54 protein-coding genes (2 of these 54 cut by a window edge) are annotated in these 57,671 nt (G+C 64.9%); 19 read left to right on the top strand and 35 right to left on the bottom strand.

Annotation, left to right across the window (positions count from 1 at the left end; genetic code table 11):
• On the top strand, positions 1-623 hold the 3' portion of the coding sequence (locus JOE66_RS03550; RefSeq protein WP_205106824.1) for a GAF and ANTAR domain-containing protein. It extends 88 nt beyond the left edge of the window; only the last 623 of its 711 coding nucleotides appear in the window; the start codon falls outside the window, past its left edge; its stop codon occupies positions 621-623.
• A 42-nt stretch (positions 624-665) separates the two neighbouring features.
• Here JOE66_RS03550 and JOE66_RS03545 read toward each other — a convergent pair whose 3' ends face one another.
• Positions 666-971, bottom strand: coding sequence for a DUF7882 family protein (locus JOE66_RS03545; protein WP_205106822.1), 306 nt, complete (start codon positions 969-971; stop codon positions 666-668).
• 164 nt (positions 972-1,135) lie between these two features.
• Between JOE66_RS03545 and JOE66_RS03540 the strand changes: the two genes are divergently transcribed.
• The gene (locus tag JOE66_RS03540) at positions 1,136-1,747 is read left to right on the top strand and encodes a histidine phosphatase family protein (RefSeq protein WP_205106820.1); all 612 of its coding nucleotides are present in this window, start codon (positions 1,136-1,138) and stop codon (positions 1,745-1,747) included.
• Positions 1,748-1,760: 13 nt separating this feature from the next.
• Here JOE66_RS03540 and JOE66_RS03535 read toward each other — a convergent pair whose 3' ends face one another.
• Positions 1,761-2,678: an anti-sigma factor family protein gene (locus JOE66_RS03535; protein ID WP_205106818.1), complete on the bottom strand. Its 918-nt coding sequence runs from the start codon at positions 2,676-2,678 to the stop codon at positions 1,761-1,763.
• Entirely contained in the window at positions 2,675-3,196 is a 522-nt protein-coding gene (locus JOE66_RS03530) for a sigma-70 family RNA polymerase sigma factor (protein ID WP_205106816.1), read from the bottom strand. Before JOE66_RS03530 ends, JOE66_RS03535 begins: the two co-directional genes overlap by 4 nt.
• Positions 3,197-3,309: 113 nt before the next feature.
• Here JOE66_RS03530 and JOE66_RS03525 point away from each other — a divergent pair, with 113 nt between their 5' ends.
• Both JOE66_RS03525 and JOE66_RS03520 read left to right on the top strand, forming a co-directional pair.
• Positions 3,310-3,774 carry a Rieske (2Fe-2S) protein gene (locus JOE66_RS03525; protein WP_205106814.1) on the top strand — a complete coding sequence of 155 codons (465 nt, stop codon included), beginning with the start codon at positions 3,310-3,312 and terminating at the stop codon, positions 3,772-3,774.
• 9 nt (positions 3,775-3,783) lie between these two features.
• Positions 3,784-4,401, top strand: coding sequence for a hypothetical protein (locus tag JOE66_RS03520; protein ID WP_205106812.1), 618 nt, complete (start codon positions 3,784-3,786; stop codon positions 4,399-4,401).
• 33 nt (positions 4,402-4,434) lie between these two features.
• Here the strand turns inward: JOE66_RS03520 and galE are convergent, their stop codons facing one another.
• The 3 genes from galE to galT are packed head-to-tail and all read right to left on the bottom strand — an operon-like array spanning position 4,435 to position 7,770.
• Entirely contained in the window at positions 4,435-5,397 is a 963-nt protein-coding gene (gene galE / locus JOE66_RS03515; RefSeq protein WP_205106810.1) for a UDP-glucose 4-epimerase GalE, read from the bottom strand.
• Complete coding sequence (gene galK / locus JOE66_RS03510; RefSeq protein WP_205106808.1) at positions 5,394-6,665, bottom strand: galactokinase; 1,272 nt, start codon at positions 6,663-6,665, stop codon at positions 5,394-5,396. The genes galE and galK overlap by 4 nt, the downstream gene beginning before the upstream one ends.
• Positions 6,658-7,770: a galactose-1-phosphate uridylyltransferase gene (gene galT / locus JOE66_RS03505; protein WP_205111572.1), complete on the bottom strand. Its 1,113-nt coding sequence runs from the start codon at positions 7,768-7,770 to the stop codon at positions 6,658-6,660. Before galT ends, galK begins: the two co-directional genes overlap by 8 nt.
• Positions 7,771-7,880: 110 nt before the next feature.
• Here galT and JOE66_RS03500 point away from each other — a divergent pair, with 110 nt between their 5' ends.
• Positions 7,881-8,738, top strand: a complete 858-nt coding sequence (locus JOE66_RS03500; protein ID WP_205106806.1) for a DeoR/GlpR family DNA-binding transcription regulator — start codon at positions 7,881-7,883, stop codon at positions 8,736-8,738.
• Positions 8,739-8,816: 78 nt separating this feature from the next.
• The gene (locus JOE66_RS03495; protein ID WP_205106804.1) at positions 8,817-10,049 is read left to right on the top strand and encodes an LCP family protein; all 1,233 of its coding nucleotides are present in this window, start codon (positions 8,817-8,819) and stop codon (positions 10,047-10,049) included.
• Between the two features lie 45 nt (positions 10,050-10,094).
• Here JOE66_RS03495 and JOE66_RS03490 read toward each other — a convergent pair whose 3' ends face one another.
• From JOE66_RS03490 to JOE66_RS03470, 5 genes are read right to left on the bottom strand one after another with little or no spacing between them, the layout of a single operon-like run.
• Positions 10,095-12,308, bottom strand: coding sequence for a putative bifunctional diguanylate cyclase/phosphodiesterase (locus tag JOE66_RS03490; protein ID WP_205106802.1), 2,214 nt, complete (start codon positions 12,306-12,308; stop codon positions 10,095-10,097).
• Positions 12,309-12,318: 10 nt separating this feature from the next.
• Positions 12,319-13,665: an aminotransferase class III-fold pyridoxal phosphate-dependent enzyme gene (locus JOE66_RS03485; protein ID WP_205106800.1), complete on the bottom strand. Its 1,347-nt coding sequence runs from the start codon at positions 13,663-13,665 to the stop codon at positions 12,319-12,321.
• A gap of 21 nt (positions 13,666-13,686) precedes the next feature.
• The gene (locus tag JOE66_RS03480) at positions 13,687-14,370 is read right to left on the bottom strand and encodes a DedA family protein (protein ID WP_307827034.1); all 684 of its coding nucleotides are present in this window, start codon (positions 14,368-14,370) and stop codon (positions 13,687-13,689) included.
• Between the two features lie 11 nt (positions 14,371-14,381).
• The gene (locus tag JOE66_RS17085) at positions 14,382-15,857 is read right to left on the bottom strand and encodes a sensor histidine kinase (protein ID WP_205106796.1); all 1,476 of its coding nucleotides are present in this window, start codon (positions 15,855-15,857) and stop codon (positions 14,382-14,384) included.
• Positions 15,854-16,543: a response regulator transcription factor gene (locus JOE66_RS03470; protein WP_205106794.1), complete on the bottom strand. Its 690-nt coding sequence runs from the start codon at positions 16,541-16,543 to the stop codon at positions 15,854-15,856. Before JOE66_RS03470 ends, JOE66_RS17085 begins: the two co-directional genes overlap by 4 nt.
• Positions 16,544-16,707: 164 nt before the next feature.
• On the opposite strand from JOE66_RS03470, the gene JOE66_RS03465 reads away from it, so the two are divergent.
• The 3 genes from JOE66_RS03465 (at position 16,708) to JOE66_RS03455 (ending at position 19,925) form a co-directional block, all read left to right on the top strand.
• Entirely contained in the window at positions 16,708-17,139 is a 432-nt protein-coding gene (locus JOE66_RS03465; protein ID WP_205106792.1) for a hypothetical protein, read from the top strand.
• Positions 17,140-17,228: 89 nt separating this feature from the next.
• Positions 17,229-18,878 (top strand): MFS transporter, encoded by a 1,650-nt coding sequence (locus JOE66_RS03460; protein ID WP_205111570.1) that lies wholly within the window; start codon positions 17,229-17,231, stop codon positions 18,876-18,878.
• A 48-nt stretch (positions 18,879-18,926) separates the two neighbouring features.
• Complete coding sequence (locus JOE66_RS03455) at positions 18,927-19,925, top strand: EamA family transporter (protein WP_205106790.1); 999 nt, start codon at positions 18,927-18,929, stop codon at positions 19,923-19,925.
• On the opposite strand, the gene pip is transcribed toward JOE66_RS03455, so the two are convergent.
• From pip to JOE66_RS03425, 6 genes are all read right to left on the bottom strand, one after another.
• On the bottom strand, positions 19,917-20,879 hold the full coding sequence (pip, locus tag JOE66_RS03450; protein WP_205106788.1) for a prolyl aminopeptidase: 963 nt from the start codon (positions 20,877-20,879) through the stop codon (positions 19,917-19,919). The two genes, JOE66_RS03455 and pip, sit on opposite strands and share 9 nt — an antisense overlap.
• Positions 20,880-20,934: 55 nt before the next feature.
• On the bottom strand, positions 20,935-21,273 hold the full coding sequence (locus tag JOE66_RS03445; RefSeq protein WP_205106786.1) for a hypothetical protein: 339 nt from the start codon (positions 21,271-21,273) through the stop codon (positions 20,935-20,937).
• 55 nt (positions 21,274-21,328) lie between these two features.
• Positions 21,329-22,144 carry a response regulator gene (locus tag JOE66_RS03440; RefSeq protein WP_372435475.1) on the bottom strand — a complete coding sequence of 272 codons (816 nt, stop codon included), beginning with the start codon at positions 22,142-22,144 and terminating at the stop codon, positions 21,329-21,331.
• A gap of 76 nt (positions 22,145-22,220) precedes the next feature.
• Positions 22,221-23,537, bottom strand: coding sequence for a sensor histidine kinase (locus JOE66_RS03435; RefSeq protein ID WP_307827033.1), 1,317 nt, complete (start codon positions 23,535-23,537; stop codon positions 22,221-22,223).
• Positions 23,538-23,563: 26 nt separating this feature from the next.
• On the bottom strand, positions 23,564-24,397 hold the full coding sequence (locus JOE66_RS03430) for an ABC transporter permease (RefSeq protein WP_205106784.1): 834 nt from the start codon (positions 24,395-24,397) through the stop codon (positions 23,564-23,566).
• Entirely contained in the window at positions 24,394-25,344 is a 951-nt protein-coding gene (locus tag JOE66_RS03425) for an ABC transporter ATP-binding protein (RefSeq protein WP_205111564.1), read from the bottom strand. The genes JOE66_RS03430 and JOE66_RS03425 overlap by 4 nt, the downstream gene beginning before the upstream one ends.
• A gap of 247 nt (positions 25,345-25,591) precedes the next feature.
• Here JOE66_RS03425 and aqpZ point away from each other — a divergent pair, with 247 nt between their 5' ends.
• Complete coding sequence (gene aqpZ / locus JOE66_RS03420; RefSeq protein WP_307827032.1) at positions 25,592-26,380, top strand: aquaporin Z; 789 nt, start codon at positions 25,592-25,594, stop codon at positions 26,378-26,380.
• Between the two features lie 66 nt (positions 26,381-26,446).
• Here the strand turns inward: aqpZ and JOE66_RS03415 are convergent, their stop codons facing one another.
• Complete coding sequence (locus JOE66_RS03415; protein WP_205106779.1) at positions 26,447-28,600, bottom strand: acyl-CoA dehydrogenase family protein; 2,154 nt, start codon at positions 28,598-28,600, stop codon at positions 26,447-26,449.
• Positions 28,601-28,925: 325 nt separating this feature from the next.
• Positions 28,926-30,779, bottom strand: coding sequence for a DNA helicase RecQ (gene recQ / locus JOE66_RS03410; RefSeq protein ID WP_239518445.1), 1,854 nt, complete (start codon positions 30,777-30,779; stop codon positions 28,926-28,928).
• Between the two features lie 278 nt (positions 30,780-31,057).
• On the opposite strand from recQ, the gene JOE66_RS03405 reads away from it, so the two are divergent.
• Positions 31,058-31,936 carry a DMT family transporter gene (locus tag JOE66_RS03405; RefSeq protein WP_205106776.1) on the top strand — a complete coding sequence of 293 codons (879 nt, stop codon included), beginning with the start codon at positions 31,058-31,060 and terminating at the stop codon, positions 31,934-31,936.
• A gap of 117 nt (positions 31,937-32,053) precedes the next feature.
• Complete coding sequence (locus tag JOE66_RS03400; protein ID WP_205106774.1) at positions 32,054-32,446, top strand: SHOCT domain-containing protein; 393 nt, start codon at positions 32,054-32,056, stop codon at positions 32,444-32,446.
• Positions 32,447-32,580: 134 nt separating this feature from the next.
• Here JOE66_RS03400 and JOE66_RS03395 read toward each other — a convergent pair whose 3' ends face one another.
• From JOE66_RS03395 to JOE66_RS03345, 11 genes are all read right to left on the bottom strand, one after another.
• A complete protein-coding gene (locus JOE66_RS03395) occupies positions 32,581-33,735 on the bottom strand; it encodes a cystathionine gamma-synthase (RefSeq protein WP_205106772.1) in 1,155 nt (384 codons plus the stop codon).
• Positions 33,736-33,785: 50 nt separating this feature from the next.
• Entirely contained in the window at positions 33,786-35,150 is a 1,365-nt protein-coding gene (locus JOE66_RS03390) for a cystathionine beta-synthase (RefSeq protein WP_205106770.1), read from the bottom strand.
• A gap of 78 nt (positions 35,151-35,228) precedes the next feature.
• The gene (locus tag JOE66_RS03385) at positions 35,229-37,136 is read right to left on the bottom strand and encodes an ABC transporter ATP-binding protein (protein ID WP_205106767.1); all 1,908 of its coding nucleotides are present in this window, start codon (positions 37,134-37,136) and stop codon (positions 35,229-35,231) included.
• Positions 37,137-37,166: 30 nt separating this feature from the next.
• A complete protein-coding gene (locus JOE66_RS03380; protein ID WP_205106765.1) occupies positions 37,167-38,144 on the bottom strand; it encodes a carbohydrate ABC transporter permease in 978 nt (325 codons plus the stop codon).
• The gene (locus JOE66_RS03375; protein WP_205106763.1) at positions 38,141-39,112 is read right to left on the bottom strand and encodes a carbohydrate ABC transporter permease; all 972 of its coding nucleotides are present in this window, start codon (positions 39,110-39,112) and stop codon (positions 38,141-38,143) included. The genes JOE66_RS03380 and JOE66_RS03375 overlap by 4 nt, the downstream gene beginning before the upstream one ends.
• A gap of 101 nt (positions 39,113-39,213) precedes the next feature.
• Positions 39,214-40,569, bottom strand: a complete 1,356-nt coding sequence (locus JOE66_RS03370; protein WP_205106761.1) for an ABC transporter substrate-binding protein — start codon at positions 40,567-40,569, stop codon at positions 39,214-39,216.
• A 253-nt stretch (positions 40,570-40,822) separates the two neighbouring features.
• Positions 40,823-41,206, bottom strand: coding sequence for a 50S ribosomal protein L7/L12 (rplL, locus tag JOE66_RS03365; RefSeq protein ID WP_205106759.1), 384 nt, complete (start codon positions 41,204-41,206; stop codon positions 40,823-40,825).
• A 79-nt stretch (positions 41,207-41,285) separates the two neighbouring features.
• Positions 41,286-41,801 carry a 50S ribosomal protein L10 gene (rplJ, locus tag JOE66_RS03360; RefSeq protein ID WP_205106757.1) on the bottom strand — a complete coding sequence of 172 codons (516 nt, stop codon included), beginning with the start codon at positions 41,799-41,801 and terminating at the stop codon, positions 41,286-41,288.
• A 257-nt stretch (positions 41,802-42,058) separates the two neighbouring features.
• Complete coding sequence (locus tag JOE66_RS03355) at positions 42,059-42,811, bottom strand: YqjF family protein (protein WP_307827031.1); 753 nt, start codon at positions 42,809-42,811, stop codon at positions 42,059-42,061.
• Between the two features lie 96 nt (positions 42,812-42,907).
• Positions 42,908-44,401: a sensor histidine kinase gene (locus tag JOE66_RS03350; protein ID WP_205106753.1), complete on the bottom strand. Its 1,494-nt coding sequence runs from the start codon at positions 44,399-44,401 to the stop codon at positions 42,908-42,910.
• Positions 44,398-45,159: a response regulator transcription factor gene (locus JOE66_RS03345; RefSeq protein ID WP_305803668.1), complete on the bottom strand. Its 762-nt coding sequence runs from the start codon at positions 45,157-45,159 to the stop codon at positions 44,398-44,400. The genes JOE66_RS03350 and JOE66_RS03345 overlap by 4 nt, the downstream gene beginning before the upstream one ends.
• Before the next feature lie 218 nt (positions 45,160-45,377).
• Here JOE66_RS03345 and JOE66_RS03340 point away from each other — a divergent pair, with 218 nt between their 5' ends.
• Positions 45,378-46,931, top strand: coding sequence for an ABC transporter permease (locus tag JOE66_RS03340; RefSeq protein WP_205106751.1), 1,554 nt, complete (start codon positions 45,378-45,380; stop codon positions 46,929-46,931).
• Between the two features lie 66 nt (positions 46,932-46,997).
• Complete coding sequence (locus JOE66_RS03335; protein ID WP_205111560.1) at positions 46,998-47,666, top strand: ABC transporter ATP-binding protein; 669 nt, start codon at positions 46,998-47,000, stop codon at positions 47,664-47,666.
• A 120-nt stretch (positions 47,667-47,786) separates the two neighbouring features.
• Here JOE66_RS03335 and JOE66_RS03330 read toward each other — a convergent pair whose 3' ends face one another.
• Positions 47,787-48,632, bottom strand: a complete 846-nt coding sequence (locus JOE66_RS03330; protein WP_205106749.1) for an NAD-dependent epimerase/dehydratase family protein — start codon at positions 48,630-48,632, stop codon at positions 47,787-47,789.
• 184 nt (positions 48,633-48,816) lie between these two features.
• On the opposite strand from JOE66_RS03330, the gene JOE66_RS03325 reads away from it, so the two are divergent.
• The 5 genes from JOE66_RS03325 (at position 48,817) to JOE66_RS03305 (ending at position 54,905) form a co-directional block, all read left to right on the top strand.
• A complete protein-coding gene (locus JOE66_RS03325; RefSeq protein WP_372435474.1) occupies positions 48,817-49,455 on the top strand; it encodes a YqaJ viral recombinase family protein in 639 nt (212 codons plus the stop codon).
• A 183-nt stretch (positions 49,456-49,638) separates the two neighbouring features.
• Positions 49,639-51,093, top strand: a complete 1,455-nt coding sequence (locus JOE66_RS03320) for a helix-turn-helix transcriptional regulator (protein WP_205106747.1) — start codon at positions 49,639-49,641, stop codon at positions 51,091-51,093.
• Complete coding sequence (locus JOE66_RS03315; protein ID WP_205106745.1) at positions 51,090-52,052, top strand: acyl-CoA thioesterase; 963 nt, start codon at positions 51,090-51,092, stop codon at positions 52,050-52,052. Before JOE66_RS03320 ends, JOE66_RS03315 begins: the two co-directional genes overlap by 4 nt.
• Before the next feature lie 99 nt (positions 52,053-52,151).
• Positions 52,152-53,684, top strand: a complete 1,533-nt coding sequence (locus tag JOE66_RS03310) for a putative Ig domain-containing protein (protein WP_205106743.1) — start codon at positions 52,152-52,154, stop codon at positions 53,682-53,684.
• 180 nt (positions 53,685-53,864) lie between these two features.
• The gene (locus JOE66_RS03305) at positions 53,865-54,905 is read left to right on the top strand and encodes an NADP-dependent oxidoreductase (protein WP_307827030.1); all 1,041 of its coding nucleotides are present in this window, start codon (positions 53,865-53,867) and stop codon (positions 54,903-54,905) included.
• Between the two features lie 6 nt (positions 54,906-54,911).
• Here the strand turns inward: JOE66_RS03305 and JOE66_RS03300 are convergent, their stop codons facing one another.
• The 4 genes from JOE66_RS03300 to JOE66_RS03285 all read right to left on the bottom strand — a co-directional run.
• The gene (locus JOE66_RS03300) at positions 54,912-55,442 is read right to left on the bottom strand and encodes a GNAT family N-acetyltransferase (protein WP_205106741.1); all 531 of its coding nucleotides are present in this window, start codon (positions 55,440-55,442) and stop codon (positions 54,912-54,914) included.
• Positions 55,443-55,503: 61 nt separating this feature from the next.
• Positions 55,504-56,196: a 50S ribosomal protein L1 gene (rplA, locus tag JOE66_RS03295; RefSeq protein ID WP_205106739.1), complete on the bottom strand. Its 693-nt coding sequence runs from the start codon at positions 56,194-56,196 to the stop codon at positions 55,504-55,506.
• A 9-nt stretch (positions 56,197-56,205) separates the two neighbouring features.
• On the bottom strand, positions 56,206-56,637 hold the full coding sequence (gene rplK / locus JOE66_RS03290; protein WP_104245271.1) for a 50S ribosomal protein L11: 432 nt from the start codon (positions 56,635-56,637) through the stop codon (positions 56,206-56,208).
• Positions 56,638-56,831: 194 nt separating this feature from the next.
• Positions 56,832-57,671, bottom strand: the final stretch of a protein-coding gene (locus JOE66_RS03285; RefSeq protein WP_205106737.1) for a type I restriction endonuclease subunit R. 2,250 nt of this gene lie beyond the right edge of the window; the window shows 840 of its 3,090 coding nt (coding positions 2,251-3,090); its start codon lies off the right edge, out of view; its stop codon occupies positions 56,832-56,834.

The raw sequence follows: 57,671 nt of genomic DNA, 5'->3' as shown, positions 1-57,671 counted from the left end.
TGCAGACGCTGGTCGACACCTGCGCAACCGTGCTCGACGCTGCCGCAGTCGGCCTGCTGCTGGCCGACGAGAACGGCGTTCTCGAAGTCATGGCCTCGACCAGCGAGCGAAGCCGACTGCTCGAGATCCTCCAGCTCCGGGCCGGACTCGGACCCTGCGTCGAGTGCTACCTCACCGGCACGGTCGTCGCGATTCCCGACATCCGCGAGATCCGGCCGGACTGGTTCGCCTTTCGCGACGGCGCCCTCGACCTCGGCTTTCTCTCGGTACACGCCGTACCGCTCCGCCTGCGTGGTTTCACGATGGGCGCACTGAACCTCTTCAGCGACTCCACCGGCGAACTCAACGAGACCGACGCCGCCGCAGCGCAAGCGCTCGCAGACATGGCTACAATCGGCATCGTGCACGAGCGCGCGCTCCGGCAGAGCGAAGATACGCGCGAGCAGCTCCAGCGGGCCCTCGACAGCAGGGTTGTCATCGAGCAGGCCAAAGGCGTGGTCTCACACATCAAGCACGTCGAGATGAACGAAGCGTTCTCGATGATCAGGAGCTATGCCCGCAATGCCAGGAAACCGCTCAGCGAGGTCGCTGCCGAGATCGTCAACCGCACGCTGACCCTGTGACCCGGCAGCAGTGCTGACGACCGGAGACCTGCGGAACGCAGGCTAGGAGTCGGTGGGCTCCGGAATGTAGTGCAGGCCAGCACCACTGTTGGCCGAATCGGCGAGCACCTGGATCCAGGCCCGGTTCACCACCGGAACCTTGCTGCCGAAATACTTGAAGTACAGGGGAATGGATGGGTCGAGCCATAGGCTGCTGCGACCAGAACCCATTTCGGCGTCATCCTTCCACGAGAAGAAGAAGCTCTCGCGGCGTCTGAGCTTGTTGCCGACGACGATCTGCAGGTGAGCCAGGGCCCGGTCATCGAAGACGACCTCGATTCCGGAACTGCCATAGATCAGTTTGCCCACAAGTCCAACGCCTCCATTTGTTGCTCAAAGGGCGACTCCCCGCGTAGCTACAGACAGACACTATTCAAACAGAACACGGAACGTTTCATCTGGGCAGGGGCTTGACCGGTGCGAGATGCTGCGCTAGCGGGCCCAAATCACGAACAAAGTGCGAGAATTGGGGAGTGACACCGCAGACCACCCTCGCCCTTGTTCGGCACGGCGAAACGGCCTGGAACGCCCAGAAGCGCATCCAGGGCCGATCCGACATTCCGCTGAACGCCACCGGCCGCGAACAGGTGCGGGCCACGGCTCGCGCGATGCAGGTCGACGAATGGGACTTCATCGTCTGCTCACCGCTGTCCCGCGCACGGGAGAGCGCAGAGATCCTCGGCACTGAACTCGGCATCAACGTCGTCGCCGAGGTCCCCGCTCTGGTCGAACGCGACTACGGGCCCGCCGAGGGCCTTCAAGACTCCGAGGAGCTCAATGCTCTCCGTATTCCTGGTGGGTTCACCGGGGCAGAGACCGAACTCGAGGTCGCCCGGCGATCGACCAGCGCCCTGACCGACATCGTCACCACGCACCACGGCAAGAGAATCATCGTCGTGGCTCACGGCACGCTCATCCGTATCGCCATGACCGCTCTCACCGGGGCGCAGGTCACCATGATCTCGAACGCAGCCCACAGCGTACTGCTGCACACGGCCCGCGAAGACGGCCCCCACGAGTGGCACGCGACGATCGTGAACGGCGAGCACTACCGCCACTCGGCCCAGATCTCGCCCGCACGCTGACGGGGCCCGAGCGCTACAGCTGCGAGCCGAGCAGGACCTGGCCCGTGTCTGACGCGACGATGGTGACCGAAGCGATGTCGGCCAGCTGGATGCTCGTGGTGGCCGTCGGCGTGACCTCCGTGCCGGGCCCCGCCGACCAGGTCGCGACCTGCGTGCGGGTGCCGTCGACTGCCGTGACGACCATCGCGTAGCCGCGCGAGTACGCGCCCACCTGTGGCTGACCCGGATTCTGCCCCGAACTCACTTCCGGCGTGGGTGAGGCGAGGCTGCCGACCGCCTGGCCGGCTTGGTCATCGTACGTGCAGGTCCAGTCGATGCGGGTGCCCCATGGCAGCGGGGTGAACGAGGCCTCCGCGCTGAGCGGGCTCGGCTGAACGGAGACCAGCAGCACGTGCTCCACGGTGAGCGGTACTGGCTCCGCTGTTCCGCTCGCCGGTGTAGGCAGCGACGCACCAGGCGGCGTCGTGCCCTGCGGCGACACCGCGGGCGAAATGACCACCACCAGCGTCACGATGACTGCCGCGGCAACGGCGAGCCCAGCCGCAGCGCCGATGCGCAGGCGAGCCAGGCTCCGCCGCCGACGCGCACGCCCCAGGAGCTGTGGCAGCACATCGACGGTTTCACCCGTGGCCGCTTCGACCTCGACTGCCGCATCACCGACCGCTGCACCCTCGCTGCGAGCGTCGCCGCGCAGCTCGCCAGCAAGCACATCTTCAGCCGAAACCGTGGCCAGCAGCCCAGGAAGGCCGACGAGCTCGCCGACGCGCTCCCGGCAGGCCGGGCATCCGATCAGATGCCTCTCGAACCGCAGGCGCTCACTCGGCGACAGTGCTCCGAGAACATAGGCTGCATCACTGTCGGCGTAGGGGTCTTCGCCGAACTCGTTCACGTCGAGGCCTTCACGACTCCCGCCACCACCGGGTTCTGTCATCGTGTCACCCCCCGCTCCTGCAGCGCGAGCTTCACCGCACGCAGGCCGTAGTGCAGGCGTGACTTGACGGTACCCTCCGGGATGCCGAGCAGAGCGCTCAACTCGGCGATCGACTTCTGGCCGTAGTACGCCTGCACCAGCACCTCGCGATGCTCCGCCGTGAGGTCGGTCAGGGCGTCGGCCACCAGCCACGCCTGCAGCAGTTCGTCGGTGCGATCGGCACTCGCCCGCTCGGGCAGAACGTCAGTACCGATCTCGTTTCGCGAGCGGGCGCTGCGGAATTCGTCGATGACGAGGTTGCGCGCTACCGTGAACAGCCACGCCTGAACGCCCGTTCCGGTGTTCTGGATGATCGCAGGGCTGCGCCACGCACGAAACAGCGTCTCCTGCACCACGTCTTCTGCCCACGCCCTGTCGCCGGTCAGTCGAACGACGAAACGGTAGAGCGCTGGGGCATGCTGGTCGTGGAGTGTTCGCAACAACTCAGCCTGATCATCCACGACTCTCCACACCTCCATCAGTACATACGAGATGCCCACCGAGAAAGTTCACCCGGCGGTGAACCGAATGACCCAGCGTTTCGTAGGTACGAGTAGCAGTGTGACAATTCCGCAGCCGAAGAAGGAGACTCATGTCTGAAAACACCCCCGTCACCCGCCGAGTGGTTCTCACAGCGGGGAGCGTCGGCGTGCTCGGCGCGAGCGCGCTCGCCCTTTCGGCCTGCGCCCCCACCACGTCGACGGGAGCCGCCGGTGGTACAGCTTCGACCCCGGCAGCGTCGGCAGGTTCGGCCGGTTCGGGAAGCACCGGTGAGATCGCCAAGCTCGCCGACGTGCCGGTCGGCCAGGCGAAGAGTGTCTCCTTCGGCGGGCAGGACATCCTGGTGGCCCAGCCCACTGCCGGTACGGTCGTCGCCTTCAGTTCGGTCTGCCCGCACCAGGGTTGCGCCGTCGCTTTCGCGTCGAAGGAATTCGCGTGCCCCTGCCACGGCTCGACCTTCGATCTCGCTACGGGCGATGTCACGCACGGCCCCGCACAGAAGGGGCTCAGCGTCGTTTCGGTGAAGGTCGCCGGCGACGCCATCGTCGCCGGTTAGAGTACGTTCATGCTGCCCTACGAGATCAACGGTCTCCCCCTCCACATCCTGCTCGTGCACGTGGTGGTCATCGTGGTGCCCCTCGGCGCCATCATGACCTTCCTCGGGGCAGTGTGGCCGGCCTTCCGGCGCAAGCTGACCTTCATCACCCCGCTGGTGACCTTCGTCGGGCTCGCCAGCGTGCCGCTTGCCACCAACGCCGGGGAATGGCTGCTCGCCCGGGTCAACCCCACGCCGCTCATCACCGCGCATGCCGCCATCGGCGACACCCTCGTACCCTGGGCGTTCGGTCAGTTCGTTCTGGCGACCGCGATCTGGGTCTGGTACCGCTCGTTCGCCGCACCGTACCGCCAGCCGGAGCCCCCGACACGCAACCTCGGCACACCCGACGAGCGCGATCCGTTCGTGGTCGCCGAGGCGACTCCTGCCGATGCTTCACCCCGCGGAGCGCGGCCCGCAGGCCGATTCGCCGGCCGTGTGAGCCGCCGGGCATCCCTGGTGGTCTCGGTGGTGTTCATGGTGCTGGCACTGGCTCTCGGCACAGCGACCACGATCAGGGTTGTGCAGATCGGCGAGTCGGGCGCAGCGGCGATCTGGACGGGCTCGTTCAGCGACACCCCCAAGTAGAGGTCGCGCGCCGAGAAATGGCGCGGCGAGAGGTCACGCCGAGTGGGTCGCGGCCTCCCAGCCGGAGGAGATCATGTCCCGGAGGGTGTGGCGGGGCGCCCAGTCAACGTCGCGCGATGCAAGCTCACCCGAGGCGACAATGCGTGCCGGGTCACCTGGGCGGGCGGGCATGACCTCGGGGGTGAAGGCGATGCCTGTCACTGAAGCCATCTCGGTCATGATCTCGCGAACAGAGCTGCCTGACCCGCTGCCGAGGTTGTAGGCGCGTTCGAGGGGCGCACCGGCATCGAGCTTGCGTGCCGCGGCGACATGCGCGGCCGCGACATCGGCGACATGCACGTAGTCGCGCACACAGGTGCCGTCCGGCGTGGGGTACATGTCGCCGAAGATCTTCGGAGTCGCGCCGGCAAGCAGGGCGCGAAAGACCAGCGGGAACAGGTTGTGCGGGCTGGTGTCGCTCACGGTCGGCGTTGCCGAACCGACGACGTTGAAGTACCGCAGGCTGGTGTGCCGGAGGCCGGTCGCCCTGGCCTGGTCGGCGATCATCCACTCGCCGATGAGCTTCGTCTCGCCATACGGCGATTCGGGGTTCGTGGCGGTCTCCTCGGTGACGAAGGCGACCGGGGTGTTGCCGTACACGGCGGCACTCGAGGAGAACACGATCGATTCGACACCGTTGGCCGCCATCGCCTCGAGCAGGTTGACTGTGGCTGTGACGTTCTGCGTGTAGGTGTGCAGCGGGCGCGTCACCGAGACACCGGCGTACTTGAAACCGGCCAGGTGAACGACGCCGCTCACCTGGTGCCGGGCGAAGACCTGGTCGACGATGGCTCCATCGACGAGCGAACCCTGCTCGAGCACGGCGCCCTCTGGCACGAATTCCGCGCGACCGCTCGAGAGGTCATCGATGACGACGACGTCGATTCCGTTCTCGAGGAATGCCCGAGCGACGTGCGAGCCGATGTATCCGGCCCCTCCGGTGACGATCCAGGTCATTCGGATGCTCCCTCTCCAGGTGACGCGTGGGCCCCGGTCATGGTCGCACCCTCAGAGGGCTGCACGATGAACAGGTCGGGCCGGGCGAACCCCTCTGCCCGGAATGCTTTGAGAATATCGGCTTCGAGCGATTCACGGAGCGCACGGGGAATGAGAGCGAGCGCTGATCCGCCGAAACCGCCGCCGGTCATCCGTGCACCGATCGCCCCAGAGCGCTGCGAGACCTCCACAGCCAGGTTGAGCTCGGCGACCGAGATCTCGAAGTCGTCGCGCATCGAGACGTGTGACGCGTCCAGAAGCGCCCCGATTGCCTGCGGGCCCTCTGTGCGCAGCAGTCTCGCCGTCTCCTGCACCCGTTCGTTCTCGGTGACGATGTGCCGGGCGCGCCTAAAGGTCACTTCGTCGAGTGCTTCGCGCATACGCGGCAGATCGGCCGGGGTCAGCTCCCTGAGCGAGTACACACCCATCGTTGCCGCCGCGAGCTCGCAGGATGCCCGGCGATCCGCATAGCCGCCGGTAGCGTGATCGTGGCTGACCTTGGTATCGATCACGAGGATCTCGAAGTCGTTCGCCGCGAGCCCGAGGGGAATCGTGGCGGTCTGCATGCTGCGGCAGTCGAGGAAGACCGCCGCGTCGGCGTGACCGAGCATCGAGGCGGACTGGTCCATGATGCCGGTCGGGGCGCCGACGGCCTGGTTCTCGGCGATCTGCCCGATGCGGGCGAGCCTGGCCGGCGCCTCACCCAATTGCCAGAACTCATTGAGGGCGACCGCTGTGGCGCATTCGATCGCAGCAGACGACGAGAGGCCTGCGCCGATCGGCACCTCGGAGTGGATGTGCAGCGAAAAGCCCGGCAGCGCGTCGGGAGTGCGGGGATTCTCGCCCTCGGCGGCCGCCGCGAGCAGTGCCCAGGCCACGCCCAGTGGGTACGCCGACCACCCGGCGAGCACCTCGGGTGAGAGTTCGGTGAGTGCACACTCCACGATGTCGTCAGAGAACGTGGACGACACGCGTGCCAGCCCGTCAGACCGGGCGGCAAGAGCCACATACGCTCGTCGGTCGATGGCGAATGGCAGCACGAAACCCTCGTTGTAGTCGGTGTGCTCGCCGATCAGGTTGACTCGGCCCGGTGCCGACCAGACACCGCCGGCCGGCCGGCCGTGCCGGAGCTCGAACTCGGCCGTCAGCGCAGCGGTGGTCTGGGCGATGACGGCCTGGGCGGTGAGTGTCTCTGGAGCGTCGTGCTGCGGGTCTCTGCGGTCACTCATGGGCGGCAAAACTCTCTCGAAGATTGTGGGCGGTGACCTCGGGGCGCACATCACCGATGAATGCTCCCATGGCCGATTCGGAGCCGGCCAGGAACTTGAGGCGGTCGGCGGCCCGGCGCGGCGAGGTGATCTGCAGCATGAGGCGAATGTCGTCGCGGTGCGAACTCACCGGGGCCTGGTGCCAGCCCGCGATGTAGGGCGTCGGCGTGTCGTAGAGGCCGTCGAAGGCCCGCAGAACGCGGGGGTAGAGCACAGCGAGCTCATCACGTTCGGCCGGAGTGGTCGACGCAAGGTCGGGAACCTGGCGGTGCGGCAGAATGTGCACCTCGATCGGCCAGCGTGCGGCGAAGGGAACGAAGGCGCTCCAGTGCTCGCCCTGCACGATCATCCGGTCGCCCGCCTGCTCGCTCGCCAGAATGTCGGCGAAGAGCGTCGGGCCGTAGTCGTCGATCGAGGCGATGAGCCTCTGGGTGCGAGGCGAGACGAAAGGGTACGAGTAGATCTGGCCGTGCGGGTGGTGCAGGGTCACACCGACCTGCTCGCCCCGGTTCTCGAACGGGAAGACCTGCTCGATGCCCGGCATGGCCTGCAGCACGGCGGTACGGTCGGCCCAGGCCTCGATTACGGTTCGGGCGCGCGAGGTCGGCAACGACCCGAACGAACCCTCACGCTCGGGGCTGAAGCACACGACCTCGCAGCGGCCGATGGATGCCCGGCTCTTGCCGAGCCCGATCGAGTGGTCGTCGCGCACGGGCGCTTCGCCCGCGCCGAGAAGCTCCGGCCCGAACGACGGCGAGCGGTTCTCGAACACCGCGACGTCGTACAGGCTCGGCACCTCGGAGGGGTTGTCGGGGGCTTGGGGAGCGAGCGGGTCGAGGTTCGCCGGCGGCAGGAAGACGCGGTTGTTGCGGGCGGCGGCGATGGAGATCCACTCCCCCGTCAGCGCGTCCTGGCGCATCTCGGCAACGGGCGGGCGCGGGTCGAGGAGACGCTCGTCGGCGGCGCGCTCGGGCGGGAGGAGCGTGTCGGCGTCGTCGTAATAGATCAGCTCGCGGCCGTCAGCGAGCGAATACGGGCGTTTGACGATGGGCGAACCATCGACCATCGAGAGTGTTTCGACCTCCCCCGCAGGAGTGCCGGGGGTAGTGCTGGCGAGATTCTCGTCTGAGCCGCGCAAATGAGCCACACTTTCGTTTTCCCAAATACAATTGCAGAATGCTTTCGAAATCTAAAGTACAGCATTCCGCCGTGATCCGTCGAGAACAGATGCTCGCAGTGATCGACGAGCGCGGATTCGCCCGGGTGGGCGAACTCAGCGACACCTTCGGGGTGTCTGACGTGACGATTCGAACCGACCTCGATGCACTCGACGCGCAGCAGGCAATTCGCCGGGTACACGGCGGCGCGGTCATCCGGCAGCGCCAACTCGCGCAGGAGCCGAGCTTCGAGCAGGCCATCGAAGATGCCGCTGCCGAGAAGAAGCTCATCGGCGAGCTCGCGGCCAGTCTGGTGCGCACGGGCCAGAGCATTCTGCTCGACGTGGGCTCGACGGCCCTGGCGGTGGCCCATGCCCTCGTGGCGCGAACAGACCTCAGCGACGTGGTGATCATCACTAATGGGCTCAGCATCGCGCTCGCGCTGGAGCCGGCCATCCCGCGCTTCACAGTCATCGTCACCGGTGGCACGCTGCGGCCCCTGCAGCACTCGCTGGTCGAGCCTCTCGTCTCGCCGGTTCTGAGCGGACTGCACGTCGACCTCGCCTTAATCGGGTGCAACGGCGTCGATGCCGAGCAGGGTGTGACCAACGTGAACCTGCCGGAGGCCCAGGTCAAACGCCGCATGCTCGAATCGGCCAGCCGGGCCGTCATCGTCGCAGACGCGAGCAAACTCGGGCAGGTGCACCTGGGGACGATCGGCGACATCGCCGAGTTCGACGCGCTCATCACGGGCACAGCGCCCCCGGCTGTCGACGGTGACACCACGTCGAGCAGCGATGTGGATGATCGGCTCGCCAGTCTCGGCGCCGCGGGCCTCCTTCTCATCACCGATGCGGAGAGCGCTGCCCGGTTCTGACGGGCTAATCTCATCCGGCTGCTTCACAACAGGCCCTTCACACCGGGCGGCCAGAAGCCCTGCAGGTATGATGCTCCAATGGTTCCACCGATCAAGCACGCAGAGCGGGGCCGTCTTGGCGCCGCGAGCACGCTCGTCAAATTTCTGGCGATAGCGATCGCGGTTGTTCTCGTCAGTGGCGCCTCAGTGGCTGCAATCGCAGTGACCAGCATTGCCACGCAGGTCTCGGCGAACTCCATCGACATCGGGGGTAGCTCAGGCGCACCAGCCGAAGCGCACGTCGGCGCCTTTGTCGGCGGTTTCAACGTGCTGATCGTCGGTACAGACAACGATGCCAGCCAAGGCAACGCCTTCGGCGAGCGCGACGCCACCCTCAACGACGTGAACATTCTGCTGCACGTGTCTGCCGACCAGAAGAGCGGGGTCGTGGTCAGCTTTCCGCGGGACCTGATCGTCGATCATCCGGCCTGCACAGACCCCAGTACCGGTACAGCGTATGACGCCACCTACAACGAAGCGCTGAACACGGGGTATGAGCGCGGCGGACTGGCCTGCATCAAGACGACGATCGAGAACCTCACTGGCTTAGCCATCCCCTATGCGGGGCTCATCTCGTTCAACGGCGTGATCGAGATGACGAATGCCGTCGGCGGGGTGCCGGTGTGCCTGGCCGAACCCATCAAAGACACCGACTCTGGCCTCGACCTGCCTGCCGGAACGAGCACCATCTCTGGCGGAACCGCCCTCGCGTTCCTGCGAACCCGGCACGGCGTCGGCGACGGCAGCGACCTGGCCCGCATCTCCTCGCAGCAGCAGTACCTGTCGTCGCTCGTGCGAACTCTGAAGAGCGCGAACACCCTGACCGACGTGACCAAGCTCTACGGGCTGGCGCAGGCCGCTGCCCAGAACATCAAACTCTCGACCACTCTGGCAAGCCTCGACTCGATGGTGTCGCTGGCGCTGGCATTGAAAGACGTCGACCTCGCCAAACTCGTGTTCGTGCAGTACCCCGGCACGACCGGCGACGCCGACTACCCCGGCAAGGTCGTACCCACGATCGATGTCGCCGATGAACTGTTCGCGAAGATCAAGGCCGATGAGCCATTCACCCTGAACGCCGACTCGACAGGACCCGGCTCTTCTGTGGTGTCCACGCCGACCCCCGGCGCGACAGACACGCCGGCACCCACCTCGACAGACACACCAGCAGCCTCAGGTGCGCCCACCCCGACGCCCACGAGTAACGTCATCGACGGGGTCACGGGCCAGACGGCTGCCGAACAGACCTGCGCGAGCGCCTTCGGCAACTGAACGCGCCGCACGATCGCGGCAGGCACGCGCGACTGGCGCATGGCCCTAGACGGCGACGTCCAGTTGGGGGAAGTAGTGTTCGAGCGGCGCAGGGCGGCCGATGTAGAACCCCTGGGCCCCGTCGACTCCGAGTGACTCGAGCAGCGTCAGCGAGTTCGCGTCTTCGACGAATTCGGCGATGGTGACCATGCCCAGGCCCTTGCCGATCGACACCAGCGAGGACATGACGAGCAGGTCGAGGGGGTCTCGCTCGCTGCCGGAGACGAACTCGCCATCGAGCTTCACGATTCCGAACGGCAGGTGCTTCAGGTAGTAGAACGAGCCGTACCCGACACCGAAGTCATCAAGGGCGAACACGCAGCCGAGCGCCGTCAGAGTGCGCATGAAGGCCTGGGCGCTGTCGATGTTGCTCACCGCAGCCGTCTCGGTGAGTTCGAGCACGAGTCCAGAGGCATCGACACCAGATTCGAGGAGGCGGGTAGCGATGAAGTCTGCGAAGTCGAGATCGCCCACCGATCGCCCTGACAGGTTGACGTGCACGGTGATCGTCGGGTCGATCTGCTGCAGCCTGCCGAGGCAGGTGATCGCGTGGGTGACGACCCATTCGTCGAGCATCACGGCGAGGCCCGACTGCTCGGCGACCGAGATGAACTGCGCAGGGGAGATCAGGCTCCCGTCGTCGTCGATCATGCGCACGAGCAGTTCGAGCGCGGTGATCTTGTTGGAGGTGAGGTCGAGAATGGGTTGGCCATGCAGCACCAACTGGTCGTTCTCGATCGCGGCCAGGATCTTCGCTGTCCAGTTGATCTGGTTCGACGCGCGCGCCGCGAGCACCTCCGACGGTTCGAGAAAGCTGTAGCCGTTGCGCCCGTGCTGCTTGGCATGGAACATGGCCAGGTCTGCGTCTGAGAGAAGATCGGCGGCGGTCGTCCCGTGGCTGAACACCGACACGGCGCCGATGCTCGCCGTGACACGGCGTTCGAGTCCGACGGCTTCGAACTGCTCGAGCCCGCGAAAGCCGTCGCGCACCTGGGCGACAAGGGAGTTGACCGCTGCCTCCGCCTGTGCGCGGTCGCCTTCGGTGAGCAGCACGGCGAACTCGTCAGCACCGAGGCGGGCGACAGCATCCGTCGATCGCACCCAGCGCGAGATCATGCCGGCGAGTGCCACGATGAAGTCGTCACCAGCACGGTGGCCCAGTTGCTCGTTGATGTCGCGAAAATTGTCGACATCGACGACCAGGACGGCGCCACAGTCTTCGCCGTCGCGGCACGAGGCCAGGTGTTCGTCGAGACGGCGCTCGAATGCCGTCCGGTTCATGAGGCCGGTGAGGGTGTCGTGAGACGCGATGTAGGCCATGTGCTCGTGGTATCGGTGCTGCTCGGTCGTATCGTAGGCGTTGATGAGCACCGAGGTCGCCTCGCCCGCGCCGTCACGAAGCACGACCGCGCTGACGACAGCACGACGGGTCTCGTCCATGACAGTGGGCCCCGGCAGTTCGATGTCGTCGGTGCGGAGTCCCGAAGGCGAGAGAATCAGCTGCTCAACCCAACCTGAACCGGGGGAATTCGCTCCCTCAACCGGAGGCAACGGCAGCAGGTGAACCGCAGACGTATCCATGAGCGACTCCGCATCGGTGTCGAACAGCGCGCAGAACGCGTCGTTCACCAGCGAGATCCGGCCCTGAGGGTCTGCCAGTGCGATTCCGGTCGGCGAAGCCAGCACCAGTTGCTCGAACTGCTGGGTGACCAGCCTCAGCGCCATCTCGCGGCCGCGGATCTCGGTGAGATCCCTGGCCACGACGAGGGCCTCCGGATGCTCGCCACGCGTGTACGGGGCCGCGATGACCTCGTTCTCGCGGTGCGTCACGGTCGAACTGACGCGCACAACGGTGCGGTTGCCGGCAAGGGCGGCCCGGTAGGCCCGCTCAAGAATCACGATATTCTCGGGGCTCGACACCTCGAAGAGTGTTTTCCCTTCCCAGTCGAGTACGCCCTGGCCCCGCCTGCCGGCTCCCGTGGCGACTCGGTACCTCAGGTCTTCGTCGACGATGAAGAGAATCGTGTCGGGAAGCTGGTCGAGAAGCACGCTGAGGCGAAGTTCGCTCTCGTCTGCCGGAACGGCGACGACTGACGGTTCGTTCTGCCCGGCCACTGCAGACGACGAATCAGCATCGATGCCGTCCCTCCAGTCGCGAACGGCGACGCGGAGGGCCGCAAGAAGCGACCCCCGGCCCCGTCGTCGTTCCGCGCCCCGCATGGGGGGCGACTCAGGCGTTCTCGAGGAGGGTGAGGGCTTCTTCGATCACTGTGGCTGCATCGTCGATGAGCGCTTCGCTGATCACGACGCTCGGCAGGAACCGCAGAACGCTGTCCCAGCTGCCTGCGTCGAGAACGATGACACCGTTCGTCGTTGCGTGCTTGATGACCGCCGTGAGCGCCGCGGGATTGGGCTTTCGCGTGCCGGGGAGAACCAGTTCGACACCGATCATCGCGCCCTTGCCGCGCACCTCGCCGACCACGCTGAAGCGTTCTGGCCAATCGCCGATCCGCGCGAAGAAGGCACGCTCCACGCGTTGGGCCTCTGCAATCAGGCCATCGGATTCGATCACGTCGAACACAGCGAGGGCCGCGGCCGTCGACACGGGGTTGCCGCCGAAGGTGCCACCGATGCCACCGGGCTGCACAGCATCCATGATCTCTGCTCGACCCGTCACCGCCGCTAGCGGGAAACCGCCGGCGATGCCCTTGGCACTCGTGATCAGGTCGGGCACCACGCCGCTGTGCTCGATGGCATACCAGGCACCCGTTCTGGCGATACCGGCCTGGATCTCGTCGGAGACGAAGACGATGCCGTTCTCTGTGCAGAACGCGCTCATCGTCTCGAAGAAACCGGGGGCGGGAATGACGATGCCGCCGTCGCCCTGGATCGGTTCGACGAAGAACGCGGCGAGCTCGGTCGCCCCGATGTGGGTGTTGATGTAGTCGATGGTGCGCTCGGCCGCTTCGACACCGGTCATGCCCTCGGGGTCACGGAAGGGATAGCTCGTCGGCACGCTGTAGATCTCACCGGGGAACGGGCCCATGCCCGCGCGCTCGGGCCAGGGGCGGTAGGTCATCGCCATTGTCAGGTTCGTACGACCGTGAAAAGCGTGATCGAGGGTCGCGATGGCACGCCTGCCGGTGAACTTGCGCGCGATCTTGACGGCGTTCTCGACCGCTTCTGCGCCGGAGTTCACGAGGATCGACCGCTTTTCGAAGTCACCGGGGGTGATCTCGGCGAGCTTCTCTGCGACCCGCAGGTAGTTCTCATACGGCGTCACGGTGAACAGTGTGTGTGTGAGCTTGGTGGCCTGGGCAGCCGCAGCAGCCGCAATGGCCGGATGCGCGTGCCCGATGGTCGTCACGCCGATCCCGCAGCCCAGGTCGATGATCTGGTTGCCATCGACGTCGACCAGGATCGCGCCCGAACCGTGGTCCATGTAGATGTCGACGAGGGTGCCCGCACCGCGCGACACCGTCTTCAGTCGACGCGCGTGCAGTTCTTTCGATTTCGGGCCGGGCAGCTCAGTGACGAGCTTGCGCTCCTGGGAGACGGTGAAGGGAGAAGAAACCATACCCCGAGCTTATGCGCTCGATCAGGATTCTCCCTGCTTGCCCTGCTTGCGCCGTGACCGCAGCACCTGCACCAGCACAGTGCCGAGCGAGATCACGACGATTCCGATGATGACCACGTCGATGTACTGCGTCACCACGTCGGCCACCCCCGGAATGTGGCCCAGGAAGTAGCCGAGCAGAATGACGATGAAGGCCCAGGCAACGGCGCCGATCGCGTTGTAGCCGAGAAACCGCAGGTAGTGCATCTTGCCCACACCAGCCGCAACGGGCGCGAAGGTGCGCACCACGGCGACGAACCGCGCGAGAATCACGGCGGTTCCGCCGTACTTGTCGAAGAACTGCTGGGTTCTGGCCACATTCTTCGTGCTGAAGAGCCCGCTGTCTTTTCGCTCGAAGATTCGAGGGCCCGTTCGATAGCCGATGAAGTACCCCAGCTGGTCCCCCAGTATGGCCGACAGCGAGACGGCCAGCAGCACAAGCCACAGCGGCGCAGAGATCACGCCGGTGTAGGTCAGCAGTCCGGTGAAGAACAGCAGGGTGTCGCCGGGCAGTACGAAGCCGATCAGAAGTCCCGTCTCCGCGAACACAATGGCGCAGACGACCACGAGGGCCCAGGGGCCCGCACCCGAGATGATCGACTCCGGGTTGATCGGGTTGATAGCGGCCAGTACGGCCGCTCCGCTTGCAGCCACTTCAGAAAACACAGCACTCATCCTCACGACGTCTCTTCTGTAACGGGCAGGTCCACCACCACGCTGAGCCCCCGCGGCCGTCGGTTGGTTATGCTAACAGTCCCTCCTGCAGACGACACCAGCGCAGCCACGATCGACAGGCCGAGACCGGCACCGGATGATCGCCCACGGGCAGCGCGTGAGGTATCTTCCCGAGCGAACCGATCGAGCGCCAGGGGCACGAACTCCGACGCCATCCCGGGCCCGTCGTCGCGCACTTCGAGCCTCAGTCTCGCCGCAGTCGGAAGAGTCAACAGCACCTCGACCGACCGTTCCGACGACTGTTCTGCGCCAGGACACGTCAACGCTGCAACGGCATTGCTCACCAGGTTGTCGATGACCCGGCCGAAATTGTGCGGTGACAGCCCGACCCGGCCCATCGTGCCCACGATGTTCCCGGCCGTCGAGGAGGTCACGGCGACTCCAGAATCGCCAGAGAGCAGCGAGGCTCGCGCGACTGCCTCGACGATCTCGTCGGCCATCTCGGTGACCGGCGTCGAATCCTGCTGCTGCGCGGCTTCGATGTGCGTCAGTTCGAGAAGACCCGCGGCGAGCTGCGAGAGGCGTTTGACGGTGAGCTCGGCGGATTCGATCTCGCTGAGCAGGGCATCCGGGTCTCCTGCACTGAGGTGGGCGAGCTCGAGCTGGGCCTGGAGGATCGCTAGCGGTGTGCGGAGTTCATGGCTTGCGTCAGAGACCAACTGTTTTTCACGGTCGGCCGATGCCCGCAGCTGTTCGATCAGTGCGTTGAGGGTGGTCGCCAGTTCGGAGAGCTCATCGTGTGCGGGCCCGACGGGCAGCAGCTCAGGCTTGTGGGGGCCGGAGCCGACCGGTGCCAGGCGATCGGCAGCTCTCAGCTGCTCTGCGGTTCGCCGCATTGCAGAGACCGGCCGAAGTGCTGCCGAGGCCAGCACCCATGATCCGAGGCCGAACAGCAGCGTGAGCACGACGAGGCCGATTGTGAGGGCACGGGTGAGTGAATCGAGAGAGAGCCGGGACGCGCCCTCGTTGCGGGCGGCGACAACCTGCCACTGGCCGTCGGGTGCGCTCACCGTGTGTGCGAGCACGAGATAGTCAGCGGCCGTGGTGTGCACGTTCTGCGGTGCCGTTCCCGCCGCAGCCAGTGAACTGAGCATCGGCTCGAGCTCAGCGGGGAACGTCGACAGGCGCACGGTACCTGCCGGGTCGATCACGGCGACCAACTGGCCCTGGCCGGGGCGGTCGAGATCGGCGTCTTTGCCATCGACGATCTGCTCCTCGAAGAGCGACGAGTCGTTCTGCAGGAGCAGGATCGACGAGTTGGTGAGTGTCGCTTCGACCTGCTGGTGAACCGCGAAGGCAGTTCCGGCGAAGAACACCCCGGCGATGATCAGCGCGCCAGCCGTGAGCCTGGCGCGAATCGAGAGCCGACGAAGAAGCCGGGGGCCCTTCCGCATCACGGGGCCAGCGGCCTCTGTCACACGCTTCCTGCCAGGTCGTCGATGTCGAGCCCGTAGCCGATTCCCCGGCGCGTGATGATCGAGATACCTGAACCCAGCGGGTCGATCTTGCGTCGCAGGTAGCTCACGTACTGGTCGACGACGTTGGCATCGATGTTCTCGCTCTTGCCCCAGACCTCGGTGAGAATCTCCGAGCGGGTGAGCACCTCACCCTGTCGCTGGGCCAGCACCCTCAGCAGCTCGAACTCCTTCGGGCTGAGGGCGAGGCTCGTGCCGGCGATCACCGCACGGCGTGTCTGGTTGTCGATGACGAGTTGCCCCACCCTGACCGAGAGCTTCGGCGTTGCCGTTTCACGCCTCACGAGCGCACGGATGCGGGCCGTCAGTTCTGCAAAGGCAAACGGCTTCGTGAGGTAGTCGTCAGCACCGGCGTCGAGGCCTCGTACGCGGTCGTCCACAGCATCCCGGGCCGTAAGAAGCAGAATCGGCAGGGTACTCGCCTGCGAGCGCAGATGCCGGCAGAACTCGAAGCCCGACATTCCCGGCAGCATGACGTCGACGAGTGCGGCGACGTATGACACCGACCCCGCCTTGATCAGAGCATCCACCCCGTTGTCGGTGACGTCGACAGCGTAGCCCTCCGCTTCGAGCCCCCGGGCAATCAGACGGCCCATCTCTTCTTCGTCTTCGACAACCAGCAGTCGCACGCGATGCTCCCTTCCTTGAGCATCATGCTCGCACGCCCGCACATTCGCTTCCCGAGCGTCTTCCGAAAGTGTGCGGATTCTCAGACTGACCTGAAACCGTTCGCCACCGATCGATCTACTGGCCGGCCTCCCCCGTGCAGAGCACAGCCGGTTACGGTTGAATCATGAGTTCATCCACACGACAAGACACCGTGCGCCAGAGTGTCGTCGTCTTCAGCGCAGTCGTCGCGGTCGTCGGTGCCTTCGTGGGCTCGGGGGCGGCAGGGGGAACCCCCATCGCTGAAGCCGCTGGTGGAGCACTCGGTGCCGACTCCACGCTCGTTGCTCCCGCCGGAGGGGGGCTGCCTGCCGAGGTATGGGGCGTGGCCGTCGTCGTCGTTGCCGGACTGGTCGGCGTGCTGCTGGCTGTCTATGGCCGGGGGAGGCTCGCCCCGATGTTCTCGCTCTCGTGGGGTATCGCCTGGGTCGCGGTGTCCCGACTCACCGGAACGCTTCCCTCCACGCCGGTCGCGACCACGGCCATCGCCGTGGCTGCAGTGGTCATCATCGCGACCGTCGTGGCACGACTGCGATCGGGAGAATTGCCTCGTCGCTGACACCTCGCGTCGACAATCTGATGCGCACAGAATCGCTCATTCGCTTGGCGATTTATCTAGGTAAGTGAAATACTAGGCGTGTGAATAACATTGCCCAAAGCGCTCGCGCCCGCTGGGCCGGGCTGGTCTTCATCAGCATCGGCGTCTCGCTCATCATCGTCGACTCGACCATCGTCAACGTGGCGATCCCCTCGATCATCACGGACCTCGGCATCACCTCCACGCAGGTGCAGTGGGTGCAGGAGTCGTACACCCTCGTCTTTGCAGCTCTGCTGCTGGTCTTCGGCACGCTCGCAGACCGGTACGGTCGCCGACGCCTGCTGATTCTCGGCGTGGCCATCTTCGCCATCGCCTCGATCTTCGCTGCAGCGGCGCAGACGGGTGAGCTCCTCATCGCAGCGCGAGTCGTCCAGGGCGTCGGTGGCGCCATGGTGCTGCCCACCACGCTCTCCCTCATCAACGCCAACTTCCGGGGCAAGGAGCGCGCTCTCGGCTTCGCTATCTGGGGTTCGACGATCGGCGGGATGACCGCGGTCGGCCCACTGCTCGGCGGCTGGCTCACCACGTACTTCTCGTGGCGCTGGGCCTTCGGAATCAACATTCCCCTCGGCATCGTCGTCATCGTCGGGGTGCTCGTCTTCGTGCGCGAATCGCGTGATGAGGGGTCGACCAGGCGCGTCGATGTCTTCGGCGCCGTGCTGTCTGTCGTCGCGAGCGCAACGCTGGTGTTCGGCCTGATCGAAGGCCGCACCTACGGCTGGTGGCTCACCAACCACGCGCCCGTGATCGGCGACTACACCTGGCCATACGCGTTGTCGCCGATCCCGATCGCCTTCGCGATCTCCGTCGTCTCGGGCGTGTTGTTCGTGGTCTGGGGCCGTCGCCGGCAGCGTGCCGGCAAGAGCACCATGCTCGCCTTCGACCTGTTCGCGATCCCGTCCTTCCGCAACGGCAACATCGCAGCGATGATCGTCTCACTCGGCGAATTCGGAATCATTCTGTCTCTGCCCCTCTGGCTGCAGAACGTGCTGGGGTACGACGCGCTCCAGACAGGGTTCATCATTCTGGCGCTGGCCATCGGCTCGTTCGTCGCCAGTGGGTTCGCCGGCGCGTTCGGCAACAAGGTCTCTCCCGTCACGATCGTGCGGATCGGTCTCGTCGCAGAGATCATCGGTGTCGCGAGCATCGGCTTCGTCATCTCCTCCACAACTCCCTGGGGCCTGCTGGTGCCCTTCCTCTTCGTCTACGGGTTCGGCGTCGGGCTCGCCACCGCCCAGCTCACCGGCGTCGTGCTCCGCGATGTTCCCATCGAACAGAGCGGGCAGGGCTCCGGCACCCAGTCGACCGCACGCCAGATCGGCTCTGCCCTCGGTATCGCCATTCTCGGCACCGTGCTCTTCACGGCGACGGGTGCCGCACTCGACTCCCAACTGGGCGACCAGGGGGTGCCGGAGGCAGAGCGGACCGCGCTCGTGGCGAGCGTGGTCGACAGCGCCGGCTCGTCGATCAGTGCGCTTGCCGCGGCACCAGAGACCGCGGCAGCGGCAGATGCCGCCAAAGTGGCGTTCAGCGACGGCACCAAGTACGCCGCGTTCACCGCAGCGGGATTCCTGGCCATCGGCTTTCTCGCGACACTGTCGCTGGGCGGCACCCCCCGAACCTCGCCGAAGCGTACCGAAGAGTCAGTCGGGAACGACGATTCCGAGCCCAGCGAAGAGGAGCCCCGCCACGCCCTCTGAGCACCGTCAGGAATCGGGCCTGCCAGACGACCTGTGTCAGAATCTGGTGTGACGTCACCAGGGGGCAGAGGCCGGGCATCCGCCATTCTGATCATCGGTGCGGCCGTCTGCTTCGGAACAACCGGCACGGCGCAGGCTCTCGGGGCTCCGGCAGCCAGCGCCGTCTCGCTCGGGGCAGCCCGCATCGTCTTCGGCGGGGCCCTGCTCGCCCTGTTCGCCCTGTTCGCCGCGCGTTCAGGCGCTCGCTCCCATCCAGGCTCCACCGCCCAGCGGCAGGCTCGCACCAGCCTTCTCGCGCGCCTGCATGCCGTTCGCCCGGTCGAATGGATGCTCGTGGCCATCGGTGCCATCGGCGTCGCCGTCTACCAGCCCACCTTCTTCACCGGCACGAGCCAGAACGGCGTCGCGGTGGGCACCCTGGTCGCCCTCGGCTCGGCACCCGTCATCACGGGCCTGCTCGAATGGCTGGTGCGCCGTCGCGCACCCGGGGTGCGATGGGCCGTGGCGACGGCCATCGCGGCGCTGGGCGTCGCCACTCTCTCCGGGGCCCTCTCCCTGCTCTTCGGATCGGGCACCACGACCCCCAGCACCATCACCGCACTCGGCATTCTCGCCTCGCTCGGCGCAGGTGCCTCCTATGCGCTGTACGCCCTGAGCAGCAAAGCCCTGCTCGACCGCGGCTGGACCCCGTCGGCGACGATGGGTGCGACCTTCGGAGCTGCCGCAGTCATCATGACGCCCGTGCTGCTCGGTTCGGATCTCGCCTGGCTGGCGACGTCGAGCGGCGGCCTGACCGCTCTCTGGCTGGCCGTGGTGACGACCGCACTCGCCTACACCCTCTTCGCCAGGGGCCTCCGGGGCATACCCGCCTCCCAGGCGTCGACCCTCACCCTCGTCGAACCCCTCACAGCCACCCTGCTCGGGCTCGTCGTGCTGCACGAGCAGTTCACCACGTCGATCGCGGCCGGCCTCGTTCTTCTCGCCGCTGGCCTCGCCGTACTCGCACTGTCGCCCCAGCCGAAACTCAGGGCCGGTCAGTCACTGTAGATCGGCGAAGCGATCCGTGGCCTCGATCAGCGCGTCGAGAATGCCCGGCTCGTCGAAGGCGTGTCCCGCGTCGGGCACCATGGTGAACGACGCCTCCGGCCAGGCTTCGTGCAGGTCCCAGGCCGTCACGGCGGGGGTACAGAGGTCGTACCTGCCCTGCACGATCGCTCCTGGAATGTGCCGGAGAACCCCGGCGTTCGCGATGAGCTGGCCTTCGTCGAGCCACCCCTCGTTGACGAAGTAGTGGTTCTCGATGCGGGCGAAGGCCAGGGCGTATGCGGGTTCCGCGAAGCGGCGAATGAGCTCCTCGCGCGGCAACAGGGTGATGGTCGAGGCCTCCCAGGTCGACCACGCGACCGCAGCAGGGCCATGGATGCCCGGGTCGGGGTCTGCCAGAAGCTCGTGATAGGCGCGAATGAGATGGTGGCGCTCGGCGTGGGCAACGGGCTCGAGGAACTTCTGCCAGAGGTCGGGAACAATCATCCGTGCCCCGCCTTCGTAGAACCAGTCGAGCTCGGATTTGCGCAGGGTGAAGATGCCGCGCAGCACGAGCTCGCTCACGCGTTCGGGGTGGGTCTCGGCGTAGGCCAGGGCGAGGGTGCTCCCCCACGAGCCGCCGAAGACCTGCCACTTCTCGATGCCGAGGTGCGTGCGGAGTCTCTCGATGTCGCTGACGAGGTGCCAGGTGGTGTTGGCCGCGAGATGGGCAGACGATTCGCTGGCGTGCGGCAGGCTCAGGCCGCAGCCGCGCTGGTCGAAGAGAACGATGCGGTAGCGTTCGGGGTCGAACAGGCGCCGGTGTGCGGGGCTGGTGCCCCCACCCGGCCCGCCGTGCAGGAAGACCACGGGTTTGCCCGCCGGGTTGCCCGACGTCTCCCAGTAGAGCTCCTGGCCGTCACCGACTGGCAGGAAGCCGATCTCGTCTGGTTCGATTTCCGGATACATCTGGCGCATGGTTCGAGCCTAGGCGGTGTCTCCCGCCAAGCCCAGCAGTCGCCCAGCCATGCGGTCAGACCTCGTCGTAGTCGAACCCGGTCGCTGTCGCCTCGGACTGGGATTCGGCGATCGGCCTGGGCCGACCGAGGGCAATCGTCTTCTGCACCATGTTCTGCACGGCTGCGGCCGACTCCGGTTCGGCGAACGCCGAATCGACGGTCGTGCTCACCAGCTCACTCGCCGGCCCGATCACCATCTGGACAACGTCTGATTCACCGTTGTCCTTGATCACCGGCACCTCCAGTGCCTCAGCGCGATGACTCGAACCGAGCGCGGCAACGAAGTGCGCGAGCGCGTCGGCCACAGCGTCTGAAGTGAGAAATGATCCGCCGCTGTATGAAATCCGTTTCATTCCTACAGCCTCGTCTCCCGCGCCCCTCAATTCAAGGGCATTGCGCCGACCACCATCACGGGTTATGACCTGCAGCTGGATCGTTGGCCAAGCCGAATTCGTAGGCGAGAATCACGGCCTGAACGCGGTCCCGGGCCTCGAGCTTGGCCAGTACCCGACCGACGTGCGACTTCACGGTCGATTCGGAGACCGTCAGCCGTTCCGCGATCTCCATATTCGTGAGACCAGCGGCGATCGCCACCAGCACTTCCCGCTCCCTGTCGGTCAGTGTGCGCAGACGCAGCTCATCGGCATCTGCGCTCCGGCGCTCGTCGCCGGCCCCCGCATTCACACCGGTGCCCGCGGTGGAGGCCCGGACCTCCGGGGATGAGTCCCGACCCGCGCGCAGTTCGGCCGGCGAGCCAGCGTCACTGTCTGCGACAGGCAGCTTCGAGCCGAACAGGTCGAGCAGCTGCTTCGTGACTCGCAGCGACACGACGGCATCGCCCGCGGCGACCGCCCGAATCGCGGCCACAAGCTCGGCCGGGCGCGCATCCTTCACCAGGAACCCGCTGGCGCCGGCGCGCAGTGCAGAGAACGCGTATTCATCGAGATCGAACGTCGTCAGAATGAGAATCTTGCTAGACGGGACATCACGCACGAGAACCTTCGTTGCCTCGATGCCGTTCATTCCGGGCATCCGCACATCCATCAAGATGACGTCTGGCAGCAGCTCAGTGGCAACAGCGATGCCCGAAGTGCCGTCTTCGGCCTCACCCACCACCTCGAAACCCGGTTCGGCGTCGAGCACGAGGCGAAACCCGAGGCGAAGCAGTGGCTGGTCATCGACCAGGACGATCCGGATGACCGGCCGTGCATCGTTCGCCATCATGCCGCCCCTCATTCGTTCTGCACCGCACTCTCGTACTGACGACCGCAGCACGCCTGCGTTCTCTGGCACCTGCGCCTCACACTACGGCGTGTTCCCGGGCCGGTGCGCCTGATGGCCGCACAGGAACAGTTGCCCGCACTCGCCAGCCCCCTGCCGTCGTCGGGCCGGCCTCGAGGGACCCGCCGTACGCGGCGACCCTCTCACGCATGCCGACGAGTCCCTGGCCGGCTCCGATCACCGTGGTGACGCCAGGGAATCCGGTTTTCACTTCGGTGGTGGCTGCAGAGCCTTGACCCTCGTCCAAGACGGAGACCACGAGCTCGGCCGGGCCGTACGCCAGCTCAACGAGTACGTGTTTCGGATCAGGGGCATATCGCAGGCAGTTCGTCAGCGCCTCCTGAACGATGCGGAACACGGTGAGCTGCAACCCCGGATCTCGCGGGGGCGCTCCTGACACGGTGAAGTGAACCACCATTCCCGCGCCGCGATAGGACTGCACGAGGGCTTCGAGATCATCATGACGCGGCTGGGGCGCGAGGGTCGCGTCTCCGGTGGAGAGGCGTGGATCGGCGAGTACTCCGAGAACGACGCGCATGTCGGCGAGCGCCTGGCGGCCCGTCTCTGCGACCTGCTGCATGACCTCCTGGGCGCGGCCGGGGTCATCCTTCACGGTGAGACCGGCGCCGTCGGCGAGTGCCACCATCACGGTCAGGCTGTGTGCGACGATGTCGTGCATCTCCCTGGCGATCCTGGCCCGTTCCGTCACCGCAGACAGGAGTGCCTGTTGGTCACGCTCGCGGGCGAGCTGTGCCGCTCGGTCGAGCAGCGCCTCCACATACCGTTTGCGATTGCCCACATTGATGCCGACAAGAACCGCCACGAGCATCAGGAAGCCGAAGACCAGCGAGACGGCGATCGCCTCCCCGAGATCACCGTTGTGGGCGACCATGCTGACGGCAGCCAGACAGAGGATGAGAACACCGAACGACACCCAGGCCGCGCGCACCGAGGCGTAGAGCGCGGCCGCATAGAGGGCGAAGAGTGGCGCCGACTGGCCGAGGCCGGGGAAGGAGGGCAGCACCAAAAAGAAGGAGACGGCGACAACGGCGACAAGCACCAGAGGGTGAGTGCGACGGAACAGCAGAGCGACGGCGACGGTCGCCGTGCCGGCGATGGCGAGAATCCCGACGACCAGGCTTGGCGTCTCGCCGGTTGCACCCGACAGTCTGATCGGCAGATAGATCACCGCGGGCAAGGCGAAGACGACGACGACTGCCCAGTCCACGATCCACATGTGCCTGCCGAAGAAGAGCCGGAACACCCCAGGGGGCCCGGGCAGCTTCAGATCCGGTTCCGGCGCCACCGACGCCGAAGAGCGCCCGGCGGGATTCACCAGAGCGCTCTTCTGCGGGTCGTGGGTCAGGCGTCTCTCCGCTTCATCAGCACGGCCGCCGCGGCGCCGACCGCCACGATCCAGCCCAGAAGGATCAGCAGGCCCTGCCACCACTCGAACACCCCGCCCGACCCGAAGAGGCTGCCGCCGGCACTGCCGGGCATCCAGTCTGAGAGGGACTTGGCCCAGTCGGCGGGGATCAGGCCGAAGATGACCGGCACGACCAGCAGCAGGCCGAGCGAAGCGGCAATGGCGCCGGCCGTGGTGCGCAGAACCGCTCCGATCGTGAGGGCGAACAGCCCGATCAAGGCGAGATAGAGCGCCGCGCCGAGAAGGTTCAGGTAGACGTCTGCGTCGAAGAGATTCGAGGTGACTCCGGCCCCCGAGAGGATGGGCCAGGTGACGAAGTACGTGAGCACGATCGCCACCAGAGACACCAGGAACGTCACGACGGTGAAGACGGCCGCCTTCGCCCAGAGCACGGGCAGCCGCTTCGGCACCGCGGCAAAACTCGACTTGATCTGGCCCGTCGAATACTCACCGCTGATGATCAGGACGCCGAGCACAGAAACCACGAGTTGCCCGAAGTTGACCCCGGCGGTCGCGACGAGTGCGGCGGCGCCCGGGGATTCGAGCAGACCCGCACCCTGGCCGCGAGGCCCCGTCTGGCCGCTAGCCGCAACCGACGCAATGAGCAGCCCGATGGCGACCTGGATGACCAGCAGAACGGCATACGACCACATCGTCGACCGGAGCGACGTCAGTTTGATCCATTCCGACTTCAGAATACCGCCGGCCGTCAGATGGACCGTCGCGAGTTTCTGCGAGGAGCGGGGTGCAGCAGGAGCGGTGGCAGTCATCGTGAGACCTCCGAGTCGGTGAGGGCGGCAGCGGCAAGCGCCGACGGGTGGGTGCGGTATTCGACGGAATCGACGGTGAGGTTCACATAGGCGTCTTCGAGTGAGCCCTTCAACGGCGTGAGTTCGTGCAGGACGATGCCTGCCGCAGCGGCGGCTTCACCGACGGCAGCGGCCGTCAGCCCGACGATCTGCAGCGTCTGGCCATCGACACTGGTGATGGTCACGTCGTTCGAGGTGAGCAACCTGGCGATCTCTCCGGCCTGGGGGCTGACAGCCCGCACTGAGGAGACGGTCGACGAGCTGATCATCTCCGCAACCGGCGCATCGGCGAGCACTCGCCCCTTGCCCAGCACGATGATGTGGTCAGCCGTCAGTGCCATCTCGCTCATGAGGTGCGACGAGAGCAGCACAGTCCTGCCCTCCGAGGCGAGGAACCGCACCAGCTCCCGCACCCACATCACGCCTTCGGGGTCGAGACCGTTCACCGGCTCGTCGAGAATGAGCGTCGACGGGTCGCCGAGCATCGCAGCCGCGATTCCGAGGCGCTGCCCCATGCCCAGCGAGAATCCTCCCACCCGCTTCTTCGCCACGGTGTCGAGGCCGGTCATCTCGATCACCTCGCGAACACGCGTCGCACCGATTCCGTGGGTGGCTCCCAGCGCGAGGAGGTGGTTGTAGGCCGAGCGGCCCTGGTGCACGGCCTTGGCGTCAAGGAGTACGCCCACCTCGTGCAGCGGGGCGTGATGGTCTTTGTACGCCTTGCCGTTGACGGTGACGCTACCGCCCGTCGGGCGATCGAGGCCGACGATCATGCGCATCGTCGTCGACTTGCCGGCACCGTTCGGACCGAGGAAGCCGGTCACGAGTCCCGGGCGGACGACAAAACTGACCGAATCGACGGCGGTCTTCGACCCATACCTTTTTGTGAGTGAGTGAGCTTCGATCACGGGCTGATCTCCGAACTTCTGCGTGGATGCTCCGGGCGATGGCCCGTAGTACTTGAAGAGTACGAGACACGACGCACCCCGGGCATCCGACCACGGGTGGATCTTTGTGTCGATGATTCGAACATCGATCGTCATACCGCGGTACGAGCTGTGAACTTCCAGTATGTTTTCTTCAGCACATACGTGCACACACGATTGCGCAATCTGCGCATATTCTCACAAAACCACACCGATTGAGGGGACCCCTGTGTCATTTCCAGAAGCACCAGAACCAGCTGAGCCGTCGACTCTCGCTCGCCTGCTCGCCGAAACCTTCGGCACCTTCCTGCTCGTCTTCGGGCTCGTCGGCACAGCGACCTTTTCGGCCGCTTTTCCGTCGAGCGACACATCCAACCCTCTGGGCGTCGGGTTTCTCGGCGTCGCTGTCGCTCTCGGACTCACCGTGATGATCGGCGCCTATGCCTTCGGGCCGATCTCTGGCGGTCACTTCAACCCCGCGGTGACCCTCGGTCTGGCGTCCGCGGGTCGCTTCGCCTGGAGCGACGTCATCATGTACATCGTCGCCCAGCTGGTCGGTGCGATTCTCGGGGCGACCGCCATCTTCGCCCTCGCCTCAGCGGGGCCTGCCGGCTTCCTCGATTCGGCGGTCAAAGGAGGCTTCGTCTCGAACGGGTACGGCGAGCACTCTCCCGGCGGGTTCGGGATCGGTGCTGCAATCGCCATCGAGATCATCATCACAGCACTGTTTCTCTTCGTGATCCTCGGTGTCACGAACGCCAAGCACGCGGTGGCCGGATTCGCCCCCATCGCCATCGGGTTCACCCTCACGCTGCTGCTGCTCATCTCGATTCCCATCGACAACGCGTCGATCAACCCGGCCCGGTCGATTGCGACGGCGATCTTCGGTGGCGGCGACTGGCTGGCACAGCTCTGGGTATTCATCGTCTTCCCCATCGTGGGCGCGCTCATTGCCGGCCTCAGTTACCGCCTGCTCTTCGACGGGGTCAAGTACACGAAGACGTCCGCGGCGAAATAGTCGCATAGCGGAGACGAATTCCGCAGAGGCTTCCGCGTCGGTGACCCCGAACGGAAGCCTCTGCTGTCAGTTCGTCGAAGCTTTCGTCTTCGAGAGGGCTTTCTCATCGACCGGAGCAGCGCCGCTTTCGCGGAGCGCCCTATAGTACTCGCGCGCCTCACTCTGACGCACAGCTTCAGCACCGGAGGCAATCGGCGCACGAACGTGCTCCGGACCGTACCCGAAGGCGTCCACCAAGTCCAGAGCGTGTGGCCGGAGTCGCTGTGTGAGCCGGTCGATGTACGCCTCGATGGCAAGAGCACGTTTCGGCGAGAGCCGTCCATGGATCAGGTACCACGCAGCGTGCTTCTGAATGAGCCCGAGACCGAACAGGTCTCGCAACCAGGTGAGAACAGCCTTGGTCGGAGCGTCGTCGATCCCGGCAAGCGCGTCGGTGAAGGCCTCCCACTGCAGGAGCTCGGCGTGGGCGCGCGCAGCCTCGATCATGGCGTTCTGGTTCGAGTTGAAGAGGTCTGCTGCCTTCTTCTTCGAAGACTTCGCAGCAGGGCGAAGCCGTGTGGCGATCTCGGCCACCATCGTCTCCACACGATCGGTCAGCAGTGAGCGCTGCACCTTCGACGACTGCAGCTGGCCGACCGAACGCGCAACCGAGCCACGGTCGGAGACATTCTGCGCCAGGCGCCGCAATCCGGTGCCGTTGACGGCGCGATCCGCCGCCTGTTCAACGACGTACCGGGCCATAACGCCGGCATCGGCTTTGGCGAATTTGCGATTGAAGTCGGTGAGCAGGCGCTTGGCGACGAGCTGGAGAAGCACATGGTTGTCTCCCTCGAACGTGGCATACACGTCGAGGTCGGCGCGCAGGCCGGTCAGCCTGTTCTCGGCGAGAAAGCCCGCGCCTCCACAGGCCTCGCGCGCCTCCTGCAGGGTGTCGAGGGCGTGCCACGTGGAGAGCGGCTTGAGAGCGGCGGCCAGCGTCTCGAGATCCTGCCGGTCGACGTCTGTGTCGTGCTTGCCGGAGAACACCTCGTCGAACTTGGTCAGCAGCACCTCGTGGGCGAAGCTGGCCGCGTAGGTCGTGGCCAGAAGCGGCAGAAGCCTGCTCTGGTGCTTCTGGTAGTCGAGCAGCACCTCTTCGTTCGTGTCGCTGCCCGCAATGAACTGCCGCCGCTGGCATCCGTAGGTGATGGCGATGTTGAGGGCGATCTTCGCCGCGGCGGTGGATGCCCCGTCCAACGAGACGCGACCCTGCACGAGGGTGCCGAGCATAGTGAAGAACCGGCGGCCCGGGCTTGCGATCGACGAGGTGTAGACACCCTCGGCCGAAACGTCTCCGTACCGGTTGAGGAGGTTCGCCCGGGGAATCCGCACGTCGTCGAAATGAAGCCGCCCGTTGTCGATACCGTTCAGCCCGCCCTTCAGCCCGTCGTCTTCACCACCGATACCAGCAAGGAACGCTCCTTCAGAATCCCGCAGCGGCACGTAGAGGGCATGCACGCCGTGGTTCACGCCCTGGGTGATCAGCTGGGCGAAGACGACTGCCGCGATGCCGTGAAGTGCAGCATTGCCGAGGTAGTCCTTCCAGGCACCGCGGAACGGCGTGTTCAGCACGAACTCCTGGGTCTCCGGGTCGTAGGTGGCCGTCGTGCCGATGCTGGCGACGTCAGAACCGTGGCCCGTCTCGGTCATGGCGAAGGCGCCGGGCACAGCAAGACTCATGATGCCGGGCAGGAAGGTGTTGTGGTGATACTCGGTTCCGAGGTGCAGCACGGCTGCCCCGAACAGGCCCCACTGCACGCCGGACTTGATCTGGAGCGACGGGTCGGCCGTCACAAGTTCTTCGAAACCCGCGATGTTGCCACCGTGGTCGTCCTGGCCGCCGAGCCTCGTGGGGAACGCCTTGTTCACAGCGCCCTCTCCGACGAGAAGGTGGAGTTGCTCGAGAACTCTCTGGCGATGTTCGGCGAGGGTCTGGCCCTCGATGCGCTGCATCTCTGGGCGCGCTGTGACCCGACGCGCTTCGAGGCGGGCCTCGGCCCAGGTGCCCAGCAGATATTCACCCAGCAACGCGACATCGACCGTCGGTGCCGGACTACTGGCGACGAAAGCGCCTGGCGACGACGCCCCCTTCGCACGCGAATTCGTCGCCGCGCCACCAGACGATGCCGGACGTCGTGTCGGCGCCTCATGGGGGGCAGAAGCCGGTGAAGTGGTGACCATCGTTGGTGTCCTCGTCTGTCGAGTGAGTTTCGGTACCGCAGTCGTGGGGGTTGAATCCACCCCAGGGGCCGCGTTCCCTCAACAGTAAATGCGGCGCCATGCGCACCCAAGCCGGCAGTACCGGGGCTACAAACGCCCCACGGTCACACGCTCGCCAGTTTGTGAGAACCTCCAATGGACCAGCGACTTCACAGCAGAGAACGCACAAGTCCGCATCAGTCCTGCCGACCGCTGGCCGCACCTGACGGCAGAGCTGCACCAGAGGGCACGGCTGCACCAGACGGCAGGCTGCACCCGACGGCAGGGCGCAGCGAGTTCGATGCGATCAGACGGTGGCCGCAACGACCTCGAGCAGCCCCTCGCCGAAGGTGTCGAGCTTCTTCTGGCCGATCCCGGCGACTCCGTCGAGGTCGGCCGCGACCGCCGGGCGCCGCACGGCGATCTCCCGGAGTGTCGCATCGTGGAAGATCACGTAGGCGGGCACACCCATTGTCTTCGCCGTCGTCGACCGCCAGGCACGCAGGGCTTCGAACAGCGCGATGGCGTCGTCTGGCAGGTCAGCAACGGAGCGGGCCTGTTTCGCGCGGGAACCGCCCGTTCCTGAGCCAGACGAACCCGCGGCGCGGTCTGGCTCCAATCGCATGGGCACTGTCATCGCCCCGCTCAGCACGTCGATACTGGCAGGGGCGAGCACCAGGGTGCCGAACCCGTCGTCGTTCACCGCAAGCAGGCCCTTTGCCAGCAATTGGCGCACCACACTCCTCCACTGCTGCCCGGAGAGTTCAGAACCGATACCCCAGACCGCGAGCTCATCGTGCCCGTACTGATCGACGCGAGGCGTCTTCTTCGCGCGCAGAATGTCGATGAGATGCCCTGCGCCGAACTTCTGGTTGCGTTCGCGCTGCAACCGCACCACGGTTGAGAGCAGCTTCTGGGCAGGGATCGTGCCATCCCACGAGACGGGCGGCACCAGGCAGGTGTCGCAGTTGCCGCACGGCGTGCTCGTCTGGCCGAAGTAGCCGAGCAGATTCACCCGCCGGCAGTCGATCGTCTCGCAGAGCGCGAGCATGGCGTCGAGGTGCGAGGACAGTTTGCGGCGGTGAGCGAGATCGCCCGGAGACTGCTCGATCATTCTGCGCTGCTGCACCACGTCTTGCAGTCCGTAGGCCAGCCAAGCGGTGGAGGGTTGGCCGTCGCGACCGGCCCGGCCCGTCTCCTGGTAGTAGCCCTCCACCGATTTCGGCAGGTCGATGTGCGCGACGAACCTCACATCAGGCTTGTCGATACCCATACCGAAGGCGATCGTCGCCACGATGACCACGCCGTCTTCGCGCAGGAATCGTGCCTGGGTGCGGGAGCGCAGGCCGCTCTCCAGCCCCGCGTGGTACGGCAGCGCATTGACCCCGTTTGCAGCAAGGAATTGAGCCGTCTGCTCGACGGTCTTGCGTGAGAGGCAGTAGACGATGCCCGCGTCACCGTCGTGCTCGCGACGGATCAACGAGAGAAGCTGCTGCCGCACCTCGCCCTTACCTTCGATGCGATACCGGATGTTCGGCCGGTCGAAACTCGCAACATAGTGCCGCGCGTCGCCGAGCTTCAGTCTCTGCGTGATCTCGGTATGGGTCGCAGCCGTCGCCGTCGCCGTCAGGGCGACCCGCGGAACATCGGGCCATCGGTCAGCGAGGTCGGAGAGGCTCAAGTAATCAGGCCTGAAGTCATGCCCCCACTGGGACACGCAGTGTGCTTCGTCGATCGCGAAGAGTGCGATTCTCCCGTTGTCGAGAAACCGCTTCGTACTCTCGGAGGAGAGCCGTTCCGGAGCAACGTAGAGGAGGTCGAGTTCTCCGGCGAGGTAGGCACTCTCAACACGATCCCGCTCGACAGCGTCTTGCGTGGAGTTCAGGAATGCTGCCCTCACTCCGACCGCCAGCAAGGCATCGACCTGGTCTTGCATGAGAGCGATGAGGGGCGAGATCACGACCCCGGTGCCGTCGCGCAGAAGCGCAGGGATCTGGTAGCAGAGGGACTTGCCGCCGCCGGTCGGCATCAGCACAACGGCGTCACCGCCCGCGGCCACATGGCTGATGACAGCGGCCTGGTCGCCGCGGAAGTCGTCGTAACCGAACACCCTCTTGAGCAGCTGGCGCGCTGGGTCTGCGCCCCCGGGGCCTGCCTGCATGGGCCCACTGACACCGTCGGTGCTCACCTCGTCATCAAGAGCGGGGGTAGCAGGGTCGAATGTCATGTGTCCAGTTTAGGTTTCCCTCCTGACACGCCGTCCGCTGCGACTTCAACCCTGTGGAGAACTTCTCTCCACAGGGCGATCAACAGGCCACGATCGCTGGTTGATCGGGCGATGAAGCCGAGTAGTCGCAACCCCTTCTGCGGATTCGCGGGGGTTTCGATACGCCGCTGCGCGGCTACTCAACCAACCTCAGCGCATTAGGCTCGGGTCACATGATCCCCACGCTTCTCGGAATCACGGGCGCCTTCGTCTATGGTTCTGCCGACTTTCTCGGCGGACTGGCCTCGAAACGCCTCAACCCGGTTCTCGTGACGGCGCTGGCTGCAGCATCCGGGCTCGTCATCCTTCTCGCCGTCTACCCGATCGTCGGCGGCGCCTTCAGCTGGTCGGCAGCGCTCTGGGGAGCACTCTCCGGCGTCGCCGGCGCGATCGCACTCTCGCTCCTCTATGCCTGCCTCGCCATCGGGCCGATGAGCATCCTCTCGCCGCTCACTGCCCTCGTTTCGGCGATCGTCCCGATGATCGCCGGCCTGCTGACAGGCACGCGGTTCGGCATCGTCGGCTACCTCGGCCTGGCCGTTGCGCTGGTCGCGGTCGTGCTCGTCGGCTTCGTGCCGGAGAAGGGTGCTGTGCGACCGAGTCTTCGTGGTGTCGGTATGGCCATCGGTTCGGGAGTGATGATCGGGGTCTTTCTGATTCTGATCAACCAGACTCCAGAAGACTCCGGAATCGTACCGTTGCTCTTCAACCGTGCGGTGAATGCGACCTTGCTGTTCGGCGCCGTCGTGGTGATCTCTCTCACCACCGGCAGGAGGAGAGCCGGAGTCGACGCCGGAACACGGGCCGGATCTGCTGCCAGGCTCGGAGTGTCGCTCGCTGCCGGGTGCGGCATCGTCGACGCCCTGGGCAACATTCTTCTGCTCACCGGCATACACCTCGGCGACCTCGTCACCATGTCGGTGCTCACGGCGATGTACCCCGCTGGAACCATCGTTCTCGCTGCGATCGTGTTGCGCGAGAGGATCGCTCCTGTACAGATCGTCGGCTTGGTGCTCGCCTTGTCAGCGGCCGGGATGCTCGCCCTCGGTTAAGGGGCTGCACGCACAGGCTCAGACCCGCTACGGTAAGAAAGAAATTGCCGAATTCCCGGCAGATCGCACACAGTTTGAACTGCGCGCCCAGCGCGCACCTCGAGGGGAACACTCATCATGGATTTTTGGAACAACATCTGGAACGTCATCGGCATCTTCTTCTGGAGCTTCGCGTTCATCGCGTATCTCTTCGCTCTCTTTGCGATCATCGGTGACCTGTTCCGCGACCACAAACTGAACGGTGTCTTCAAGGCGATCTGGATCCTCTTCCTGATCTTCGTGCCGTTCCTCACGGCGCTGGTCTACCTGATCGCCCGTGGCGGCGGCATGGCAGAGCGCCAGGTCAAGCAGGTCAAAGAAGCCCAGTCGGCCACCGACCAGTACATCCGCACGGTTGCAGGCTCGAGCCCGTCTGACGAGATCGCCAAGGCGAAGGCACTCCTCGACGCCGGCACGATCACCTCGGTCGAATACGACGCGATCAAGGCACACGCCCTTTCAGGCAAGTAGAACAAACAGCTCACACACCGATTCACGTCGCGGCCGGTTCTCGGGCACGACGAGGCAGTCGGAGTCAGCGACGAAGCCCCGCCGGTCATCCAGTTGACCGGCGGGGCTTCGTCGTGCAGCGTGCGTAGCTCGGGCTACCGCTTCGGCAGCGCACGGTCGAGGTCGTCGATCAGGTCATCGACGTTCTCGATACCTACCGACAGGCGAATGATGTTGTCAGGCACTTCGAGGGCCGTGCCGCGCACCGAGGCGTGCGTCATCTCACTGGGGTACCCCATGAGCGATTCGACACCGCCGAGCGACTCGGCGAGCTGGAAGACCTTCGTCGACTCGGCGAACTTGCGTGCGGCCTTGGCACCCGCGCGGATTCCCAGGGAGATCATGCCGCCGAAACCCGACATCTGCTTCTTCGCGAGCTCGTGCCCGGGGTGCGACTCCAGGCCCGGGTAGTAGATGCGCTCGATTGCCGGATGACCGACCAGGTGTTCGGCGATGGCCTGGGCATTGGCGCTGTGCCTGTCCATGCGAACGGCCAGGGTCTTGATTCCGCGAACCGTGAGCCAGGCATCCATCGGGCCTGAGACAGCGCCCGCCGCGAACTGCTGGAAGCCGACCTTGTCGGCAAGCTCGGCATCGTTCATGACGAGGGCTCCCCCGAGAACGTCGGAGTGGCCGCCGAGGTACTTCGTCGTCGAGTGCACCACCACATCGGCTCCGAGCGCCAGCGGCTTCTGGAGGTAGGGAGAGGCGAACGTGTTGTCGACCACCACGATCGCTCCGGCAGCGTGGCCGATCTCGGCCAGCTCGCCGACGTCGCTGATCTTCATCAACGGGTTGCTCGGGGTCTCGAGCCAGAGCACCTTCGTCTTGCCTTTGACCACGGCCTTCTGCACGGCATTGAGATCCATCATCTCGACGGTGTCGTTTTCAATACCCGACCTGCTGTGGATCTTGTTGATGAGGCGATGAGTGCCACCGTAGACATCATTGCCGAGCACCACATGGTCACCGGGCTCCAGGATTGCGCGCAAGAGCGCGTCTTCGGCGGCGAGCCCCGAGGCGAAGGAGAACCCGTGGGCTCCTCCTTCGAGTGCGGCCACTAAAGTTTCGAGGGAGGTACGGGTGGGGTTACCACCGCGTGCGTATTCGTAGCCGCCGCGAAAATTTCCGATCCCGTTCTGCACGAAGGTCGACGTCTGGTAGATCGGCGGAATGATGGCGCCCGTGGTGGGGTCGAATTCCTGGCCGGCGTGGATGGCGAGTGTCTCGAAGTGCTGCTTGTTCGGCATGGTGTGTCCTCAAGCGCCGGTGCGGCGCGGTTCGTAGGTGTGTGGAGCGGCTATTCGCTCAGGAAGCTCAGCAGGTCCTGCCGGGTGATCACGGAGACAGGCTTGCCGTCGTCGACGACCAGAAGCGCCTGCGACGAGCGGAACGCCTGCCTGGCCGCACCCACCGACTCGTTGATTCCGATCAGCGGGAGCGCGTCGCTGGCGAACCCGCCGACCTTGTCTGTCATGCTCGCAGCCCCACTGAAGACCTGCTCGAGCAGCGCCTGCTCGTTGAGCGAACCAACGACCTCGCCGATCACGACGGGTGGTTCCGCGCTCAGCACGGGCAGCTGTGAAACGCCGTACTTCGTCATGATGCCGATCGCATCGTGCACGGTATCGGTCGGGTGCGCGTGAACGAGGTCGGGCAGGGCCCCACTCTTCAGGCTGATGAGTTCGCGCACCGTGCTCTCGGTCGACTCGTCGCTGAAGCCGTACGACCTCATCCACTTCTCGTTGAAGATCTTGCCGAGGTACCCGCGACCGCCGTCGGGGAGCAGAACAACTACGACAGCGTCAGCAGGGAGGTCTTTCGCGACTTTGAGCGCCACCGAGACGGCGAGTCCGCTCGAGCCCCCGACGAGCAGGCCCTCTTCGAGCGCCAGCCGCCTGGTCATCTCGAAAGACTCCGCATCGTTCGACGCGATCACGACATCGACGACGCTCGGGTCGTAGGCCGCTGGCCAGAAGTCCTCTCCGACGCCTTCGACGAGGTAGGGGCGCCCCGTGCCGCCGGAGTACACCGAACCTTCGGGGTCGGCCCCGATCACCTGCACCCGGGCATCCGAGATCTCTTTGAGGTACCGGCCGGTACCACTGATCGTGCCGCCGGTGCCAACCCCAGCCACGAAGTGCGTCACGAGCCCGTCGGTGTCGCGCCAGATCTCTGGCCCGGTCGACTCATAGTGGCTCAGCGGGCCATTGGGGTTGGCGTACTGGTTCGGCTTGAATGCGCCCTCGATCTCGGCAGCAAGGCGGTCAGAGACCGAGTAGTACGAATCCGGATGATCGGGGGGAACTGCCGTCGGAGTGACAACGATCTCGGCGCCGTACGCCGTCAGCACGTTGCGCTTGTCTTCGCCGACCTTGTCGGGCAGCACAAAGACGCAGCGGTAGCCGCGTTGCTGGGCCACGAGCGCCAGGCCCACTCCAGTGTTACCCGAGGTCGGCTCGACGATGGTGCCGCCTGGCTTCAACAATCCATCACGCTCTGCGGCATCGATGATGCGGATCGCGATGCGGTCCTTGGCCGAACCGCCGGGGTTCAGATACTCGATCTTCGCGAGTACCGTGGCGGCGATGCCGTCGGTCACCCGGTTGAGTTTCACCAGAGGAGTGTTGCCGATCAGGTCGAGCACGTTTTCAGCGTATTTCACCTCTTAAACGTACCAGCGCAGATTTCCGTGTTACCTGTCACCCGGGTTCCCGTGCACTGCGAGCGCTGAACGCACGGGTCACCGTACCGAGACCTGCTCCGCGTACAGGGCCGAATACGCACCCCCGCGCTCGAGCAGGTCTGCATGCGTGCCCTTCTCGACGATCAGCCCATCTTCGATGACGAAGATCACGTCGGCCGCCACGACCGTCGAGAGACGATGTGCGATGGCGATGGTGGTGCGCCCCCGCGCTGCCGTGTCGAGCGCCGACTGCACGATGCGCTCGGAGATCGAGTCGAGTGCGCTCGTCGCCTCGTCGAGAATCAACACGGCGGGGTCTTTGAGCAGAACCCTCGCGATCGCGATGCGCTGCTTCTCACCGCCCGAGAGACGATACCCCCGCTCCCCCACCATCGTGTCGTAGCCGTCGTCGAAGCTCATGATGCGATCGTGGATGTTCGCCAGCGTCGCCGCTTCCTCGAGTTCGGCCTGTGTCGCGTCGGGCTTCGCGTAGCGGAGGTTCTCGGCCACGGTCGCGTGGAAGAGATAGGTCTCCTGGCTCACGATCCCCAGGTGCGACACGAGCGATTCCTGGCGGAGCTCGCGGACGTCCACTCCGGCGAACAGCACCCGACCACCCGTGGCTTCATAGAACCGTGGGATGAGCGAGGAGATGGTCGTCTTTCCTGCCCCTGACGGCCCCACGAACGCCGCGAACTGGCCCGGTTCGATGTCGAAGGTGATTCCTCCCAGTGTGGGCCTCGAGGTCGGCGAGGCATCGGCGTAACGGAAGGAGACATCCTCGAACGCCACCCTGCCCAGCGGCTCCTGGTGCAGCGAAGCAGCGCCGAGAGAATCAGCCGCCGGCCGGGGCACGTCACGAGCATCCGGGCCGTCGACGATCGAGGGCACCAGATCCATGTATTCGAAGATCCGGGCGAAGAGTGCGCCGGAGGTCTGCAGATCGAGCGCGACTCGCAGCAACCCCAGGAGCGGGAACAGCAACCGAGCCTGGACGGTGGTGAACGCAACGATTGTGCCTGCGGTGATGTCGGCAGCGCCGTTGTTCAACAGAAGGCCGGCGACGAGGTAGACGATCGCAGGAATGCTCGAAAGGAAGATGCTCACCATGGCGAAGAACCACTGGCCGCTCATCTGCTGGCTCACCTGGAGCCTCACCTGGTTGTCGTTCTCCTTCGAATACCGGGCGATCTCGCTGTTCTGACGATTGAAACTCTTCGACAACAGGATGCCCGAAACGCTCAGTGTCTCCTGGGTGATGGCCGTCATGTCAGACAGCGATTCCTGCGTCTTGGTGGCGATCCGGGCGCGAACCTGGCCCACCTTGCGCTGGGCGATCACCAGGATGGGCATGAGGATGATCGCAACGACGGTGAGCTGCCAGTTCAGCAGCAACATGGCGACGAAGGCGGCGATCACCGTGACCGTGTTGCCGAGCACGCTCGAGATGGTGTTGGTGAGAACCGCTGCCACGCCGCCGACATCGTTCTGCAGCCGCGACTGGATGACGCCCGTCTTCGTCTTCGTGAAGAAGCTGAGTTCCATCGCCTGCAGGTGCGTGAACAGACTGACGCGCATCGCGCCCATGACCTTGTTGCCGACCGTCGCCGTGAGGTAGGTCTGCCAGACTCCGAGCAGGGTCGAGACGACATAGATCACGATCATCAAGGCGATGATGCCGGTCAGCACCGGCACGTTCGGCCCGCCGCCCGCAACGGGAAACAGCCCGTCATCGAACGCCCTCTGGGTGAGCAGCGGCGGCACTACAGACAGTGCCGCCGCCACCAGAACCAGAACGACCGTGAGGGCGATCTGCGGCCGGTACGGAGCGAACAGCTGGGTGATGCGCCCGAAGAGGTTGTCGACCTTCGGAGCATCGGCATTCCGTGCCTTCTGTGCCTGGACGTCACCGCCGCCCATCAAACCACCGGCACCACCACGACCACCGCGACCCACTGAACTCATGGGTTCAGGCTACGCTGCTCCGCGGCCCCATCAGCCCTTCGTCGAGCCGGCCAGCAGGCCACGCACGAAGTAGCGCTGAAGGCTGAAGAACACGATCAACGGCACGACCAGCGAGACGAAGGCGGCGGCCGTGAGGCGCTGCCATTCGCTGCCCCGGCTACCGGTGAGTTCTGCCAGCCGCTGGGTCAGCGGCGCCACTTCTGGCGAACCACCCGAGAACACCAACGCGACGAGCAGGTCATTCCACACCCAGAGGAACTGGAAGATGGCGAACGAGGCGAGTGCCGGCATCGCCAACGGAATGATGATCCGCAGGAAGATCTGGCCGTGCGACGCCCCATCGACTCGGGCTGCCTCGATCACTTCGCCGGGAACCTGCGAGATGAAGTTGTACAGCAGGAAGATCGCCAGCGGCAGAGCGAACGCCGTGTGGGCGATCCACAACTGCGCATACGTTCCGGTCGGGATCGGCGGGATGATGGTTGCGCTTCCGATCTGGATACCCTTCGAGAAGAGTTGCAGAAGGGGGATCAGCGCCATCTGCAAGGGCACGATCTGGAGCGCGAAGACGAGAATGAACACGACGTCACGCCCCTTCCACTTCATCCACGAGAACGCGTAGGCAGCCATCGAGGCCAGGATCAACGGGAAGATGGTCGCCGGAATGCTGATGGCGATCGAGTTGACGAAGTACTGGCCCAGTTGCGGCGCGCTCGACGACGAGGCGAACAGCACCTCTTTGTAGTTGTCGAGGGTGAGACCCGGGTTGGTGAAGATCGTCCACCAGCCCGTGGTCTTGATGAGCACCTCGGGCCGGAACGACGACAGCAGCAGGCCGAAGGTCGGAATGGTCCAGACGACGGCGATCACCAGGGCTGCAACGGTTGCCCAGCGCGAGGTGAGGTTCTTCTTGACTCTGGCCGTCTTCGTGGTGGCGGCGACATACTCTTCTTCGAGCGACCGGGTGGCTCCACCCGGGATTGGAAGCTCGACTGGTGCGACGCTCATCGGATCTCCCTCTGCTTGCGCAAGACTCTCACGTTGTAAATGACGATCGGCAGAACCAGCACGAAAAGGATCAGCGCCAGTGCTGAGCCCCTCCCCGGTTCACCAGCACGGAAGGCCTGGGTGTACATCTCGTTCGCGAGCACGCTGGTGTCGAAGTTGCCGGCCGTCATCGTTCGCACGATGTCGAAGACCTTCAGTGTGGCGATCGAGATGGTCGTCACGACCACGACGAGCGAGCTCTGGATGCCCGGGATGGTGACATTCGTGAAACGCTGCCACGCGTTGGTGCCATCCAGCTGGGCCGCTTCGATGATCTCCGTCGGAACACCCTTGATCGCAGCAGAGAGCACCACCATGGCGAACCCGGTCTGGATCCAGACCATGACGACGATCAGGAGCAGGGTGTTCGCCGGAACGGACTGCAACCACTGCACAGGTTCACCGCCCAGCCACACCACGATCTGGTTCAGGAGTCCGATCTGGTTCACACCGGTGGGCCGGTACTCGTACACGAATTTCCAGATGATGCTCGCACCGACGAACGAGATCGCCATCGGCATGAAGACGAGCGCTTTGAAGTAGCGCTCACCGCGGGACTTGTCGATGAAGACCGCGTAGGCCAGGCCGATCGCGGTCGCAGCCAGTGGGGTCAGGATGACCCAGATGATCGTGTTGCGAAGACTCACGAGCGAGTCGGGCTGGGTGAAGACCCACACGAAGTTCTCTCCGCCGATGAAGTTGCCCCTGCCGTCGAACAGCGAGGCGATCGCCGTTCTGATGGCCGGATACACGAGACCGATGATGAGAAAGAGGAACGCCGGAGTCACGAAACCGATGAGTTGAACGACATCTTTTCGCTTCTTCGGTGCCCGGTCGATGAGAAACAGCAGTAGACCGATCACCGCGGCGAAGGCCGCAAGTGCCACTACTACTTGAACGATTTTGTTGATTAGGTCGGCGGTTGTCATGGCTCACCCCTTTAGATACGTCGTTGGACCAAAGCGAGATTGCTGCGCGGCACCACTTCGGGTACCGCGCAGCAATCTCGTGTGCACTGGTTAGTGAGGTGCTACTTCGTCGGCCAGGTCGACTGGATGAAGTCGGTCACCGTCTGGGTGCTGTCACCGTTGATCCAGTTGACAATGCCCTTCCAGAAGGAGTTCGAGCCGACGGCAGCGGGCATCAGGTCAGACGCGTCGAACCGGAACGTGGTGTTCGGGTCCTGGAGGATCTTGATGCTCTGCACAGCCAGCGGCGACTGGGCGTTGGCCGGGTCGAGACCCTTGTTTGCGCTGATGACACCACCGAGCTTGACGCGGTTGTTTGCCCACAGCGCGCTCGAGAGGTAGGTCTGCACCGCGGTGATCTGGTCACTCGTCTTGAATGCGCCGACGAGCTCGCCACCACCGGTGACAGCCTGTGCTCCACCTGCTGCAGCAGGAGGCATGAGGAAGCCGTAGACGTCTCCGTCTTCAGCGACCTTCGTACCCTTGGGCCACTGTGCCTCGTAGAACGAAGCCTGGTGCATCATTGCGCACTGGCTCTGGAGGATCGGCAGACCGGCGTCCTGGAAGGTCGTCGAGTTGACGCTGGTCACGTCGCCGAAGCCGGCGTTCACATAGGCCGGGTTCTTCAGGAAGTTGCCGACGTAGTCGAATGCCTTCGTGATCTGCGGGTCGGTGAACTTGACGTCGTTGGTGACCCACTTGTCGTAGACGTCGGGGCCTGCCTGGCGAAGCACGACGTCTTCGATCCAGTCGGTGCCCGGCCATCCGCTGGCTTCACCCGATGCGAAACCTGCGCACCACGGCTTGGCTTTGCCGTCGGCCGCGATCTTCGCAGTGAGGGTGTTCAGCTCGTCGAGGGTCTTCGGGATGGTGTAACCATTGCTCGAGAAGAACGTCGGCGAGTACCAGATGTAGCCCTTGACGCTGGCCATCAGCGGTGCGCCGTAGAAGGTGCCGCCAACGGTGCCGTACTTCTTCCAGTCAGCGGACCAGTTCTTGTCGACGTTGTCAGAGACGGACTGGGGCGCGGCCTTGAGGTAGCCCCCGGCCACCATGGAGGCGAGCAGGCCCGGCTGCGGGAAGATCGCGAGGTCGGGCGGGTTGCCACCCTGCGCGCGAACGTTGATCTGGGTCTCGAACTCCTGGCTGCCCTCGTACTTGATGGTGATGCCGGTGCACTTCTCGAAATCGGCCCAGGACTGGTTCAGCTGATCTGCCTCGACGTCGACGATCGTCGAGTAGATGCTCACCGTGGGTGAACCGGTGAAGGTGCCGTAGCTTGCGTAGTCTTCGCAACCTGCTGCGGCAGTGCCGCCAGACGAAGCCGGCGCGTCACCGGTACAGCCTGTCAGCGCAAGACCCAGAACGGCCAAGCCTGCCAGAGGGATGATCACTCGTTTGTCACGGGTGAGTCTCATGGATTTCCTCCTCATTGAGTACGGTTGGGAAGCACGCGAACTGCGGTTGTTATCGAAATAGCAAGCGCTTCCAGTGACAAACACTAAGCTCCTTGCGAGCTTGGGGCAAGCCCGTTTCGGCATTTATCCGACCCGTTGCCGAATCGTTATCTGGGATACTACACAGTAAATGATCGCGCTCTCATCCAGCAAAACAAAAGGGGCGCCAGGATTTTCAACCTGGCGCCCCTTGAGCGAGAGCTGTGAAGCGGAGTTACTTGAGGGTAACCGTCGCGCCGGCTGCCTGCAGCTGGGCGACTGCCTTGTCGGCAGCTTCCTTGTTGACGCCTTCGAGAACAGGCTTGGGTGCTCCATCAACGAGTGCCTTCGCCTCACCGAGGCCGAGGCTGGTGATAGCGCGCACCTCCTTGATGACCTGGATCTTCTTCTCGCCAGCGGCCTCGAGGATGACGTCGAACGCCGTCTTCTCTTCGACCTCTTCGACGGCCGCAGCAGCGCCACCGGCAGCAGCGACTGCCACGGGAGCAGCAGCGGTGACCTCGAAGACCTCTTCGAACTTCTTCACGAACTCGCTGAGCTCAATGAGCGTGAGCTCCTTGAAGGCATCGATGAGCTCGTCTTGTGACAGCTTTGCCATTTTTTTCTCCTTGTGTTGGTTTGTGTTTACTACCGACGGTCAGATGCGACTCGCGTGCGGGAATGCACGGGGCCACAACCTAGTTGCCGGACTCCTGCTTCTCGCGTAGCGCCTCGACCGTGCGAACGGCCTTCGAGAGCGGTGCGTTGAACAGATAGGCGACACCGAACAGCGAAGCCTTGGCGGCACCGGCGAACTTCGCCAGCAACACCTCCCGGCTTTCGAGGTCGGCGAGCTTGTTGACCTCTTCAGCGGTCAGCGGGTTACCGTCGAAGTAACCGCCCTTCACGCTCAGAAGAGGGTTTGCCTTGGCAAAGTCGCGCAGAGCCTTTGCCACGGTCACGGGGTCACCGTGAACGAAAGCGATAGCGGATGGACCCACCAGTTCGTCGTCAAACGAAGTGATGCCGGCCTTGTTGGCCGCGATCTTGGTCAGCGTGTTCTTTACCACGGCGTAGGTGGCGTGCTCACTGATCGAACGGCGCAGCTTTGTCAGCTGCGCAACAGTGAGACCGCGGTACTCAGTAAGCAGAACGGCGGTCGAGCTCTCGAAAAGTTCGGAGAGTTCGGCAACCGTGGCTTCTTTGTTCGCCATGGCGCTCCTTGGATAAATAGTTTTCGTTGAAAAACTGTGCTGGGCAGCCCCGGTAACACAACAAAAAAAGCTCCGGCACAGGAGTGCGGAGCTTGGATTTCAGCTGGAATGGATGACCGTGGTCACTCACAACCCGAAGAAACTGACTTCGAACACCTGCGCGGGCTTCGCTTCTGCGAAACTTCGACCGGAGCGCACGTGTTCGTTCTCACGAATTTGCGCACACCGATGACCAGCGGTCTTTGGCTTCGATCAGACTAGCCTGTCGCTGCCCCCATGCGCAACTCGCCGGCGTCGAAGGGCTGGGGGCGGCCGAAGATCGCGTCCACTCCGGTGGAGAAGAGCACCGAGTCGGGGGGCCTGTTGGTCACACCCGGGAGCCCTGCTCGGGTGAGAAGCGTGTCGGAGAGGTCGAGCAGTTCCGCCTCCTGCAACGGCCACGGCTGGTGGTTGTTCGGCAGGTAGAGCGTTCGGCCGAGGTGCCTCGAGAAGAGCGCCCAGCGGGCGGTGAGAAAGTCGGCCAGGGCATCCGGATGCTCGATGCGCGCGCCCGGCCGCACCGACACTGCAGAATCGACCTCACCCCGAGGCGTCGAATGCCTGCGCGAGGTGTAGACGATCGTTCCCCCGGTCTTGCGAACGCGCATGTGCGACCAGATGTACGGCAGCCCGAAGGCCACCCGTGCACCGATCACTGCCGCGAGGCGCTCGGCCTCGAGCGAGAGAAAGACGACCCCCCTGCGCCCCTCTGCATCGCGGGCATAGAGACGCACATTGGTCTCGTGGAACGTTCCGTAGAACGGAAGGGCCGGGGAAGGGCCGAATTGCGTGTTTCTCAGCGTGAACGGCACGAGCCCGACCCACGAACTGCCGTCGAATTCGTCGGGAACGATTCCCTGGGGCATGAGGGACGCTGCGACTGCGCTGTCTATGCGCCAGTGGAGGAACGTGAGGTTGCGCCACTGCTGGCGCAGGATCGGTCGGGTGATGGCGTGCAGAGAGGAGCTCACGGAACCATTCTCTACCTCTGGCGCGTGAACGGCATGGTCATCGAGTTCCGTCGGGACGATCATCCGGCCCGTGTGGTGACACGCACGCTGGATGCATCAGGTCGTTGTTGCAGTGGGGGCGGCATAGGTCAGAGGCAACATCACCCGGAACACCGTGTTACCCGGCACGCTCTCAACAGTGACAGTGCCTCCGTGCGCCTCCGCGACCGCATACACGATCGCCAGGCCGAGGCCGGTGCTGCCGGCATGCCGCGAGCGCGACACGTCACCGCGAACGAAACGCTCGAAGAGCGTCGGCATGACCGCAGGATCGATTCCGGGGCCGTCGTCGGCGACGCTGATGACGGCAAACTTCTTCCCGGAGACCACGATCTCCTCGAGCCCAGCCGTCACATGCGTGCCGGCTGGGGTGTGAACGCGGGCGTTCGCCAGCAGGTTTGCGGTGATCTGGTACAGACGTGCAGCATCTCCTTCGACCTCGACCGGTTCTTCGGGCAGGTCGAGGATCCAGTCGTGGTCGCGCCCGGCCGCGTGAGCATCGCTGACGGCATCCACGAGAGTGAGCGTCAGGTCGACAGTGTCATGCGCGACATCCGGGCTCGAGTCGAGCCTGGCGAGCAGCAACAGGTCTTCGACGAGAGAGGTCATCCGAGTCGCTTCCGACTCGATTCGGCTGAGTGAGTGCGTCACGTCGGCGGGCAGTGCTTCGTCCTGTCGCCGGGTGAGCTCGGCGTACCCTCTGATCGATGCAAGAGGGGTACGCAGCTCGTGGCTGGCGTCGGCCACGAACTGCCTCACCTTGTCTTCGGACTGCTGCCGCGCGGTGAGCGCAGACGACACGTGTTCGAGCATCCGGTTCAGGGCGTTGCCGACCCGGCCGACCTCGGTCTTCGGGTTGGTGTCTCGCTCGGGGACGCGCACGGCGAGGGCGACCTCGCCACGGTCGAGCGGGAGTTCTGCCACGTGGGCTGCCGTGTCGGCGACCCGCTGCAGGGGGCGGAGGGCAAGAGTGATGATGAGGCTGCCGAGCAGCACCGCGATGAGGAGGCCGGCCAGGGTGACGACAACGGTGGTGATGGCGAGCTGCGTGACGGTCGCCTGGACGGGAGCCAGGGAGAGGCCGAGCACGACGGTGTAGCCATTGGTCGTCTCGAGCGAGATGACGCGGTACTGGCCGAGCCCGGTCCCGAGGTCGACAGTGGTCGGTTTCTGCCCGGGAGTCACTGCGGCGAGCTGCAGGGCGCGAGCGGTCGCGAGAGGAACCACCTCCGTTCCTCCGAAGGAGGTGGCGCTCGAGGAGCTGATCACGGTGCCGGAGTACAGCACCTGGCCACCGGAGCTGATCACCCCGACCGTTCCAAGCGGCTGTCGGTCGAGAAAGGTCGAGAGGTCACCGCCGCGGAGTTGCAGGGTGAAGGTTCCGCCCGGCGGAGGCCCTCCCGCGCTGCTCGATGAGCCGCCAGGGAGCTGCTCGTCGAGCTTGTTCACGAGCACGCCATTGAGGGTGAGCGTGCTCACCAGCCCGATGGCCAGCCCGAGAAGAACGATCAGGGCGCCGACGCTCAGAACGAGTCGGCGGCGCAGGGTCACGGCGCGGTCTTCAGCATGTAGCCGGCGCCGCGCACGGTGTGGATCATCGGCGGGCGACCGGCGTCGACCTTCTTGCGAAGATACGAGATGTAGATCTCGACCACGCTCGAGCGGCCACCGAAGTCGTAGCTCCAGACCCGGTCGAGGATCTGGGCCTTGCTGAGCACCCGGCGGGGGTTTCGCATGAGGAAACGCAGCAGCTCGAACTCTGTGGCGGTGAGTTCGATCGGCTCACCCGAGCGGTGGACCTCGTGGCTGTCTTCATTCAGCACGAGGTCGCCCACCACGACCTCCGGGTCGACGGCGTCGGTGACGAGAACGGTCGAACGGCGGAGCAGTCCGCGAAGCCGCGCCACCAGCTCTTCGAGGCTGAACGGTTTGGTGACGTAGTCGTCGCCGCCCGCGGTGAGGCCGGCGATCCGATCATCCAGCGAGTCTTTGGCCGTCAGGAAGAGAACAGGGGTCTCCTGCCCGTCGCCGCGAACGCGAGACAGCACCTGGAGGCCGTCGATGTCGGGGAGCATCACGTCGAGCACGATGACGTCGGGTCGGAACTCGCGGGCCAGCGTCACGGCCTGGCGGCCCTCGCTGGCCGTCTTGACGTCCCATCCCTCGTAGCGCAGGGCCATCGACAGCAGGTCTGTCAGGGTGGGCTCGTCGTCGACGACGAGTGCACGCACCGGCGAGCCGTCGGCTCGCGAGAGTCGCGGCCTGCTCGCCGAGGAACTGGAGGGAAGCCTTGAGTTGTCTATGGTCACAGCCCCTAGGTAATCGTTCTTTTCTATGACAAGTCTATGAACTGCCTACGCGTGGTCTGTGAATCGACGCAGCCCATTTCTCTGAGCAAGCTCTCAGGCACAGCTGATTCATAGCTTCTCCTTGGGAATTCGATAAGACACGCTCCTAGGTTTTCGCTGTTCGACTCACCCTCTCTGCCTGCTTTGGGCCGAGACAGCTGGATCTACTAGGAGCGCCCGTGTTCGGTACCTACTTGCGGCGAGAATTACTCGGCCGCCGCAGACAGACCATCATCATCGCCGTCGGCATGGCCCTGGCGATCGGCCTGGTCATTCTGGTCAACTCGATTTCTGCCGGCGTGCAGAATGCACAGGCCTCGGTACTCGCCTCCGTCTACGGGGTCGGCACCGACGTGACGATCAGCCAGGCGGCGACCCCGCCGACTGCGGGAGCCGCTGGCGGTGGCCAGCAGGGTTTCGCCTTCGGGTCTGGCTCAGGTGACACTTCTGGTGGCACGACGAACCTCAGCCAGTCACGGCTGGTCAGCACTCCGACCCAGACGGTCTTCGATGCCGGCCAACTGGCCACGGTGAAGGGAGTCAGCGGAGTTGCTGCCTCGACGGGCACCCTGTCACTCGAGAACATCATTTTCAGCGGGCAGGTACCCGATCGCCAGGCGGGTGCCACCGGCGGCAACCGCACGCCGGGCGGAACAACCGACGCGGCTCCACCCACCGGCGGCGCAGACGGCGCGGGCGGCAGCGCCTTCAACCTCAACAGGTTCAGCGTGCTCGGCGTCGACTCGGCCGGCGATTCAGTGGGGCCCCTCTCCTCGGTTGCCGTTGCGACCGGGCGCGTATTGGCGCCGACCGATGCGGGCACCGATGTCGCCGTTCTCGACAGCAGCTACGCCACCAGTGCGTCGCTTGCCGTCGGAGGCACCATCACGATCGGCGGCACCGCGTTCCAGATCGTCGGAACAGTCTCGTCCACCGGTACCGATTCGACGACCGCCGCGAACGTCTACGTCCCCCTGGATGTCGCCCAGTCGCTGTCGAGCAACACCGGCAAACTCAGCACGATCTACGTGCAGGCCGCCTCCTCCAGCGGTGTCGACCAGCTCGCGGCCGATCTCAAGGCGGCCCTGCCCACGGCGACGGTGAACACCCAGGCCGATCTCGCCTCGACCGTCTCCGGCTCCCTGTCGACCGCTTCATCGTTGGTGAGCAGCCTGGGCACCTGGCTGTCGGTCCTCGTGCTCGCCGCGGCCTTCCTGATCGCCATCTTGTTCACGATCTCGGGGGTGACCCGCAGAACGCGTGAATTCGGCACCCTCAAGGCCATCGGCTGGAGCAACGGGCGCATCGTGCGCCAGGTCGCCGGTGAGTCAATGGTGCAGGGCCTCACCGGCGGGGTCATCGGCGTCATCGTCGGAATCGCTGGCATCGCGATCGTGAACGCCATCTCCCCCACCTTGACCGGCTCCGCCAGCACGGGTGGTGGGCTTGGCGGGGCAGCACGGCGTGCAGCCGGCGCGGCAGGGTCTGCCGCGACGGGTGGCGGGGCGACAGGCGAGGGCGGCGGCGGTTTCGGCCAGCGTGCTGCCGGCGGCGGTTTCGGTGCGGCGGCCAATCAGGCCACCTCGACGGTTGCGCTCCACGCACCGTTCACCATCGAGATCGTGCTGATCGCCGTGGGGCTGGCTATCGTCGGTGGCCTCCTCGCCGGGGCCATCGGAGGCTGGCGGGCGGCTCGCCTGCGCCCGGCTGAGGCACTTCGCTCAGTCGCGTAGCAGTGTGCCCGCGCCCGCGCCTCTGTCGATTCACTCATCCCTCACACCGACTTCTGGAGATCATCCATATACGAATTGACGAACGTCTCGAAGAGCTACAGCCAGGGCAAGCGAACCGTTGTCGCGCTGAACGACGTGACGCTCAGCATTCCCGACGGCCAGATGGTCGCCGTGCAGGGGCCGACCGGGGGCGGCAAATCGACTCTGCTGCAAATGCTGGGCGCGCTCGACCGGCCGAGCTCCGGCGAAGTGCAGCTGGGGGGTTCGACGCTCTCGAAACTCGGCGACAACGCCCTGGCCGGGATTCGCGCGCGGGAGATCGGCTTCGTCTTCCAGAGCTTCAACCTGATCCCGACCCTGACGGCGCAGGAGAACGTCGAAACCGCGCTGGCACCGCTGGGCATGCCGGGCTCTGAGCGGCGCGCCAAGGCTCAGGATGCCCTGGCCTCCGTGGGCCTCGGCGACCGGTTGACCCACCGACCGGCCGAGCTCTCGGGTGGGCAGCAGCAGCGGGTGGCCATCGCGCGGGCCCTGGTGAAGTCGCCCGATGTGCTGCTCGCCGACGAGCCGACCGGCGCCCTCGATGAGGAGACCCGCGACGAGATCATGCAGTTGCTCGAGGGCTTCTGGCGCGAGAAGGGGCTCACGCTCATCATCGTGACGCACGACACAGCGGTCGCACGGCGCGCCGAGCGCCGACTGCACATCAAGGGCGGCACGGTGCGCGAGGCTTGACACCGCCCGCCCCTCAACCCGACGCCCGAATCGATCAATCGTCGGCCCACAGCCAAACCGAGCCGCCTAGCGCGGAGGTTTCACCGAGGGCCGACGATTGATCGATTTTCTGCGGCTGTCCTAGGAGCGAGCGTCTCTCCACGAGTGCTGCGGTGCGTACCCCAGCACCCTGCGAGCCTTGTCGATCGACAGCAGCGTGGTGTTCTCGCCGAGTTCGCCGCGCACGGGAGTGTCGGGGAACACCTCCGCCACGAGCTCGCTGTTGCTCCGGCTCATGACGGTGTCGGCTGCAGCGATGATGAACCGCTCGAAGCCGGTGCCCTCGAACTCCAGCGCTTTGAGCACCGCCTGGGCGCCGTCGCGCGAGTCGATGTACCCCCACAGATTCCATTTGCGCAGGCGCGCGTCGGCATCGAATGACGGGAACTCGGCATAATCCTCCTCGTACATGACGTTCGAGAACCGCAGGGCGACGATCTTGAGTTCCGGGCTCCAGCGTGTCAGCTCGATCGCGAGCTGTTCTTCGAGGTGCTTCGTGAGCGAGTACACCGACTCGGGGCGTGCCGGGTACTCCTCGTCCACAGGAATGTAGGGCGGCGGGGCATCGAACGGCAGTCCGAGCACGGTCTCGCTCGACGCCGTCACGATGTTCGTGATTCCTGCGCGCCTGGCCGCGTGCAACACATGGAACGTCGAGAGCATGTTGTTGTCGAACGTCGCGACATCAGAATGGATGCCCGGCGCCGGTATTGCGGCAAGGTGAACCAGGGCATCCACACCGTCGTGCCTGTCGTTCACGCCCAGGAGTGCGTCGAGGGTCTCACCGTAGTTCGTGAAGTCGACGCGGATCGTGCTCTCGCGGGGGCCGGCAACGTCGAGGTTGAACACCTCGTGGCCTGCCTCTCGCAGGGAGTCGACCACTGTTCTGCCGAGTTTGCCTGAACCGCCGGTCACTGCAATACGCATGATGTTCCTTCGAATCTGTGCGGAATGACCGCGGGTTGAGTAGCACGGCCCAGCCGCGCGTATCGAAACCACCGTGCCCGTGAGGATTTCGACACGCCGCCAAGTGGCTATTCGCCCACCGTTGCCGAGCGAGGCCGACCGTGTCTGGTCAAGTGTTCCACCCTCACAGCGAGAGAATGGAATCGTGACGACGGCCTTGACTTTGACCTTTCCTTGGGAAGAAGACGAGCTGGTGCCTGCCGTGGCATTCGTGCCGGCCCACCTCTCGCGCGTCGTCGCCGATTCGACCGACCGGGTGGCGTGGATCAGGGCCCGTTCGCGCGGGGTGACCGCCACCGACGCCGCGAGGCTCACCACCCAGCGCTCGGTCGAGAACGCAGCCTACGACAAGCTGAACGGCCACAATTTCGGCGGCAACGCCTACACCGACCACGGCAAGGACCGCGAGCCGCACATCGCGGCGTGGGTGCAGCGCGAGCACGGCATCGTGCCGAGCACGGTGCTCTTCCATGCGCACGGCAGGCCGCTGCATCTCGCAACACCCGACGGCATCGCCGTGACCGCAGCGGGCGATACCGAACTCGCCGAAATCAAGACGACGAACAAGGCGTGGAAGTCGATTCCCCGACACTACCTCCGGCAGATCTGGTGGCAGCAGTACGTGCTGGGTGCAGAACGCACTCTCCTGGTCTGGGAGCAGCACGCGGAATTCGTGCCTCTTTCAGCCGAGCCGGAGTGCCGCTGGATCGACCGCGACGACAACGAGATCGCCCAGCTCGTGCGCCTGGCCGACCAGTTGCTCGGACTCATGCAGCGCCGCTGAGCCCGATCGAGTTGCCCGAATGTGCGAGAAAAGAGCGACTTTCGCGCGCCTTCGGGAAAGTCGATCCGCCTGGGGGCCCGCTCTGGGCAGAAGAATGGCACTTCTTTCGATTTGCGAAAGAACGTGCGATGCCGGCGGGACGAGTTCGCGCCACCGGCTCGGTGCCGCGGCCATGATGAAATCATGCTCGATTCACTCACCGTCGGCCGACGGATCCGCCAGCTGCGCTCCGACAAGGGAATGACCCTCGACGCCCTCGGTACCGCCGTCGGCCGGGCGGCCTCGCAGGTCTCCGTCGTCGAGAACGGCAAACGCGAACTGAAGCTCGGCGACATGCAGCGCTTCGCCACGGCCCTCGACGTCACGGTCGAGCAGCTCCTCAACGCCGAGCCCCCCAGCCGTCGCGCTGCCCTCGAGATCGCGCTCGAACGCATCCAGCGCGGTCAGCTCTACGCCTCCCTCGGCCTGCCTCCCGTACCCGCTCGCAAGACCCTCAGCGACGAGGCGATCGAGACCATTCTCGGGTTGCACCACGAACTCGAGCGGATGCACGGCGAGCGCATCGCGACCCCCGAAGAAGCCCGCCGCGCCAACACCGAGTTGCGCGCACAGATGCGTAAGCGCAACAACTACTTCGCCGAACTCGAGACGACGGCGCAGAAGCTGCTCGAGGCCGTGGGTCACCTGGGCGGCCCGCTCTCGCAACGCGTCGCATCCGATCTTGCTTCACACCTCGGCTTCACGCTGCACTACGTCGCCGATCTGCCGGGGTCGACCCGGTCGATCACCGACCTGGCGAACGGCCGCATCTACGTGCCCCGTGCGCAGAGCCCCGACGCCGACCCGCGCACCGTGCTGCTTCAGGCCCTGGCCAGCCACGTTCTGGGGCACGAGGAACCCACCGGCTACGGGGACTTCCTCCGCCAGCGTGTCGAGACGAACTACCTCGCAGGCGCCCTACTCATCCCCGAACACACCGCCGTCGAGTTCCTGCAGCGCGCCAAGTCCCAGCGCGAGCTCTCGGTCGAAGACCTGCGCGACGCGTTCAGCGTCAACTACGAGACCGCCGCGCACCGCTTCACCAACCTGGCCACACAGCACCTCGGCATCCCTGTGCACTTCCTCAAGGTGCACGAGACCGGGTCTGTTGTGAAGGCGTACGAGAATGACGATGTCGTCTTCCCGACCGATGCGCTCGGGTCGGTCGAGGGCCAGATCGTCTGCCGGTACTGGAGTGCCCGGCAGGTGTTCGACGCCGAGGACCGGTTCAGCCCCTACCACCAGTACACCGACAAACCGACGGGTACCTACTGGTGCACCTCACGCATCCAGACCACCTCGCGTGGGCACTTCTCGATCAGCGTGGGCACTCCGTTCGCCGACGCGCGCTGGTTCCGGGGCCGCGACACCGACACCCGATTCGCCTCGACCTGCCCAGACCCGACCTGCTGCCGGCAGCCCTCCACAGGTCTGTCGAGAAAATGGCAGAGCAAGTCGTGGCCGAGCGCCCGGCTGAACTCGAGCCTGCTCGCCGCCATGCCGACCGGCTCGTTCCCGGGTGTCGACAGCACAGAGGTGTTCGAGTTTCTCGAGCGCCACGACCCTGAGCACGAGATCACCAGGAAGAGCCAGTCATGATGCACGGCGCCCCCGAAGTCACGCTCCGCTTTCTCGCCTCGCCCAACGACGTCGCCAGCATCGGAGGCAAGGTGCACGCCGGGCGGGTGCTCGAATGGATCGACAAGGCCGCCTATGCCTGTGCCGTCGGCTGGAGCGCGACCTACTGCGTCACGGCCTACGTCGGCAGCGTGAGCTTCGTCGCCCCCATCGACTCCGGCAACCTGGTCGAGGTGCGGGCGAAGCTGGTCTACACCGGCCGGTCGAGCATGCACATCAGGGTCAACGTCACCTCGGCAGACCCGAAGATAGGCCGGTACGTCACCTCCAGCGACTGCATGGTGATCTTCGTCGCCATGGGCGCGGATGCCCGGCCGACCCCGGTTGAACCCTGGGTTCCCCAGACCGACGAAGACGCCAGCCTCTACAACGATGCCGTGAACCGCATCGACATCCGGGCGCGCATCGAAGAGGCCATGAAGGGACAGGTCTACTCGTCGGAGGGCACTGCCGAGATCGTGACACTGCGGTTCTTCGCGGCCCCGACCGACGTGAACTGGGGCGGCAAGACCCACGGTGGCACGGTCATGCGGTGGATCGACGAGGCTGCCCTCGCCTGCGCCTCCACCTGGAGCGGGCTCGACGCGATCACCGTGTACTCGGGTGGGATCCGGTTCTACCGGCCCATCCCCATCGGCCATCTCGTCGAAGTCGAGGCGCGCCTGGTGCACACCGGGCACTCGGCCATGCACATCAGCACCCACGTGCGCTCGCGTGACCCGAGGGAGCGCGAGTTCCAGCTCACCACCCACTGCCTCACGATCATGGCGGCGCTCGACGACTCGGGGCACACCACCGCAGTGCGGCCGTGGGTGCCCGTCACCGACGAGGATGATCGGCTCGATGCCCACGCACGTCACCTCAGCCAGCTCCGCTCGGGTTCGACCCACCTGCCGCCGCTGCAGGTTGCGGCACATTAGGCACGTTTTTCTGCGCGATTGGCAGGCCGTACAGGCGAGACCGGCCGCCTTGAAGTCGAGGCTTGCACAACGATCATGAGCTGAGATACCCTCACTCTCATGCGCCATTCCCGATCTTCCTTCACCTTCCGTGCCCTGACGGCCTCCGTTCTCGGCATCGGAGCCTTGGGTCTCGTGCTCTTCGGCGCTGCCTCGGCTGCGCATGCGGCGATCGCACCGATCGCGGTCGGCAGCCATCCGCAAAGTATGGCGTACAACTCCTCGACTGGCGCGGTCTTTGTCGTGAACTCCGCCCAGGGTTCGGTCTCCAGATTCGACGGGCATGCGGCAACGCCTATAGCTAACCCAGTCACGATCGCCGGTCCAGGAAGTGCACTCAGAGGTATCGCCGTCGACCCGGTTTCTGGCCGAGTATTCGCGGTGAGACAAGACACTGCGGCAATCTACATCTACGACGGAACCATCAATATCCCCGTTATCACCAGCGCCGCGGTTGGCCTAGCCCCGGATGGAATTGCGGTCGACGCAACGTCCGGGCGGGTATTCGTCACCAACTCGGGCGCCGGGACAGTTTCAATATTGGATGGCCGGGCGCCTGCACCGACCGTGATCGCTACCGTGAGTGTCGGGGCCACACCTCGCGCCATCGCGGTGGATCAGATATCCCACAAGGTCTACGTCGGCAATGCTTTCGGTTCTTCGGTGTCGATGTTCGACGGGTCGGTTGCGGCTCCAGTAGCCACCACGATCGGGGGATTCACTGTGCCGGGGGCCATCGCCGTCGACAACAGCACCCATCGGGTGTTCGTCACCAACCTCATCGTCTCGAAGCTGAGCTGGTTCGATGCGGCCGACCCGGCCGGAACGCTCGAGTCGATCGGGATTCCCGCCGGTCCGACCGGCCTCACCGTCGACCAGTCAACGCACAGCGTCTTCGTTTCTGGCAACACCGACAACGTCGTCACACAACTCGATGGCCGCAGCCCGGCAAACTCGCAGCAGCTCCCGTTGGCATCTGGCACTGGGCCCCGCGGAATCGTTGCAGACTCAACCCAGTTCACGAATGTCTTCGCAGCGAATGAGGGTGACGACACCGTCTCACGGCTCGTCGCCGGTACGCCCAATTTCGCCCCGATCATCACCTCGGGGCCACCACCGGCGGCGACGGTCGGCGTACCATTCAGCTTCACATTCACCGCCATCGGATCTCCCGCTCCTGCCTTCACGTTGATCAATCCACTTCCCGGCGGCCTTGCCTTCGATTCGGCAACCGCAACCATCTCGGGGACGCCCACGACGAACGGAAGCTTCCCGAATCAGATCGTGGCAGCAAACGCGATTCGTCCCAACGCCACACAGGATTTCGCGCTGATCGTCAATTCGCCGACGCCGACCCCGACCCCCACGCCGACACCAACCTCCACCAGCACTCCAACCGGTGGATCTGGCACGACAGGCGGCTCGAACTCGAGCTCATCATCCGGAGCCACCGCCAGCACTCCGCAACTGGCCCACACCGGGCTCGACGTGGCCGCACTCTGGCCACTCATCGCCGTCGGTGCCATGCTCGTCGTCGCCGGTGCGCTCAGTCTGCCCCGCCGAACTTCACGCTCCAGCCGGCGCCCAGAGTGACCTTCAGCGCCGCCCCCCGAGCGGCAAAACGGGTTTGTTAGCAACAAGGTGACACCCTCGTAACATCGTCGTATCAATAGAAAGGTTTACTTAGGTCGTGCCCCCCACTGGTGGGCCACCCGCACATTCGATACCTAGCGATCACCAGCGGTGTTGATCGCACCACATGGAAGGTTACCGATGACGCAGCAAACGACCGGAGTGAGCCCCTTGTCCAATCCACAAGCAGATTTCGATCACCCCGGCCCCCTCCCGACCACAATGAAGGCCGCGGTGATCGATTCGACGGGTTCTCCCGAGGTCCTTCACACAGCAGAGATCGCTCTTCCTGTTCGCATCAGCGCGGAAGTGCTCGTCAAGGTCGCGGCTGCCGGAGTCAACCCGATCGACGCGAAGACACGTGCAGGCAAGGGAGCCTCGGCAGCGATTGCGAGCTACCCGTACGTTCTCGGTCAGGATTTCAGCGGCGTCGTCATTGAGACGCCCTATGAAAGCCACCCACTGAAACCGGGTGACGAGGTCTACGGAATGCTGAGCGCCCCACGCGGCCTCGGCGCCTACGCGGAATACGTCTCGGCCCCGAGTATGCAACTCTGCAAGAAGCCGGCCCGTCTGTCGCTCGTCGAGGCAGCGGCAGTTCCTGTCGCCGCGCTGACGGCCTGGGGAATGGTCGTCGACGTTGCCAAGGCGCACGAAGGCCAGCGGATGCTCATCCTCGCCGGTTCCGGCGGCGTCGGCCATTTCGCGGTGCAGTTCGCCGCGTATTTCGGCGCCTACGTCATCGCCACGTCGTCGTCACGCAACTCGAGCTGGCTGCACGAGCTCGGCGCCGCAGAGGTCATCGACTATGCCTCGACCCGATTCGAACACGAAGTGTCGAATGTCGATGTGGTGATCGACCTGATCGGCAACACGATCGACAACACCGGTACACGTGCCCTGCAGACCCTTCGCCCCGGTGGCCTGCTCGTCAACGCCCCAAGCGGGAGTTGGCCGGGCCTCATCGAGGACGCCCGTACTCTGGGCCTCCGCGCAACCACGTACAAAGTCTCCCCTGACGCCTCGACCTTGACGGTGATCGCCCGGCTCATCAACTCCGGCGATGTCCACGTACACGTCGACGAGATCTTCACCCTCGATCACGCGGCCGACGCGCACAGGCGAATCGAAGAGGGACACACGCGCGGCAAGCTCGTCATCAGCGTCGCCGAACAGGTCTGAGAACACTCAGAGCAGGCGCTCGCGCACAAAGTCGTGCTCGATTTCCTCGCCCACCAGAAAAGACTTGGCGCCGACAGTGACGAAACCACTCTTCTCATAGAACCGATTCGCCCTGGCATTCTCATTGTTGACTCCGAGCCAGATGGCCGCAGCGCCCTTTTCCAGAGCCGATTGCACCGACAGCTCCATGAGCCGGTGGGCAACTCCGCGCCCATGATGCCCCGGCAGGACGTAACACTTGCTGAGTTCTGCGGTAGGCCTCGTTGTGAGGGCACGAGCCACATCGGGGTCTGATGGCTCGCCCATGACGACCATGGTGTAGCCGACCGGCAAGCCATCGAATTCGGCCAGGAAGAGCATCCGTTGGCCGTCTGCAAGATACTCGTCGAACCGGGCTTCAGACAGTGTCGACGAGATGAACTGCTGGATGCCCGCCGCCGAGGTGTGCGGTGGGCACGCGAACGCGAAGGTGGCGGAAGCAATGAGCGCGAGGCGGGCAGAGTCGGCTGCATCTGCCGTGCGTATGACGAGGGGCACTCTCTCAGCCTAGACAAAAATAGGGGCCCGCCGAAGCGGACCCCTTTTCTAGTGGTTGTGACTACGCGAGTGCGTTCACATCGACCGGGATGCCAGGACCGAAGGTCGTCGAAACGGTGCCCTTGGTGATGTAACGGCCCTTCGAGGAGGACGGCTTCTGGCGAACGATCTCGTCGAGCGCAGCGCCGACGTTCTCGCGGAGCTGGTCGGGCGTGAAGCTGACCTTGCCGGCGACGAAGTGCACGTTGGAGTGCTTGTCGACGCGGAACTCGATCTTTCCACCCTTGATCTCGGTGACAGCCTTCGCCACGTCGGGGGTCACGGTGCCGGTCTTCGGGTTCGGCATGAGGCCACGCGGGCCGAGTACCTTTCCGAGACGACCGACCTTGCCCATGAGCTCCGGGGTCGAGACAGCGGAGTCGAACGAGGTGTAGCCAGCGGCCACCTTCTCGATCAGCTCGTCGCCACCAACCTCGTCAGCACCGGCAGCAATTGCTGCTTCGGCCGCGGGGCCCGTTGCGAAGACGATGACGCGGGCGGTCTTACCGGTGCCGTGAGGAAGAATCACGGTGCCGCGGACCATCTGGTCTGCCTTGCGGGGGTCGACGCCGAGCTTGAGGGCGACCTCAACGGTGCTGTCGAACTTGGCCGAGCCGGTCTCTTTTGCAAGAACGACGGCTTCGGCGGCGGTGTAGAGCTTGCCTTCTTCGATCTTCGAAGCGGCAGCGCGGTAAGCCTTTGATTTCTGTGCCATGAGAGCCTCCTACGCCTCGACCGTGATGCCCATGGAGCGGGCGGTTCCTGCAATGATCAACGACGCAGCGTCGAGATCGTTGGCGTTGAGGTCGGCCAGCTTGATCTGGGCGATCTCCCGAACCTGCTCTTTGGTGAGCTTCGCGACCTTGACGGTGTGCGGGGTTCCCGAACCCTTGGCGACGCCGGCGGCCTTCTTGATGAGCTCTGCGGCGGGCGGGGTCTTCAGGATGAACGTGAACGAACGGTCTTCGTACACGGTGATCTCAACCGGAATGACGTTGCCGCGCTGGTCTTCAGTCGCTGCATTGTATGCCTTGCAGAACTCCATGATGTTCACGCCGTGCTGTCCCAGCGCAGGCCCGATGGGCGGTGCGGGGTTGGCGGCGCCGGCCTTGATCTGAAGCTTGATCAGACCTGTGACCTTCTTTTTCGGTGCCATTTCTTCTCTTCTCTTTCGTGCCGCCCGAAGGCGGCGCTCCCACTACAGGGCGTATCCCGGCGGTGGTGGTGGTGAATCGCCCGAAGGCAACCTACTCACTTTAGCCTACTGGCGGCTGGCTTGCATCTGCAGACGGAGAAGCTCTACGGAATCAGACAGCTCTGGTTGGTCGCAACCCCGCACCCGGGCCTGAGTCATGCTGCGTCGCCCCGGCGATGACGGTCGTAGAACTCGCGAGCAAGCAAGTCGAGTATGGCTTTTTGAATTGATTTACTCCCGAGCACCTGCTCGCTCATCGACCGGAAATTCTCGTCAGATTCGATCACGGCTTCTTGAAAGGCGTTCCCCAAGTCAGGGCTACCCATGAACTGCTCGAAGGTGTTGGCCTTAGCCTGGTGTCGGAGTCGTTCGTTCTCGTCAAACTTTCCACCAACATATCCGGTAAACCCGACCATGTCGTTGTCGGTGAGACCGTCGCCCTCGAAGAGGGTGTTCATCTTGTCGATGAGTTCCCGCAGTCGCACGAACTCGGGGTCTTTCGCCGTGCCCGACCCGACCGCGGTAAAGGGCTTGAGCAGCTCGGCCTCATCGCTGTACTGAAGATCTTCGACCTCCTCAGCGCGCAGGCTGTAGTGGCTGAGGTTCACCCCGGTCAGATCGATCGGCCGGTCCTTCTCCGTGCTCGTAATGAGCGGTGCGAGTAGACGATAGAAGATCGAACGCTTCTCCAAACCGGTGTCGTGATAGTTGATGAGTTGCGACAGAAAATCGTAGGCACGGATGAAGCTGCTCACGTCACTGCGAAAAAGCACCAGTTCCTCCACCCGCGCAGCGTCCCCCGCTTTGAGAGCATCGGCGTACTGGCCTGCGAACCGCTGCTTGGCGGGTGTCAGCCACTTCGTGAGTGCCCCATTGCCCTCGTCGTAGACCCACGCTTTCGCCGCGCCATCCACTTCGGATTCTTCGTAGATCAGAGCCTGATCGAGCTTGTTCTGCAGTTCGTGGATGACGTTCGGGTCAGAGACCTCGGCGAG

It is taken from the genome of Subtercola frigoramans (assembly GCF_016907385.1).
GTDB lineage: Bacteria > Actinomycetota > Actinomycetes > Actinomycetales > Microbacteriaceae > Subtercola > Subtercola frigoramans.
This window is presented reverse-complemented; position numbering and strand designations above follow the sequence as displayed.

Coding starts and splice junctions, on each gene's coding strand:
- JOE66_RS03535 (WP_205106818.1), bottom strand. CDS start 2,678: ATGACAGAACCCGGTGGTGGCGGGAGTCGTGAAGGCCTCGACGTGAAC.
- JOE66_RS03530 (WP_205106816.1), bottom strand. CDS start 3,196: ATGGAGGTGTGGAGAGTCGTGGATGATCAGGCTGAGTTGTTGCGAACA.
- JOE66_RS03525 (WP_205106814.1), top strand. CDS start 3,310: ATGTCTGAAAACACCCCCGTCACCCGCCGAGTGGTTCTCACAGCGGGG.
- JOE66_RS03520 (WP_205106812.1), top strand. CDS start 3,784: ATGCTGCCCTACGAGATCAACGGTCTCCCCCTCCACATCCTGCTCGTG.
- galE (WP_205106810.1), bottom strand. CDS start 5,397: ATGACCTGGATCGTCACCGGAGGGGCCGGATACATCGGCTCGCACGTC.
- galK (WP_205106808.1), bottom strand. CDS start 6,665: ATGAGTGACCGCAGAGACCCGCAGCACGACGCTCCAGAGACACTCACC.
- galT (WP_205111572.1), bottom strand. CDS start 7,770: ATGGTCGATGGTTCGCCCATCGTCAAACGCCCGTATTCGCTCGCTGAC.
- JOE66_RS03500 (WP_205106806.1), top strand. CDS start 7,881: ATGCTTTCGAAATCTAAAGTACAGCATTCCGCCGTGATCCGTCGAGAA.
- JOE66_RS03495 (WP_205106804.1), top strand. CDS start 8,817: ATGGTTCCACCGATCAAGCACGCAGAGCGGGGCCGTCTTGGCGCCGCG.
- JOE66_RS03490 (WP_205106802.1), bottom strand. CDS start 12,308: ATGCGGGGCGCGGAACGACGACGGGGCCGGGGGTCGCTTCTTGCGGCC.
- JOE66_RS03485 (WP_205106800.1), bottom strand. CDS start 13,665: ATGGTTTCTTCTCCCTTCACCGTCTCCCAGGAGCGCAAGCTCGTCACT.
- JOE66_RS03465 (WP_205106792.1), top strand. CDS start 16,708: ATGAGTTCATCCACACGACAAGACACCGTGCGCCAGAGTGTCGTCGTC.
- pip (WP_205106788.1), bottom strand. CDS start 20,879: ATGCGCCAGATGTATCCGGAAATCGAACCAGACGAGATCGGCTTCCTG.
- JOE66_RS03445 (WP_205106786.1), bottom strand. CDS start 21,273: ATGAAACGGATTTCATACAGCGGCGGATCATTTCTCACTTCAGACGCT.
- JOE66_RS03440 (WP_372435475.1), bottom strand. CDS start 22,144: ATGATGGCGAACGATGCACGGCCGGTCATCCGGATCGTCCTGGTCGAT.
- JOE66_RS03430 (WP_205106784.1), bottom strand. CDS start 24,397: ATGACTGCCACCGCTCCTGCTGCACCCCGCTCCTCGCAGAAACTCGCG.
- JOE66_RS03415 (WP_205106779.1), bottom strand. CDS start 28,600: ATGGTCACCACTTCACCGGCTTCTGCCCCCCATGAGGCGCCGACACGA.
- recQ (WP_239518445.1), bottom strand. CDS start 30,779: ATGCAGGCAGGCCCCGGGGGCGCAGACCCAGCGCGCCAGCTGCTCAAG.
- JOE66_RS03405 (WP_205106776.1), top strand. CDS start 31,058: ATGATCCCCACGCTTCTCGGAATCACGGGCGCCTTCGTCTATGGTTCT.
- JOE66_RS03400 (WP_205106774.1), top strand. CDS start 32,054: ATGGATTTTTGGAACAACATCTGGAACGTCATCGGCATCTTCTTCTGG.
- JOE66_RS03395 (WP_205106772.1), bottom strand. CDS start 33,735: ATGCCGAACAAGCAGCACTTCGAGACACTCGCCATCCACGCCGGCCAG.
- JOE66_RS03385 (WP_205106767.1), bottom strand. CDS start 37,136: ATGAGTTCAGTGGGTCGCGGTGGTCGTGGTGGTGCCGGTGGTTTGATG.
- JOE66_RS03380 (WP_205106765.1), bottom strand. CDS start 38,144: ATGAGCGTCGCACCAGTCGAGCTTCCAATCCCGGGTGGAGCCACCCGG.
- JOE66_RS03375 (WP_205106763.1), bottom strand. CDS start 39,112: ATGACAACCGCCGACCTAATCAACAAAATCGTTCAAGTAGTAGTGGCA.
- JOE66_RS03370 (WP_205106761.1), bottom strand. CDS start 40,569: ATGAGACTCACCCGTGACAAACGAGTGATCATCCCTCTGGCAGGCTTG.
- rplL (WP_205106759.1), bottom strand. CDS start 41,206: ATGGCAAAGCTGTCACAAGACGAGCTCATCGATGCCTTCAAGGAGCTC.
- rplJ (WP_205106757.1), bottom strand. CDS start 41,801: ATGGCGAACAAAGAAGCCACGGTTGCCGAACTCTCCGAACTTTTCGAG.
- JOE66_RS03330 (WP_205106749.1), bottom strand. CDS start 48,632: ATGCGTATTGCAGTGACCGGCGGTTCAGGCAAACTCGGCAGAACAGTG.
- JOE66_RS03320 (WP_205106747.1), top strand. CDS start 49,639: ATGCTCGATTCACTCACCGTCGGCCGACGGATCCGCCAGCTGCGCTCC.
- JOE66_RS03315 (WP_205106745.1), top strand. CDS start 51,090: ATGATGCACGGCGCCCCCGAAGTCACGCTCCGCTTTCTCGCCTCGCCC.
- JOE66_RS03310 (WP_205106743.1), top strand. CDS start 52,152: ATGCGCCATTCCCGATCTTCCTTCACCTTCCGTGCCCTGACGGCCTCC.
- JOE66_RS03305 (WP_307827030.1), top strand. CDS start 53,865: ATGACGCAGCAAACGACCGGAGTGAGCCCCTTGTCCAATCCACAAGCA.
- rplA (WP_205106739.1), bottom strand. CDS start 56,196: ATGGCACAGAAATCAAAGGCTTACCGCGCTGCCGCTTCGAAGATCGAA.
- rplK (WP_104245271.1), bottom strand. CDS start 56,637: ATGGCACCGAAAAAGAAGGTCACAGGTCTGATCAAGCTTCAGATCAAG.